Raw genomic sequence first — 55,393 nt, 5'->3', positions numbered from 1 at the left:
TCTGTATCGGCGTCACCGACGGTGCGGGGATGGTGATCTGGGGAACGCTGCTGCAGCGCCGGGTCCCGACGGAGATGCTGGGCCGGGTATCGAGCCTGGACTTCTTCGTGTCGCTGGCCTTCATGCCGCTGTCGTTCGCGATCGTCGGCCCACTGTCGAAGGTGGTCTCGATGGAGTCCATCTTCCTGGTCGCCGGGCTGCTGCCGGCCGTGCTGGCCGCGGTGGCCGTGACGGCGGCGCGGATGCCGAGGGATGAACTGGCGCATCCGTTGCGCTAGACACCGAAGATCGGTGGCAGTGCCAGCACCATGATCAGGCCCCAGAAGAAGTGGGTCAGCATGGGCGCCAGCACGCCACCGGTCATCCGGCGCTCGTAGGCGCAGACCGCACCGAGCAGGATCGCGGCGAACCCGAGCATCGGATTGCCGGACGCCATCACCGCGGCCATGTAGATCACCGTCGAGATCGTCGCCGGGTAGTGGTCACCCAGTGCGGTGTACAACGCGCCACGAAAGAACAGCTCCTCGGCAATTCCGGTGATCAGCGTGATCAGCACGACCGCGACCAGTGCGCCGTGGTTCGCGAATTCCAGTACCGCAGTGACATATTCGCGTACCCCGGGAATCAGCCGGGCGACCAGCCCGCCCAGCACGAACACGAGGCCGAGGCCCACGCCGACGACACTGCCCAGCAGCACCGGCCGATACGCGCTGCCCAGGCGCAGTGGTCCGGACACCACCGCGCCCACACTCCACGCCGCAGCAAGCGCCAGAGTCAGCCAGTAGAACGAACTTCCGCCGGGCTCGGACCCGAGGGAGACGGCCTGCAACGCGGCTCCGGCCAGCAGGGTCACGCCGACCACGACTCGCCTGCGCAGCCCCTCGTCCGGGGCCTGCCGATCGGTGGTTGTCGTCATCGGCCCGGCATCACGCTCCGCTCGGGACCAGCCTGGCCACCACGTCGAGACCTGAGCGAAGCACCGCCGCCAGCGGTCCCGGGATCGGGGGAATCATCCCGAGCACAGGCCGGACGAAGCCGGGGGTGAGCTGCCGGATCCGTGCGGCGTCACCGCCGGCCCACTCGGGATCGGTGTCGGCCAGGTGGTGGGGATCGGCCAGCGAACTGACCGGCCGCCGCTCGGCCGGCAGGTCATCGGGTCCGACGGCCCGGCGGATCGCCTCGTCGACGCCGAGCAGTCCGCCCGGGGGATCCGGCACGACGGTGCGGATGCCCTCACGCGCGGCACTCATCGGGTGGTCGAGCGAGGTGATCAAATCCGTTGCCAGACCGTCGGGAATCGGCAGGGCAGCTGCCGACACACGGGCCGTCGCCCCGGCTGACGGCCCACCGATCGGGACGGTCAGTCGGCGCCTGCTCGTCAGCCGGGCATAGGTCGCCACCAGCTCACGATAGGTCGTGACGTCCGGTCCGCAGATGTCGTAGTCGCCGGCGGGCACCCGACCCGATTCACCGGCAGCCACGAGGTAATGCAGTACGTCGCGGATCGAGATCGGGTCGATCCGGTTGGACATCCAGGCCGGCGCAGGCAGGACCGGGAACCGGTCGGCCACGTAGCGCAGAATCTCGAACGACGTCGACCCCGCGCCGATGATCAAGGCGGCGCCCAGCCACACCACCTCCGGCCCGCCGTCGACGCGCAGCGCCTGAGCTACTTCCGCCCGGCCTGCGAGATGGTCCGACAGGCTGTGGGAATCCGGCAGGAACCCGCCGAGATACACGATCCGTTCGACACCGGCCGCCTGGGCCGCAGCGGCGACGTTGGCGGCGGCCCGGGTGTCGGCTTTCCGGAAGCCGGACTCCCCTATGCCGTGGGCCAGGTAGTAGACCAGATCGACCGGGCCGATCTGCTCGAACGCGGCGTTGGTGGACAGCGGGTCGTCGGCATCGAGCTGCACCGTGGTGACGTCATGGAACCAGCCGTAGTCGGCGAGCTTGTCGAGGCTGCGCCCGGCCGCCACCACGCGGTGCCCGGCCGTCAACAGCACACTCACCAGACGCGAACCGACGTAGCCGCTCGCACCGATCACCAGAATCCGTTTACTCGCCGTATCAGTCACGCGCCGGTTAGTACCCGGCTTGGCGCGGCCGCAATCGTCGGGCAGGTCACTCCGCGTCGCGGTGCAACCCCGTGAGATGCGTGTAGGCCGCCGCGTTGAGCTGATTGTGACCAATCTCGTCATCGCTGAGCTCGCGACGCACCTTGGCAGGCACGCCGGCGACCAGTGACCGCGGCGGCACGACCATGCCCTGGGGCACCACCGCACCGGCGGCGACCAGTGACCCGGCGCCGATCACCGCCCCGTTGAGCACCACCGCGCCCATCCCGACCAGGCTGTCCTGCTCGACGGTGCAGCCGTGCAGCACCACGTTGTGACCCACCGTCACGCCGGTGGCGATCCGGCACGGGAAACCCGGGTCGACGTGGACGGTCACCCCGTCCTGGATGTTGCTGCCCTCACCGACCTCGATGGGCTCGACCTCGGCGCGCAGCGTGGCGCCGTACCAGACGCTGGCACCGGCGGCCAGCGAAACCTGGCCGATCACACTGGCATTGGGAGCAACCCAGGCGTCCGGGTCGATCTGCGGGGTGTGACCGGCGACGGAGACGATCAGCGGCTCAGGCATGCCGGTCATCGTAAAGGGCCGACCCGCCGCCTCAGGCGCCCTGGTAGACCTTGCGGTAGCTCGACGGCGACATGCCGACCCCGCGCCTCAGATGGTGGCGCAGGTTGCCCGCGGTGCCCAGGCCCGAACGGCGGGCCACCTCGTCGACCGACAGGTCCGCCGATTCCAGCAGTTCGCGGGCCAGGTCCAGCCTGCGGCTGCGGATCCAGGCGCCCGGGGCCTGCCCGGTCTCCTCGCGGAAGCGACGGTTGAAGGTGCGGGCGCTCATGTGGGCGTGGGCGGCCAGCCGGGTCACGGTGAGTTCCTCGTCGAGGTGCCCCAGCGCCCAGTCGCGGGTGCCCGCGGTCGAAGCGTGATCGGTGACGCTGAACCCGTGGTCGATGAACTGTGCCTGCCCGCCTTCGCGCCAGGGCGGCACCACGCAGTAGCGGGCCACCGCATTGGCGACCTGGGCGCCGTGGTCGGAGCGAATGATGTGCAGGCACAAGTCGATTCCGGCGGCCAGGCCCGCCGAGGTGAGCACGTCGCCGTCGTCGACGAACAGGATGTCCTCGTCGAGGCGGACGCCGGGGTGCAACCGGCGCATGTCCGCGGCGAATCGCCAGTGTGTGGTGGCCGCCCGGCCGTCCAGCAGGCCCGCGGCGGCCAGGACGAAGGCGCCGGTGCAGATCGACACCAGCCGGGTGCCGGGACGGATCCGCGACAGGGCCGCACTCACGTCGGCGCCCAGCACTCCGTCGGCCCGCGCGGGCGCGTACCTGGTGCCCGGGATCACCACGGTGTCGGCCGAGTCCAGCGCGTCGGCTCCTGCGGCGGGCACCATCGCGAAGCCGGTCGTCGACGGCACCGGATCGGTGGTGAGCCCACACGTCACGACGTCGTAGAGCGGGTTGCCTTCGCTGTCGGTGGCGTTGGAGAACAGCAGCGGCGCGATGGTGGCGTCGAAACCGACCACCGGGGCCAGTAGTAGGACGGCGACGCGGTGCACGACGCCAGTGTGGCACGTTTTTGATGATTGCTGTCGTTTATGCCACTGGTACCCGGGGCCGTCCTCGGCAACAGTGATCGGGTGACTCGAAACCTGCACTGGGCCTGGGTGGTCGCCGCGGTGAGCTTCGTGGCGATTCTGGGTGCGGCCGGGTTCCGGTCCATCCCGGGCGTGATGATGAATCCGCTGCACCATGAGTTCGGCTGGTCGCACGGCACGGTCGGGCTGGCGATGTCGGTGAACATGATGTTGTACGGGCTCACCGCGCCGTTCGCCGCCGCACTCATGGACCGCTTCGGCGTCCGGCCGGTGCTGACCGTCTCGCTGCTGCTGATCGCCACGGGTTCGGCGTGCAGCGTCGCGATGACGGACAGTTGGCAGTTGGTGCTGCTGTGGGGCGTGCTGGTCGGCATCGGTACCGGGTCGATCTCGATGGGATTCGTGGCGACCATCGCCACTCGGTGGTTCGAACAGCGGCGCGGCCTGGTCACCGGTGTGCTCACTGCCGCCAGCGCCACCGGGCAACTGCTGTTCCTGCCGGTCGTCGCGGCCGTCACCACGCAGCACGGCTGGCGCTGGGCCTCTTTGATCGTCGCGGCCGCCTCGCTGGCCGTCGTCCCGCTCGTCGCGCTGTTCATGCGCAACCGCCCCGCCGACCTGGGTTTGGCCCCCTACGGTGCAACGGAACTCGTCCCGCCCACCCCGGTCCCGGCGAGCGGCTTCAGCACCGCCTTCGACGGCCTGCGCATCGGCGCCCGGACCCGCGTGTTCTGGCTACTGGCCGGAAGCTTCGCGATCTGCGGGATGACCACCAACGGTCTGATCGGCACCCACTTCATCCCGGCCGCCAACGACCACGGCATGCCCACGACGGTCGCCGCCGGGCTGCTCGCCACCATCGGCATCCTCGACGTCGCGGGCACGGTGTTCTCCGGCTGGCTCACCGACCGCGTGGACCCCCGACTGCTGCTGCTCGTCTACTACGCGGGGCGCGGACTGTCACTGATGCTGTTGCCGTCACTGCTCTCCCCGCACGCCGAACCGAGCACGTGGGTGTTCGTCATCTTCTACGGATTGGACTGGGTGGCGACCGTGCCACCGACGATCGTTCTGTGCCGGGACTACTTCGGGGATCGTTCGCCAGTGGTGTTCGGCTGGGTGTTCGCCTCCCACCAGGTCGGCGCCGCCATCGCCGCCGCCGGCGCGGGTTGGCTCCGCGATCTGAACGGCGATTACGATCTGGCCTTCCAACTGGCCGCCGGGCTATGCCTCGTCGCTGCCGCGCTGTGCCTCAGCATCCGAAAAGCCCAGGTCACGAACTCCGAGGCGGTACGAGTAGACACTTCTGCTTTGCCGTAACCGCTTCGTTACCCTTACCATCCGATGCGGCGCCGCGGGGAACGCTGAGGCTGTCATGCTCGTGGTCGCTCGCCATAGTCGCGCGGAGAACCGCGTAACGCGTCACCGACAGCCGACGAATACCAGGCTAGGCATGAGCGGGAGGAAAACCCACCAAATGAAGACTCGCACCAAGACACTGGGCGTTGCTGCGGCCGTCGCCGCGATCACTGCGTCGCTGCCGTTGGCGGTCACCGCCTACGCCGACCCGGCGCCGACGACGACTGCCGCCCCGGTGGTGGAGATCCCCGACCCGCAGGGCTCGGGCTGCGACAACTTCAAGAAGGCCCTGCCGGATTGGAAGGCCTTCGCGGATCTGCCGGCAGGCAAGGTTCTGGCCAGCATCCCCGACATCAGCACCTTCAACGGCGCGCTGTCCGGCGGGCTGAACCCGGGCGTCAACATCGTGCCGGTGCTCGACAACGGCCCGTACGTGATCTTCGCGCCGACCAATGACGCGTTCGCCGCGATGGAGCCCGGCAAGCTCGATGCGCTCAAGGCCGATCCGGCTGCGCTGACCAGCTTCGACTACTACCACGCGTTCCTGGGCCTGCTCGGCCCCGATGACGTCAAGGGCCAGCGGCCCACCCAGCAGGGCGCCGAGGTGAAGGTGACCGGCAAGGGCGGCGACATCAAGGTCAACGACACCGCCAAGCTGGTGTGCGGTCCCATCCAGGCGCAGAACGCCCGGATCTACCTGATCGACACCGTGCTGGACCCCAACGCCCCGCCGGAGGCCCTCGTGCCGACGATCACGGGCACCAGCACCACCAAGGCGGCGCCGTCGGCGACCCCGGCCGCCGACGCCCCGATCGGCTGATTTCTTTCTCTGCGCGAGCAGACACAAAAACTGCCCCTTTCGACTGAAAGGGGCAGTTTTTGTGTCTGCTCGAAGAAAGAGCTAGACGCCGAGCTCGCGGCCGATGATCTCCTTCATGATCTCGGTGGTGCCACCGAAGATCGTCTGGATCCGTCCGTCCACATAGGCGCGGGCGACCCGGTACTCCATCATGTAGCCGTAACCACCGTGCAGCTGCACGCACTGGTCGACGACCTTCTTGGCCACCTCGGTGGCCCACCACTTGGCCTTGGCGGCCTCGACCGCGGTCAGCTCACCGTCGACCACGCCCTGCAGGCAGCGGTCGAGGTAGTTCTCGGTGACCTCCAGCTCGGTCTCCATCTCGGCGAGCAGGAACCGGTTGTGCTGGAAGCTGCCGATCGGCTGGCCGAAGGCCTTGCGGTCCTTGGCGTACTGCAGGGTCTCCTGGAAGACCGCCCGCGCACCGTAGATCGCCGAGATGGCGATCCCGAGACGCTCCGAGGGCAGGTTGGTCATCAGGTGGTAGAAACCGCGACCTTCCTTGCCGAGCAGGTTGGCGCTGGGCACCCGCACGTTCTCGAAGTGCAGTTCGGAGGTGTCCTGGCTGTGCAGGCCCATCTTGTCGAGCTTGCGCCCGCGGCTGAAGCCCTCCATGCCCCGCTCCACCACGAACAGCGTGAAGCCCTTGTGGCCGGCTTCGGGGTCGGTGCGGGCAACCACGACACAGAGGTCGCAGTTGATGCCCGAGGAGATGAAGGTCTTGGAGCCGTTGATGATCCAGTCGTCACCGTCGCGCACGGCCGAGGTGCGGATGCCGGCCAGGTCGCTGCCCGCACCCGGCTCGGTCATGGCGATCGCGATGATCAGCTCACCGTTGGTGATGCCGGGCATCCAGCGCTGCTTCTGCTCGTCGTTGGCCAGTTCCTTGAAGTACGGGCCGACGACGTCGTTGTGCAGGCTCAGCGCCGGGCCGTGCACGCCGGCCTTGGCGATCTCCTCGTCGATGATGGCGTTGAACCGGAAGTCATCCGAGCCGCCACCGCCGAACTCCTCGGGCATGTTGAAACCGATGAGGCCGTACTTGCCCGCGGCGGTGTAGGCCGACCGGTCGACGAGCCGCTCGGACTCCCACTTCTCGGAGTTGGGCACGAGCTCACGCTCGATGTACTCCTTGACCGTCTCGCGGAACGCCTCGTGTTCGGCGGTATAGATCGTTCGCTTCATGACTTACTTTGCCTTCCAAACAGGTTCGCGCTTCTGGGCGAAGGCCAGCGGCCCTTCCTTGGCGTCCTCGGTCTGCAGCAGTGTGCTGAACTCGCGGTTGGTGCGCTTCCAGCCGGCCTTGTCGCCGGTGACGACACCCTCGTCAACGCCGTAGGCGACACGCTTGGAGGCCTGCACGGCCAGCGGCGCGTTGCCCGTGATCCGTTCGGCCAGCTTGAGCGCCGCGTCGACGACGGTGCCGTCGGGCACCACCTGGTTGATCAGGCCCCAGCGCAACGCGTCGGCAGAGGACATCGGCTCGCCGGTGAACAGCAGCTCGTTGGCCACCTTGCGCGGCAGCTGCTCGGCGATGCGGAACACACCGCCCGCACCGGCGATCAAGCCCCGCTTCACCTCGGGCAGACCGAACTTCGCGTTCTCCTCGGCGACGATCAGGTCGCTGGCCAGGGCCAGCTCGGTGCCGCCGCCCAGGGCGGTGCCGTTGACCGCGGCGATCGTCGGCTTGTCGATGAAATGGCTGACGTAGCCTGCGAATCCGTATTCCGGATGGTCGGGGTGAAAGAGGTTCTCCCCCCGCGAGATCGCCTTCAGGTCGGCGCCGGCGCAGAACGATTTGTCGCCCGATCCGGTGAGCACGACGGCGCGGATCTCGGGATCGTTCTGAGCCTGCTCCAGCGCATCGCCGACGGCGATGCTGACCGAGGCGTTGATCGCATTGCGCGCCTCGGGCCGGTTGATCGTGATGAGCAGGACGTTGCCGCGCTTTTCAACAAGCGCGCCGGCTTCGGTGTCGGTCACAGGAGCTCCAGAATGGTCGCGTTGGCCTGGCCGCCACCCTCGCACATGGTCTGCAGGCCGTACTGAATGTTGTTGTCCCGCATGTGGTACAGCAGCGTGGTCAGGATGCGGGCGCCGGAGCCGCCGAGCGGGTGGCCCAGCGCGATGGCGCCGCCGTTGGGGTTGAGGCGCTCCTCGTCGGCGCCGATGTCCTTGAGCCAGGCCATCGGAACCGGGGCGAATGCCTCGTTGACCTCGAACACACCGATCTGGTCGACGCTCAGGCCGGACTTGGCCAGCGCCTTCTGGGTGGCCGGGATCGGCGCGGTCAGCATGATGACCGGGTCGGCACCGGCGAGCACCGCCGTGTGCACCTTGGCAAGCGGCTTGAGCCCCAGGTCTTTTGCCTTCTCCGCAGACATGATCAGCAGCGCGGCCGAGCCGTCGGAGATCTGGCTGGAGTTACCGGCGTGGATCACACCGTCCTCCTTGAAGGCCGGCTTGATGGCGGCCATGGACTCGACGGTGCCGCCGCGACGTATGCCGCCATCTTCGAGAACGACATTGCCGTCCTGGTCCTTGATCCCCACGATCTGGTCCTTGAACGCACCGGCATCCTGTGCGGCAGCAGCCTTCTCGTGCGAACGCAGCGAGAACTCGTCGAGCTGGGTGCGCGACAGGCCCCACTGCTCGGCGATCATCTCGGCGCCGACACCCTGGTTGGGGTTCTGCCCGTTGTAACGGTCCCGGAAGGCCTCCGGGTAGGGGTGCCCGCCGTTGGCGAGCGAGGAGCCCATCGGGGTACGCGACATCGACTCGACGCCACCGGCGACGACGACGTCGTAGTGTCCGGCCACCACGCCGGCGACGGCGAAGTGCAGGGACTGCTGGCTGGAGCCGCACTGGCGGTCGACGGTGACACCGGGGACGGTCTCGGGCCAACCGGCGGTCAGCACTGCGGTGCGGGCGATGTCGAGCGCCTGCTCGCCTGCCTGCATGACGCAGCCCCAGATGACGTCGTCGACGAGGGCGGGATCGATACCGGCGCGCTGCACCAGGCCGTTGAGCACCTGGGCCGACAGCTCCGACGGGTGCACACCCGAGAGGGCGCCGTTGCGCTTCCCGACAGGTGACCGGACTGCCTCGACGATGACGGCTTCAGCCATGACTTCTCCTTTGAAGGGTGGGTGGCGCGACCCCGGTGGTGCTCAAAGGGCGCTCGAGGTGAAAATAGACCAGTAGGTTTACTAGGTCAACCTACTGGTTGGTAGAGGCCGATGTTCCGGTTCTCCGGTGAACAGATGGTTTACTGAGTTGTACAGCTGGCCATCCGGCCGGCATAGAAGCTGTCCTACCTGGGAGTGTCTGGTGGCTCGAACCACACCGCTGGCGCCGATGATCGGCCCTGACGCGATTGCGCCGCAGGCACCGGTCCGCTCTCCGAAGACCGCTGAGCTCGTAGCGGGCACGTTGCGCCGCATGGTCGTCGACGGCCAGCTCAAAGAAGGCGACTTTCTACCCAACGAAGCCGAGCTCATGGAGCATTTCGGGGTCAGCAGGCCGACGCTACGCGAGGCCGTGCGGGTGCTGGAGTCCGAGCGTCTGGTCGAGGTGCGGCGCGGCTCCCGGACCGGCGCCCGAGTTCGCGTGCCGGGCCCCGAGATCGTCGCCCGCCCGGCCGGGCTGCTGCTCGAACTGTCCGGCGCCGACATCGCCGACCTCCTGGTGGGCCGTGCAGCGATCGAGCCGATGGCCGCACGCCTGCTCGCCGAGAAGGGTGACGAGGCGGCGTTCACCGAATTGGAACGCATGCTCGACGAGCACATCCCGAACGACCACCAGTCGGACCGGCTGGCCGAGACCACCGGTGATTTCCACCGCCGGGTGGTCGAGCTGTCCGGCAACGCCACCCTCGGCATCATCGCCGGCATGCTGCACGAGATCACGGTGCGTCACCATGCCTTCCTGTTCAAAGAGCGCCGGCCGGTGTCGAAAACCGACTTCGACAAGCTGATGCGGTCCTATCGCAAACTGATCCAGCTCATCCGCTCCGGCGACGGCGACGCCGCCGAAGCGCACTGGCGCAAGCACCTGGACACCGCACGGATCCTGATGCTGCAGGACATCGAGAGCGTCAAGGTCCGCGACGTCATGCGCTGAGCCTGCGCCCAGGTCATCGAGCCTGCGACCAGATCGCGTTTCGCGGCGAAATGGCGATCTGTGCGCAGTGTCGAGGATCGGTTCCCTAGTCCGGCCACACCGCCAGCCGCGCACCGGTGTCCCGCCAGCCGTCGGCGGTCTTCCATCGCATCGGCAGCAGCCGGTAGCGCCAGCTTCCGGCCGGACCGTCCGGGCCGACATGGTCCACGGTGATCGAGATGAGTTCGGCATCAATCTGTTTGGCGTGTGTCTCCAGGTAGATGCCCGCCTCGTCGTCGAGCTCCGACATCAACTCGCCGAACAGCAACCGCGGCCCGGGCGGCCGATGAAGCAGCACGCACTGCGGCCGCTGCGGGCAGTGCCCGGCCCGGACACTGGCGTGACACTGCGTGTCGACCCTGCCCAGGTCGCTCATCAACCGCCCGGACTCGTCGATCCATACCGCGACCGGGTCAGGCGGTGACGTCATCTCGCTGGACCTGGACCGGAATTTCGTCGTCCCAGGGCTGGCGGGTCACCATGTCGGCAACGTTGACGTAGCCCCGCTCGAATTCTCCGGTGGCCGCGTCGACGAGCCGGTACTGCTGGGTCTGGTGCTGGATCGGCTGAGCGTCGAGCATCACGATCCGCACCTCCCCCGGCTCGAAGTGGCACCGCTTCTGCAGGGCCGCCACAAGCTGCTCGTTGCTCATGTGCCCGTCGCCGAAGTTCCAGCCGATGGCGGTGGAGACGATGCGCTCGCCGTCGGTCAGCACGTAGTCGTCCTCGTTCTGCCCGGCCATCGCCCGGTGCGCCAGCGTGAACAGGGCGCGGCCGTGAGAATTGAAGCCGCGGAACGCATATCCCATGTACAGGTACATCTGGGCGACCTCCGGGCTGCCGTAGTACCGCTCCATCTGAGCGGCAGGCATGCTGGCGATCGCGACGATGCCCTTCTCGATCTTCTCCGCGGCCGAGGGCTTGACGCACCACAGTGAGGTATCCCAGTTGCCGGCGTAGTACCGCATGCCGGGCAGGAACGAGATCTTGCGGGGGAACAGGTTTCCCAGCACCACGGTGCCGGCGACCACCGCGAACAACACGATCGGCCACGGGCTGGTGAGGTCGCCCAGGCCGATGCCGGGGTGCCCGACGAACAGCGCCAGCACGGAGAACATCATGAAGACGTTCCACTCCAGCGGCACGCCCATCGGAATGGCGCTCAGGATCCCGAAGTGGAACACCAGCATCACGAAGGCCGCAATGGCCGTCGCCCAGCCGCCGTGCGAGAAGAACAGCACCAGCGGCACCAAACCCTCGATGGCGGTGGAGAAGTGCGCCACAAAGCGCGACGGCCGACCCGGCCGCAGGTCATCCGGGAAGTGCTCGAAGAACTTGCGCTTGATGAACCTCGGCCGGAACACCGGGTTGTTGCTCATCATCGTCGAGATGACGAACGGGAAGTGTTTGGTGAGTTTCGAGGTGGCCGCGCCGATCCAGATCGTCAGGCAGATCAGCTTTGCCGCGATCACGATGTCGGCGCCGCTGAACAGGAAACAGACCGCCAGCGAGCCGTACACCTCGCCGCGGGCGGCCAGGAAGATCACCTTGTCACGCAGGCCGGCCACGGCGAGCAGGCCGACGATCGCCGCGGTCTGCCACACCGGCAGTACGCCGATCTCGCTGCCGAGTGCGGGGATGGGGCCGGTGCCCTGCGAGGCGAGCGCCACCACCAGCATCACCAGCAGCGCGCCGTACAGAGCGACGTCGACGATGGTGCGGTCGTCACCCTTGGTCAGCAAGACCCGGTTGGGCCACGGTGGCAGCCGAATCGTCTTGGGCCGCAACCAGTACAGGATCGAGCCCATCGGCGGGAAGAACCGGTTGTTGAGCGGGCCGAAGCCGCAGCCGAGGCCGATGACCTCGAACAACATCGTGTAGAACACGACCTTCTGGTAGACGATCGGCTCGGCGTACCAGGAAGTCACAGCGGAGAACCCGCCCGCCCCTTCCAATCCGGTGGTATACCGCGCGATCAGCCAGGCACCGAGGATGTAGGCCAGGATCTTGACGACGTAGAACAGGTGCAGCACAACTGGGGTTCCGAACCCCACCTCCGCCCAGTGCCGCGCCATCGGCTGGATCTTTTCCGCGCGCGTGCCCTTGCTCCACTGCTCGAAGTCGATCTGGGGCGATTCCTGTTTGAGAAAACCCATGCCGGTCAGATTAGAACGTGTTCTAGTCTCGGGGTAGTCGTTCTGGTCAGTCAGCGGAAACCGCCGAAACTACGGTTTGTGACGAGAAGTGCCGGAATTACGTCACAAACCGTAGTGTCGGCGCACTTGAAGTCGAGCTAGGACTTCACCGGCGGGCGGAAGAAGATCACCAGCTGGCCGATGCCACCGAGCAGGCCGAGGCCGGCGGCGATCGCCAACCCGCACCAGCCGTGCAGCAGGTGGTAGAAGCTGCAGTTGGAGAACAGCAGGTGATCGAGGCTGTAGCGGCCGGCCCCGGTGCCGGCGATCGCCACCGCGGCCACCGCCAGGACCAGGTTGTACTCCCAGCCCTCCTTGACGATGAAGAAGCCGTTGTGCCGGTGCACGGTCCAGGCCGCCACCAGCATCAGCGCCACGAACCCGGCCGCGGGCACCGGGGTGAGCAGGCCGAGGGCCAGGCCGAGACCGGCGGCGACCTCGGTGCCGGCCGCGACCCGGGCGTGGAACATGCCCGGCTTCATGCCGATGCTGTCGAACCATCCCGCGGTGCCCGGGATCCGCCCGCCACCGAAGAACTTGTTGTAGCCGTGTGCGGCCATGGTCAGGCCGAGCACCACCCGCAGGAGCAGGATCGCAGTGTCGTAAGCAGAGGAAGCCATGTAACAGAATCTAGGACATCTGTTAAGCCGCCGCCCAGCCCCCATCCACACTGAGGATCACCCCGTGGATGTTTCCGGCGTCGTCGCCGGCCAGGAACGCCACCGATGCGGCGACTTCCTCGGGGGTGCTCATCCGGCGCGACGGGATGCGGGCCAGCACCGGTCCGATCTCATCGGCCACGTCAGCGGCCCGTTCGGTGGCGATCGGTCCGGGAGCCACCGCGTTCACCCGCACCCCACGTGGGCCGTACTCGACCGCCCACGACTTGGTCAGCGAGTGCACCGCCGCCTTGGTCGACGAGTACAACGCCGAGCGGTCTCCGCCGATCAGCCCGGTGATCGAGCCGACGTTGACCACTGCGCCGTGGCCACGCTCGGCCATGGCAGGTGCCAACGCCCCGGTCAGCAGGAAGGGGGCGATGACGTTGGTCTGATACGACTCCAGCAGCGCCTGCTCGGAGACCTCGCCGGTGGGTTCCGGCATTCCCCACACGCCCGCGTTGTTGACCAGGATGTCGATCCGACCCCCGGCTGCCGCCGTGGCCTGCTCGGCGAGCTGCCGCACCTCGTCGGCACCGGCCCCGAGGTCTGCGGCGACGAACTCGGCCTGCCCTCCGGCACTGCGGATCTCGGCGACGACGGCGTCACCGCGTTCCTTGTTGCGACCGCTGACGACGACGAGGGCGCCCTGCGCCGCCAAGGCCTTGGCGATGGCGACCCCCAGGCCGCCGGTCGATCCCGTGACAAGTGCTGTGCGACCCTGCAGCCGCGTAATGTTTGGACTCATGAGTCCAGGTATAGACAGGTGAAAATGGACCTGCAAGTCCAAAAGCTGACCGCCAAGGGCGAGGCCACCCGACGCCGCATCATCGAGGGTGCCGCGGCGGTGATCCGCAACCACGGCGTGGCCGCCACCACGCTGGACGACATCCGCGCCCACACCCAGACGTCCAAGAGCCAGCTGTTCCACTACTTCCCCGACGGCAAGGACCAGCTGCTGCTCGCCGTGGCCGAACGCGAGGCCCAGATGGTGCTGGAGGATCAGCAGCCCTACCTCGGCGAACTGACCTCATGGGCCGCCTGGCAGCGCTGGCGCGACGCGGTCGTGGAACGCTACCGCCGCCAGGGACAGAGCTGCCCGCTGAGTCTGCTGATGTCAGAGATCGGCCGCACCACGCCCGGCGCCCAGGCGGTCACCAAAGCCCTACTGCGGCAATGGCATGACGAGATCTCGGCGGGGATCCGGCACATGCAGTCGCAGGGAAAGGTCGCTGCCGATCTGGACGCGGACCGGGTGGGCGCCGCACTACTGGCCGGGATCCAGGGCGGGGTCAGCGTAATGCTGGCCTCTGGCGACCTGAGCTACCTCGAGTCCGCGCTGGACGTAGGCATCGGGATGCTGCGCCGCTGAGCCGGTCAGTCACAGCGCCGCTTCGAGCCGGTCGATGTAGGCGTCGACATCCCCGATCGCCGACTCCGCGGCGAACACGCTGATCGAGATGGTGTTCCCCACGCCCGTCACGCAGTGGGTGAGCCCCACCATCGGCGACAAGCCCGGGAACGCCGCCGCCAGCCGTACCGGCATACCGCCGAACGAGAAATCCGCGGCACCGCAGTTCACGCTGGACACCACGGTGTTTCCGGTGACCGTCGCCGAACGCGTGTCGGGGTTGAACTGGCCGAGCCCCCACCGCAGTAACGGAGCGGGCGTCGCGGCGAACGCACGTTCCGAGGCCCGCATCGCAGGGTGCGCGGCGCGCTCCCGGCGCGCCGCGAGTTCAGCGGCGATCGCGTCGCGGCGCTGCGGCACCGGCAGCGCCGGATGCAGGCCCACGCCGACCGTACCGAAATGGTTGTACGCCTGGCGCGGACCGGATTTCGCCATGGTCACCTCGGCGCCGAGAGTGGCCGGATCCGTTCCGAGCTCACGAAGCTGACCGGCCAGGGCTTCGGAGATTCCGGCCAGCGCACACACCGTCACGGTCGCGCCCGACAGCTGCGCTCGATCACGGACCACCGTCCGCATGCTGTGTACGCCTGAAGGGCGGTCGTTGGTCCGGATCGGCGGGCGCGGACTTGCGGCAGGCGGCACCAGCCCGGCCTCGGTGTCGGCCACCAACTGCCGGTGGGCCCGGGCCGCCTCAATGCTTCTCCAGGGCAACATCGCCGGGTGGCCGTACACCGGCACGATTGGTGCGACCGCGCCCGGGCGGCCGAACATCACTGCCGCCGGGCCGCAGGTACGCCCCCCGCCCCCGAGGGCATGGGTGATCTGCAGGACCGCCACGGTGCCTGGGCCGGCGACGCCGGGCACCCCCTCGACTCCGGGGAAGACGTGCAGCCGCCACGGCAGCACGCGCGCATCCAGTTGATCGTCGACCAGCCCGGTCACCGCCGCCAGGCACCCCAGCCAGGTCGAATCATCGAGATCGTGCACCGAGAACCGAGATTCGTCGACCGGCGACGGCACCCAGGCCGGATAGTGCAGGCGCGCGGTGTCGTCGATGCGTTGTGACAGGTCCGGGCTGGTGCGCGCATTGGCCGCCAACTCGCCGAGTGCCCCGGCCAGGTCGGAGGGCACGCCGTCGAATCCGTAGAGCAGAAAGGTGTCGTTGGGCATCCTGGACGACATCCAGAACATCTGCGCATCGACCGCAGTGAGTCGGTTAGCCGGCACGTCCCACGAAGTCCAGGATGCGGGCGGCTGTGACATCGGGTTGGTCGAGTTGCAGGAAGTGACCGCCGGATTCGACGACGTGGGCGTCACTGCCCGCCGGCAGTATCTCGCGCACCCACCGGATGTAATCCGGTGCGGCACAGCCATCGTCAGTGCCGTGCAGGTACAGCGACGGCAACACCGGTGGCTGCAGCCAATGCTCGTGCAACTCGGCGTACTGCGCGGGCGGCTTGCTCATGCGGATCGTGGCGCGGTAGTAGCCCAGGGCAGCGCGCCACCGGTCCGGCGCGCCGATCGCCGCGTCGACATGGCGCAGATCTTCGGCCGCGTCGTATCCCGGCGACCACGTCTTCCACAGCCGGGGCAGCACCCAGGACGCGGAACGTTCAGGAAGCCAGGGCAATTGGAAATACATCATGTACCAGCTGCGCAACGCCTGGCGGGGCAGCTGGGCCAGCAGCTTGCCGGCATCGGGCACCCGGCCCAAGGGCTGAAACGAAGCCGGCGGCGGCACCGACATGATGACGGCCTTCTTGAACGGATTGTCCTGCAACGCAGCAACACCCGATGCGGCTATGGCACCCCAGTCATGGCCGATGATGACATCGCGGCCGGTCGGGCCGACCGCCTGCAACACGCGCAGCGCGTCGTCCATCAGCGCCCCGATGTGATAGCTCCCGTCGGCCGGAATCGACGAGGGCACGTAGCCCCGCATGAACGGGGCAACCACTTTCCAGCCGGCCTGCGCCAGAACCGGCGCCACTTTCCGCCAGCCGTAGGCCGTGTCGGGAAAGCCGTGTAGACACAACGCGATCGGGCCGTCGTCAGGCCCCCACACCAGCGCCCGCAGCTGCACTGCCGGGGCGGCGACATCGATCCAGCGCGGCTCGGTCACAGCGGTACCGGCTCATACTCGGACATCAGCCAGCGGTCGCCGACTTTGACCATGGTGGCCCGGGCAACCGACGGAGTCTTCTGCGGCATGTGGTTTCCGACCTGGACGCTCTGATTGACGAACAACACCAATTCGGCGCTGTCGGGCTTCACCCTCACTGTTCCTGCCCGCAAGACCTCGGCGACGGCCGCGATCTGCTGAGCGTGCGCCGCCGGGATCACCTCGTTGATCATCGCGGTGTAGGTGCCGCGGAACTCCCCGGTCATCCGGTCCCGGGCCGCAGTGAGCTGCTGATCGACCGTTTCGGTCTCGTACGACAGCATCTGGGCGGTGATCTCTTTGGCCGCCTGAACCGCTTCGTCGCGTGCCGTGGCGCTTTCGTCCTGCGAGACGATCAGCCACCGGAATACCGCGGAGGTCAGTGCCAGGACCAGGGCGACGGCCGCCAGCACGACCGGCAGGCTGACCCGCGAGCGTGCGCGCGACGGTTCGGGTTCGGCGGGCTCCTCAGGGGTTTCGTCGACCTCGTCGGCCGCGGTCGCTTCGGGCTCGTCGGTCGCGGCCTCGTCGGTCTCGTCGGTGTCCGCCGCCTTGCCCTCGACCGTTTCCTCCGCCACCGGCTCGGCGTCAACAGACTCCACAGCTTCGACCGGTTCGCCGACGACCGTTTCTTCGACGTTTTCCGGCTCGGGGCGTGCCGCCTCTGTGCCCTCTGCAGCGGCCGCCGCCTTGCGACGTCCGGCCGGCGGCATCGTGTGCCGGCCGCTCATTGAATGAACTCCACGTTGGAAACCTTCGCCTTGCCTTCGATGTTCTGCACCGTCAACACCATTCGCCACACCTGCGGTGCCTGCTCAGGCACGCCCGCATTCGTCGACCGCACGGTCACCGACACGAGAACATCGGCCTTGTCGTGCGTGTAGGACTCCAGCCCCGACGAGGTCACCGTGCCCACCGACTTCGACTTGATCTGCTTGACCACTTCGAGGAAGGACTTCGAACGCTTCTCGAAGTCGTCGTAGAACTTGCCGGTCGACGAGTCGAGCACCCGCTGGATGTCGTCTTCGGCGTGCTCCCAATCGATGCTCGTGAGGTTCGTGGCGCCCTGCCGTGCGGTGTCCACGAACATCGTGCGCAGCTGCTGCTCCTGATGGACCTGATAGAAGTTGTAGCCCAGCCAACCGGTCAGCGCGGCGAGCGCGACGACGAGCACCGCTCCGACAAGCACCGCGGTAGGCCCGCGCAGGAACCCGCGCCGCTTCGGCACCGCCGCCTCAGCAGTCTCTTCAACCTCTTCGGCCTCACGTTCTGTGGCCTCTGGTTCAGCGACCTCTGCTTCGGGGGCGGACTGGCTCGACTCCGGTGTCTCGGTCGGCTCGACCGGCTCGGCGTCGGCGCTGTCGTCTGCCATTCATCTGCTCCTCGGTGGCACTACAGGGGGCGCGCATTGGCACGCGTGCGGTCCAACGTACGTGGCACCGGTCACACCGTCATCAGCGGTACCGGCAGTCCCGGATAGGCCTGTCGCCTACTCGCCGTCCGGCTCGCCGCACCTGACGTGCGCGCCGACCGCGCGCAACGCAAAGTCCACGGCCGCGGCACACGCGCACTCCCAATCTCCGTCGGGTCCCAGACGGGACAACTCATGGCTGACCACTGCGCGGATGGCCGCCGCATCCCGCTCCGGCCTGGTCAGCGGCAACGACCCGTCGTCCCGGCCACGACGCAAGAGGCCCGCCAGCGACCGTTCCCGGTCGAGGCGCCACTGCTCTTGCACGGACTGATAGCCCTTGGCCGAGCGGACCTCCTCCAAATCCAGAACCAGCGCGCGCCCCCGCAACCGCGCGTCGCGTATCACGTCGAACGACACCCTGATCCATTGCGCCAGCTGATCGGCCGCTGCACCGTCGGTGTCGTCGGCGATCTGGTCGAGCCGACGGCCCAGCGACTTGCCCGAACTCGCCTGCATGGCCAGGAACAACGCGTCCTTGGACTCGAAGTGGCGGTAGAACGCCCGGGTGGACAGCCCGGCCCTGGCCAGCACCGCGGCAATCGGCACGGCCCCGGCGTGGGGCTCGGACAGGCAGGTGAAGGCTGCCTTGATGATCGCGCGGCGCTCCTCGGCCATCGCATCACCCGCGTCCGCACCTGGGTTGCTCTGCACGGTTGACGATTCTAGGAACGTCGGGTCGCAGATGAGGCGGAAACCCACCTGGGTAACGTGACCTCCCGGGGCCTGCCGAGAGGAATGTCCGTGAGCACCGGGAAAACCGAGCACAGCGATTCGCGCACCGTCACGTTCCGGGGGGTCGATGACCTGAACCTGGTCGGCGACGAATGGAACCGGGACGCCGCCTCCGCCGCTGACCGCCCCACGGTCCTGCTGCTGCACGGCGGTGGACAGAACCGGTTCTCCTGGAAGAACACGGGACAGATCCTCGCCGACCGCGGTTTGCACGTGATCGCGCTCGACGCGCGTGGTCACGGCGACAGCGACCGCTCACCCAGCGCGAACTACTCGGTGGAAGTGCTCTGCGCAGACGTGCAGCAGGTGCTGTATCAGATCGGTCGCCCGGTGGTCCTGATCGGAGCCAGCATGGGTGGGCTGACCGGCATCCTGGCTGCGCATGAGGCAGGCCCAGAACTGGTCACCAAGCTCGTGCTGGTCGATGTGGTGCCGCGGTTCGAGAAGAGCGGCAGCGCCCGCATCCGCGACTTCATGTTCACCAACGTCAACGGCTTCGATTCCCTGGAGGAGGCCGCCGACGCCGTCTCCTCCTACCTGCCCCACCGGACCAAACCGCGCAGCCCCGAAGGGCTGAAGAAGAATCTGCGGCTCCGAGACGGCCGCTGGTACTGGCACTGGGATCCGGCCTTCCTCACCAAGCCCGAGGACGACCCGTTCATCCGGGTGGAGAAGCTCGAACAGGCCGCGATGAACCTGACCATCCCGATCCTGCTGATCCGCGGCAAGCTGTCCGACGTGGTCAGCCCCGAAGGCGTGCAGGACTTCTTGGAGAAGGTGCCCGCTGCCGAGTTCGTCGAGTTGTCCGATGCGGGGCACACCGCCGCCGGTGACGACAACGACGCGTTCTCCGAAGTGGTCGTGGAGTTCGTCGGGCGGTGAGCGCCGAGACCGAAACCACCGGCTTCAACTTTCTGCGCGAACCCGAGCTGCCCGCTCCTCAGGTCGGCGATTCGCACGCGCGCGACATCCTGGCCGCCCATTTCGGCCTGGATGCGGGTGTGAAATCGCTGGGCAGCCAGCAGGACAAGAACTTCCTGGTCGGTGACGGCGACTCGATCATCGGGGTGCTCAAGATCGCGAACCCTGCGTTCAACCAGATCGAGCTGACGGCTCAGGAACTGGCCGCAGACCTGATCGCGGCGGCCGAACCAGGGTTGCGGATCGCCCAGTCGTTGCCCAACCGGCGCGGCGAGAAGCTCACCGCGGTAACCGGTCTGGGCTCGGGCCGGCCCGACGGAACCGCCTACGTCCGGCTGCTGCGGCACCTTCCCGGGGGAACCCTGATCGAATCCGGCTACCTGCCTCCGGCCACGGTCGCCGAACTGGGCACGCTCGCCGGCCGGGTCAGCCGGGCATTGGCCGGCTTCGAGCATCCCGGGCTGGACCGTATCCTGCAGTGGGACCTGCGCTTCGGGGCCGAGGTGGTGCACAGGCTGGCCTCTCACGTCGACGACGATGCGGCGCGCTCCCGACTGCTTGCTGTGGCCGATCAAGCGTGGGCACGGATAGAACCACTGGCCGACGCACTGCCCCGGCAGGCCGTGCACATGGATCTCACCGACGCCAATGTGGTGGTGTCCCATGACATCGGCGGCGTCGTGCACCCCGACGGGATCATCGATCTCGGTGACCTGTCCGACAGCTGGGCCATCGGCGAACTCGCCATCACCCTGTCCTCGGTGCTGCAACACCCGGGTGGCGATCCGACCTCGGTGCTACCCGGGGTCCGCGCCTTTCACGCGATCCGGCCGCTGAGCGTCGCAGAGGCAGAAGCGTTGTGGCCGTTGCTGGTTCTGCGCACCGCCGTCCTGATCGTCAGCGGTGCGCACCAGACCGGTTTCGATCCGGACAACGACTATCTCACCGAGCAGTCCGACGGCGAATGGCAGATGTTCGAGCGCGCCACCTCAGTGCCGATGGACGTGATGACCGCGCTGATCAAAGCCGACCTGGGGCTGGCCTCACCGCCTCCGCCCGTGCGGGTCACCCGCCCGATGTGTGCCCCACCGCGATCGGTGGCGACGCTGGATCTGTCCGCGGCGGCGGATGATCTGGACGACGCGTTCATCGCCGGCGGTTGGGTGAGACCGGACGTCGAGGACGAATTGGCGAGAGCCGCAATCGATGACGGCGCAGGTTTGGTGGTGACGGCATTCGGCCAACCGCGCATCTCGCGGGCCCCGGCATTGAGCCAGGCGGAGCCCCCCGTGGTGCCGACCGGGGTCAGCATCTGGCCGGCCGACCGCCTGGAGTTGACCGCGCCGTTCGAGGGTGAGGTCATCGACCGTTCGTCGGATGCGGTGACCTTTCGGGGCGCCGAGTACGAACTGACACTGACCGGGATCGGTTCCGGTTCAGGCGACTCGGACCACGTGCTGGGCACCGCCGAGCCGGGCCGCTGGACACACGTGGCGCTGCGTCCGGTCGGTGCGCCCCACGCGCCCGAGCTGACCACACCCGGTCTGGCTCCGGGTTGGCTGGCGTGCGTGCGTGACCCGCGGCCACTGCTGGGGCTGGAGCCGCTCGATACCGAGCCGGCCGATGTCGACCTGATGGCCCGGCGGGACCGGGCGTTCGCGCCGGTGCAGGAGCACTACTACCGCCGGCCACCGCGTATCGAACGAGGGTGGCGGCACTTCCTGATGTCGACCAGTGGGCGTTGCTATCTGGACATGGTCAACAACGTCACGGTGCTGGGCCACGCGCACCCGCGCGTTGCGGCCGCCGCCGCCCGGCAGTTGCGCAAGCTGAACACCAACTCGCGGTTCAACTATGCCTCCGTCGTGGAGTTCAGCGAACGCCTTGCCGGGCTGCTACCCGAACCTCTGGACACGGTGTTTCTGGTCAACTCCGGGTCCGAAGCCAGTGATCTGGCGTTGCGGTTGGCGATCGCGGCAGCAAGCCGCCCCGACGTGGTGGCGATGCGCGAGGCCTATCACGGCTGGACGTACGGCACCGACGCGGTGTCGACCTCCACCGCCGACAACCCCAATGCGCTTACCACCCGGCCGGATTGGGTGCACACCGTCGAATCGCCCAACAGCTTCCGCGGGAAGTACAGGGGCGGCGAGGTGGGCCGCTACGCCACCGATGCGGTGGCCCAGATCGAGGAGTTGATCGCGGCCGGGCGCGCCCCCGCTGCGTTCATCTGCGAAACGGTCTACGGCAATGCCGGCGGCATGGCGCTGCCCGACGGATATCTGCGGCAGATCTATGCGACGGTCCGCGGGGCGGGCGGCTATGCCGTCGCCGACGAGGTGCAGGTGGGGTACGGCCGTCTGGGCGAATGGTTCTGGGGCTTCCAGCAGCAAGGTGTCGTCCCCGACATCGTGTCGATGGCGAAGTCGGTCGGCAACGGCTACCCGCTGGGCGCGGTGGTCACCAGCCGCGAGATCGCTGAAGCGTTCCGCAGCCAGGGCTACTTCTTCTCCTCCACCGGCGGCAGCCCGTTGTCGTGTGCGATCGGGATGACGGTGCTTGATGTGCTGAGTAGTGAAGGGCTGCAGGCCAATGCGGCCCGCGTGGGCGCACACCTGAAGTCGCGACTGGAGGAGCTGGCCACCCGCCACCCGATCATCGGCACCGTTCACGGCGTCGGCCTGTATCTGGGCGTCGAGATGGTGCGTGACGCCCAGACCCTGGAGCCGGCCACCGAGGAGACCGCACTGATCTGCGATCGGATGCTCGAGCTCGGCGTGATCATCCAGCCGACCGGCGACCACCAGAACATCCTGAAAACCAAGCCACCGTTGTGCATTGACGTCGAAGCAGCCGATTTCTACGCCGACGCCCTGGACCGGGTGCTGACCGAGGGTTGGTGAAGCCAGGCCCGCAGGACGGCTTGACTCCCGTCGAACGCGAGTCACCCGGCCAGGGAGAGGTTCCGAAGTTGTCGGCGTGAGGTGATCCCGAGCTTGACGAACACCTTTCGAAGGTGCCACTCGACGGTGTGGGTGCTGATGAACAGCAGCTCACCGATTGCGGAGTTGGTGAGCCCGTCCCCCGCGAGGCGGGCGATCTGCACCTCCTTGGCGGTCAGGTGATCACCGCCGACAACCTGCTTCTGGCACGAACCGTCGCCTTTCGCGGTCAGTTCTCGATCGGCCCGATCGGCGAATGCCTGGGCGCCGAACCGGCGGAACATGTCACGGGCCGCGGTGAGGTGGTCGTGGGCTGCCGACCGTCGCCGCCTGCGACGCAGCCACTCGCCGTAGCGGAGATGAGCCCGGGCATGGTGGATCCGGACCCGGGTACACCCGAGGCGGTCGATCGCCTCGAGGTAATGGGCCTCGGCACCGTGATCGTCGGCCACCAGTGCCCGCGCACTGGCCAAGGTTCCCAGCGCCCAGTCGGTGTCTCTCTTCGACATGCGGTCCGTGAGACGTTCGAGCGCATCCCCGGCTGCTTCGGTGTTGCCGATGCGAGTCGCCGCCTCGATCAGTTCGCCCAGATACCAGCCGTAGAGTCCGAGATCCTCGTACTCCGATGCCTCTTGGGCAGCCGTGAACGCGTCCTCGTAGCGGCCGAGACCGTTGCAGAGCACCGCAGTTGCGTACCGGGCCAGGCCCAGGACACGTCCGTCACCGCAGGCGAGGGCGGCGTCAGCACCGGCCCTGATCGCGTCGAGGTCAGCCGGATCACCCTTCCAGGCGTCGAGCGCAAGCGACTGATACCGCAGCGGTGTGTAGTAGCGGATCGATGTCGAGATCGAATGAGCCTCTGCCAGAAAAGTTTGCGCCTCGGTGAATTCGCCGGCCAGCATATGTACGACGGCGCGGTAGGCCAGCGTTTCCGGCAGTAACGCGAAAGCGCCCGACTCGCGGACCCGACGCACTGTTGCCGTCGAAATCCGATCCACCAGTGCGTCATCCCACAATTCGTATGCCGAAGACTGCTGAAAGATCGGGAGGGCAGGCACCATCCACCGCGACGCGTGGCCGTCGTCGTTCAACCCTTCCGTGCCGATCTCTTCCAAGGCGGCCGACAGCTCGGCGGCGGCGTACGGTCGACCGGTGATCTGGTCGGTCATACCCCGCAACACGGTGGCCACCGGACCCGAGCATGAGGGAAGTCGGTCGATGCCAGAACGGGCGGCCTCGGCGATCTGTGCCACAGCAGGGACGTCCCCGAGTCTTCCCGCGTACATGGCGGCAGCGAGCGCCTCCAGATAGGTCCCCCGCACCGCCCCACTATCGAGGTCCTGGAACAGGATTGCCGCATCGTGCATTCGGGACGCAATTTCGCGCAGCGGTGCCGCGCTGGTGTCACCGCCACGGCGCTTCGCGAACTCCATCTGGGCAGACAGCCGCGCTGCCCGTGCGCGCTGCAGTTCAGTTGCCGGGACCAACTCGGCCATGGCAAGCAACTTGTCGGCGTCCGTTAACGCACCGGCATCGAGCTTGGCCCGGGCGGCAGCCAGTGCGCGGTCGCCACGAATCTCGGGGACCGACGTCAAAAATGCGGCCCGCTCCAAGAACATCGCGGCGACAGCCACACCGGCTTTCGCGCGAACCCGGCCCGCGGAAGCTTCGAGTTGGGCGGCCACCGCGTCATCGGGCCACGTCGCCGCATTGGCCGTGTGCCACACCCGGCGATCAGGATCGGCCTGCGCATCGGTGACTTCAGCCAGCGCACGGTGGGCGTCACGACGCTCAGACGGATCCGCGGCACGGTAGGCAGCCGACCGCGCCAGGGGGTGACAAAACCGCACATGCGGGTCGATGTCGATCACACCAGCATCCACCGCAGGCTTCAACGCCTCTGCGGCGATGCCGAGATGACTTGCGGCGCGGACCAGCACGGCGCTATCCCCCAAGGGCTCGGCGGCTGCGGCGAGAAGCAGTTGTCGCGTCGGCTGCGAAAGCGATCCGATGAGGTCGATGTAGTTCTGCTCGATCCGTCCCGTCACCGGGTGGGTGTTGCCTCGGCGGAATGCCCCGGCAATTTCGGCAGCGGACCCGTCCCGTGGAAGCGCCACCAACGCCAGTGGATTTCCACGGGTTTCGGCGATGATGCGATCACTGACCCGCGAGTCGAGGCGGCCGATGAAAACCGAGCCAAGCAAGTCCCGCGCGTGCTCGTCCGACAAAGCACCGATCACCAGTTCAGGCAGCCCGACCAGCGCCTCGGCACCGACGTCACGGGATGCGAACACCAGTGCAACATGTTCGCCCACGAATCGCCGAGCCGCGAACGCCAACACGTCCAACGAAGGGTGATCCAACCACTGGGAGTCATCGATGAGACACAGCAATGGCCGATCGCGGCAGGCGGCAGCCAGCAGACTCAGGACCGCCTCTTCCACCGGACGCGGCTGCGGGGTGTCCCCGGAGCAGATACCAAGAGCTACGGCCAGTGCCTCGCGCTGCGTTTCCGGTAGCTCATCAAGGTGACCGAGCAGTGGCCTGCACAACTGCTGCAGGCCGGCGTAGGCGAGATCCATGTCCGACTCGACTCCGGCCACCTGCGTCGTACGGTAGCCCTCCGCCTGTTCGAGCGCTTGGTCGAGCACGTAGTCCAACAGTGAGCTCTTACCGACCCCGGCCTCTCCGCGTAGCACCAGCACTCGGCTGCCCGTCGCCATACTCGAGATCAGGTGGTCCAGCAGTTGACATTCGGCGCTGCGACCGAGCAGAGGAAAGGTTTGGGAATCGTGAATTATTCTGCGCCGCATACACAAACAGACAATTCAGCGGGAGCAAATGTGACAGGAACTAGGACGATGTCCTGTCGGACAGCATGCTCGCGATCTGTCTGCGGGATCGAATTCCCAGCTTGTTGAACACCTTTCGCAGATGCCATTCAGCGGTGTGAGCGCTGATGAACAAGCGGGCGCCAATTTCCGAGTTGGTCAGCCCGTCGGCCGCAAGGCAGGCGATCTGCATCTCCTGCGAGGTCAGTGGCGAACCTGGCTCGGGCGCCGGCCGTTCGAGCGATGAACCCCTCGGCACCTTTCCGGTGGCCGCCAGCTCGCGGCGAGCCCGTTCGGCGAATCCGACAGCACCGATACTGGTGAGCAATTCGTGCGCGCGGCCCAGTCGCTGCCGAGCCTCGGCCAGGCGGCACTCTTGCCGCAGCCATTCGCCGTACACCAAATATGCTCGTGCAGTCAGCATTCGGACCTCAGTGCGCTCGAGAAGCCGGATGGCCTCCTGATAGCGCTGCTCGGCAACGGCAGGTTCGCTCACCAGCGCCGAAACATATGCGGCGGTGCCCCTAGCCCAGTCCGTCCCGGTAGCCTCCGCCATAGCCTCGAAGTGCCGCACCGCTGCCGAAGCATCCTCCGGACGGCCGAGACGCGCTGCCGCCTCGACCATTTCGGCCAACGACCAGGTTGACAGGCCGAGCTCCTGCGGGTAGGCCGATCCCCGCCGAGCTGCCGCGAACGCCTCGTCATACCGGCCAAGGCCGTTGTAGAGCACGGCGGCCGCCCACTCCGTCGCCGTGAGGGTCTTCCCTTCGCCACGCAACCTCGGGTCATCGGTGATCAGGTCGATCGCCTGTCGGGTCTGGGCCTCGTCTCCTCGCCAAGGCTCGACGACCATGGCGCCGTAGTGCGCGAAGAAACTGCTTCCCGTCACCTCGCCCAGCGTCGCAGCCTGGGCGACCAGTGCGTCCGCCGCCGCGAGATCACCTGCATAGACGCGGTTCGACAACCTCAGCAACAGGGCCGGCGGGAGAACCGCGAGTGCACCGGCGTCGACCGCCGACTCGACCAATGCGGCCGACAACACCGTCCAGTCGTCGAATTCCCAAGTATTGCAGGCCAATCGGCAGGCCAGCGGCAGCCAGCCCAACCCTTCTTCGGGTGAGATCGCGCCAGACCGGTAGGCCGCCAGGCCGCGCTGAACCAGCGGTGCTCCCGCCGCGTAGTCCTCGACGGTCATCCGGGACAGTCCCTCGAGGAGCAGGTCCGAACGCGTTGGATCCGGCGGACGCGGCATCGCCAGGATCGCGGCCGCGACCTGCTCCACACCGGTGTCGCCGGGCAACCGCCCGGCGGTCAGGGCCGCATAGATCGCATCGCGGTAGGTTTCCGTGGCCAGCGCAGGATCAAGTGCCTCAAGCTGTTTCGCGGCTCCGAGTAGCAGCGGTAGGCCGGTGCTCGCACTTCGGAACGAGAACAGAATTCGTCCGCGCACCAATTCGGCAACGGCGCGCTCACGCTCGCCCAGGGGCTGCAGCCGCACGGCATCGAGTAGCTCGAGCGCATCACCGAAGTCGCCGGCCTCGCTCTTGGCCTGCGCTGCGGCGAGCGAACGGGTACCGCGCCGACCCGGATCCGGGGTGAGTTCGGCAGCGCGGTCGAGGAACGCAGCAGCCGCAGCCACACCACCGCGGGCGCGGGCGCGGGCGGCCGCGCCCTCCAGCGCGGCGGCCACTTCCTCATCTGGAACGCCTGTGGCACATGCCCGGTGCCAGGCTCGACGATCTGGATCGTGGCCGGGGTCGGTCGCCTCTGCCAACGCCTGGTGCACCTGCTGCCGCTGCGCGGTCGATGCCGACCGGTAGGCCGCCGAACGCACCAGCGGATGACGGAACCGGACCATGGTGCCGACGGTGAGCAGATCCGCTGCGTGCGCTTCGGCGTCGGCCACCACCATGTCGATGCCCAGCCCCTCGGCGGCGCGTCGCAGCAGTGCGACATCTCCCACCGGGTCAGCCGCTGCTAGCAGCACCAGATGTTGAGTGCCGGGTGTCAAGGACCGAAGGCGACGCAGGAAGCCCTTCTCGATCTGGTTCGCCAGCGGCTGATCGTCCAGCCACTCGTGGTCGCCGGCCAGCGGCGCAGTGGTCGGCTCACGTGGAAACTCAAGCAACGCAAGTGGATTACCGCGCGCCTCGGCCAGTATGCGGTTGAGGACGCGATCGTCGACCCGACCTGGGGAAGCCAGGGCAAGCAAGGTGCGGGCGTCGTGATCATCGAGGCCCTCGATGTGGAGCCTGGGCACTTCGTGCAGCGCGTCGCCACGGGCAGAGTCGCGGACCGCGAACAGTATGACCACGCGCTCGGCCAGCAGGCGACGGGCGACGAACGAAAGCGTCTGAGCCGATATCCGGTCCAGCCACTGAGCATCGTCGACCAGGCACATGAGGGGTTGTTGCTCGGCCACATCGGCCAGCAGGCTGAGGACCGCCAGCCCGACGAGGAAGCGATCGGGAGGGACGCCCGGGCTGAGTCCGAACGCCGTCTCCAACGCTGCCCGCTGTGGGACCGGAAGGTGACCGAAGTGGTCCTGGAACGGCGCGCACAACTGGTGGAGCCCGCCGAACGCCAGCTCGGCCTCCGCCTCGACGCCGGCGATGCGAGTCACCCGGCAACCCATGGCGTGATTGCGCACGTAATCCAACAACGCGGTCTTGCCGATACCCGCTTCGCCGCGCAGCACCAGGGATGCACTGCGACCACCCACCACACCGGTGATGAGGTCGTCCAGGGCCGCGCACTCCCGGCGCCTACCGAGCAGGCGTCCCCGCTCTACGTTCATTCGCTCCATGTCTCCGACGCGAAGCGTATCGGCGATTGCGCTCACGCGGCGCTCGAGCCCACACGGTCTGGGACCAGCAGCCGCTCCAAATGCTGCAGATCACCGGAGCGGACCGCCACCAGGAACGCCGTGGTGAGGCGCCGGTGGTCCATTGCGAGAACCGCCGAAGTGCGCTGACCGGCCTCCAGTCGCGTCTGGGCCCGGCGGACGAGTTGGCGCGCGTTCGCAACGCTGGTCCGCAGCAGGTCGGCGAGATCGACATACGCGTATTCGAAGCCTTTTCGCAGAAGGTAGGCCGCCAGCTCACCGTGGGTCAGTCTGGCCATGAGCAGCACGAGCATCTGCTCGACGACCGCGGTCTGCTCGGCATGCAAGGTGGGCTGGTCCTCGTCCGATTCCATGAGGTACGTCAACGGCGACGCGGTCGGGGACTCGCGTCGATGCCGGGCGGACTGGATGACGTTGATCGCGAGGTTCGTCGTCGTGGTGGTCAAGAACGCGGCCGGGTTCTGGACCTTCGCCCGGTCGGTGCGCTGCCAGCGCAGCCACGCCTCCTGGACCAGGTCCTCGGCCACCGAGAGTTCACCGGTGACCCGGTAGGCGATGCCGAACAACCGCGTGCGGTGGGTCAGAAAGACGTCGAGGGCCAGCTCCAGGTCATCCGTTGTCGGCATAACTGCACCCTGGCGCGCAAGCGCCGTCCACCGCGCCACGGAAGTCCGTAGTCGGGTCCGTGGGCTCCAGGGCCACGGACCGGTCACGGACCACGTGGTCGGCGTCAGCCCGCCATGGCGAGGGCGTCCGGCAGCTCACGGCGTGAGCTGACGCCGAGCTTGGTGTACACCTTCCGCAGGTGCCATTCCACCGTGTGTGGACTGAGGAACAGCTCCGCGCCGATCTTCGGATTCGTCATCCCGCCCGCGGCCAGCGCCGCGATCTGCGCCTCCTGCGGAGTCAGGCTGTTCACCGGCCCGGCGTCTCGGGTCCGCACGTGCTCGCCGGTGGCCAGTAGTTCACGGCGAGCCCGCTCGGCGAACGCAGTGGCCCGCATGGAGGCGAACATCTCGTGTGCGGTCCGCAGCTGCTCGCGCGCCTGCACGCGTCGACGAGTCCGACGCAGCCACTCGCCGTACAGCAGGTGAGTCCGAGCCACCTCGACGACCACGCGGTCGCGCCCGAGTTCCTCGACGGCGGTGCGGTACAGCGCATCCGCCTCGTCGCCTTCTGTGAGCAGCGCCCGGCTGCGGGCACTGACGCCGCGGGCCCATCCTGAATCGGCTGCGCAGGTCAGCTCGACCAGCCGGTCAAGCGATGTCCGGGCCGCTTCCAGCTCACCGCAGCGGGTCGCGGCCTCGATGTGCTCGACCAGCGACAAACCGGTGAAGTTGTAGCCGTCGTGCTCGATGCCGCCCCGGGCGGCCACCAGCGCCTGGTCGTAGCGCGCCAAGCCGTTGTACAGCACACCCTGGATATAGCCGGTGACGCCCAGCAGCGATACCTCCCCGCGTTGGGCGGCGCGAGCCTTGGCCTCCGCGATCGGACCGGCGGCCGCGTCCTCGTCGCCCCGCCACGCAGCCAATACCAGGGAGGCGTACGCGTGTGGCGTTTGCCCGGTCGCTGCGGCGATCGTGTCGGCTTCCTCGATCATGCGGGTGGCGGTGGCGAAGTCACCGTGATGGATGTAGACGCCGCCGAGGTAGATCAGGGCCGGCGGCAACACGCCGAGGGCGCCGATATCGCGGGCCAGCCGCACCGCACGGGTCGCGAACGTATCCCATGCCGGTAGGTCCCAGCCGTGGTGGATGAACGACTCAAGCGCCACCGGCACCAGCAGCAACCACCGCAGCGTCGCCTCCCGGCTGGGGAGTTCCTCGTGGGCGAACGGTTCGAAAGCGCGGCGCAGCGCCGGGACCCCCGATTCGTTGCCGTCGGTCAGCAGCGTGGCCACGCCGTCCAAGAGCAGATCCGCAGCTTCGGAATTCGAAGGCGGAGCGCCGGACGCACGAGCGGCGACCGCAGCGGCCCTGGCACCGGACTGGCCATGGACCCGGCCGGCGAAGACGGTCGCACTGATCGCCTCGAGATACGTCTCGCGGGCAAGTGGCGACTCTGCTACCGCGAACTGTGCGGCAGCATCGAGCAGCAGGGGCGCCGCCTCGTCACTGCGGCTGCGGGCGAACAGGATTCGGGCACGCAGTCGCGCCAGCCGGGCACGATCCAAGGGATCCATCGGGCAGAGGCTCGCCAGGGAGGTCAACTCGGTGGCACGGTCCGGAGAGGCCGCCGAGAAGTGCGCTTCGGCGGCAGCCAACGCTCGGCGCCCACGCTGCCACAGGTCGGGGGTCAGCTCGGTGGCACGCTCCAGTAGAACTGCCTCGGCGGCCATGCCTCCGCGCTGCCGAGCCCGGTCGGCAGCATCACCCAACGCGGCCGCGACCGTCTCGTCGGGGCCCTCGGCCGCTTCCGCGGCATGCCATGCCCGGCGGTCGGGATCCAGAGCTGGGTCGGTGACCGCTGCCAGTGCCCGGTGCACCGCGCGGCGATCTTCGGTTTCGGCCTCGCGGTACACCGCCGAGCGGACGAGCGGATGACGAAACCGAAGCGACTCGCCGAACTCGATCAGACCTGCCGCCTTGGCCGGTACGGCATCGGGGGTGATGTCCATCACCTCGGCAGCGCGCAGCAGCAGCCGGGCGTCGCCCACCGGCTCTGCTGCCGCGATCAGCAGCAGCGTTCGGGTGTGCGCCGGGAGCATGTCGATCCGGTTCGCGAAGTCCTGCTCGACGCGGCTCGACACCGAGCCGCGGCTCGTCGTCGTGCCCGCGTCCACTCCATACGCGAGCTCGGCCGCACTGCGGCCGCGGTAGAGCTCCAGTAGCGCGAGCGGGTTCCCGTACGTCTCGGCGACCAGCCGGTCCCGGACCCGCTCCTCTAGCCTCCCGTCCACGGCGGCCTCGAGAAGTTCACCGGCGGCGGCGGCGTCGATTCCGCCGAGCCGTATCCCGGGTAGCCCGTTGAGAACGCCGCGCCCCTCGGGATCGCGCACCGCGAACACCATCGCGACGGACTCGGCCAGGAGTCGGCGTGCCACGAATTCGAGCGTCAGCAGGGACACCTGGTCCAGCCACTGGGCATCGTCGATCACAACGAGCACCGGCTGCGCCTCCGATGCCTGGGTGAACAATGTCAACACCGCCAGGCCGACCAGGAAGCGGTCGGGAGGGTCACCGGCGGCCATCCCGAAAGCGACTCGCAGTGCGTCACACTGAGGTTCTGGCAGCGCGCCGATCGAGGCGAGGAACGGCGTGCACAGCTGGTGGAGGCTCGCATAAGCCAGCTCGATGTCTGCCTCGATGCCCCTGGTCATGCTGATAGTCATCCCTGATGCCTGGGACACCACGTACTCCAGCAGCACCGATTTCCCGATGCCCGCCTCGCCACGGATCACCGACACCGCGGACTCGCCCTGGCGCAGACGCGCCAGCAGGTCGGTCAGCAGGGTGCACTCACGCTGCCGACCAACCAGGTTGGGCAACGGACTGGCACTCATGCGGCGGCTCCTGGCAGGGCTGGCCGGCACTCGGTGTGAACGGCACGAAGAAAAGGTACCGGGAATGTCACAAACGGCGACTTCTCCCGGTCGTTCACTTACAACCACTGGTTTGTCCCAGACGATCCTGACCCCGAGGCGGGCGGCCCTGTCGAGCGTGAGTCCGGTGACCGGCCGTCGCCCTTACGACGTCGATTCAGCCCGCTCGGCCTCGGCCAACCGTTGGTGGAGCCGCTCGCGGATGTCCTGCGGGGTGTAGGCGTTGCGGCGGCGTTGGTCCCGCGCCACCATGACTCCACCCGCGACGACACCGGCGACGCCGGCCAGCCCGACCCACTTCCAGATGCTGCGCATCCTCAGAGTGTGCCTAAGCTGCGGACGTGAAAGCGAACACCGTGTCGTTGACCAAGGCGCTGGAGGAAACCCGGACCGGCGACGTCTGGCTGTTTCGCGGCGGCTCCGGGCCGGACCGGGCGATCCAGACCCTGACCAACAGCCCGGTCAACCACGTCGGCATGACGGTGGCGATCGACGACCTGCCGCCGCTGATCTGGCACGCCGAGCTCGGCGACAAGCTGCTCGACATGTGGACCGGCACCAACCACCGCGGGGTGCAACTCAACGACGCCCGTCAGGTCGTCGAACGCTGGGCGCACAGCTACGGGCAGCGCTGCTGGTTACGTCAGCTCACCCCGTTCGCGTCCCGCGAGCAGGAGGACCAGCTCCTCAAGGTGATCGCCCGAATGAACGGTACGGCCTTCCCCACCACCGCGCGCCTGACCGCACGCTGGATGCGCGGACGGGTGCCGATCGTCAGCGACTTCACCCGGGGACTTCCGTTCGTCCACAAGAAGGTTCGCGAGTCCGCCGAACGCAAGAAGGCCCGTAGTCGGCAGGTGGGCCTGGAGACGGCGTACTGCGCCGAGACGGTGGCCATCACGTATGAAGAGATGGGTCTGCTGACCACCGAGAAGCACTACAACTGGTTCGATCCCGGCTCGTTCTGGAGTGGTGACGAGTTGCCGCTGGCCGCCGGCTACGGATTGGGCGATGAGATCTCCGTCATCGTCGACTGACCCTGGCTATACCTGCTGGCAGGTATAGCGCGATTGCCGCCAGCACTGAGGCGTTCGGAGACCGCGACGGCAAAGCTGGACGTGACAACCCCCACCAGCCCCGGAGGTCTTCGGATGCTGACAGTCGAACTACCGGCCGACCACGACACGCCGCCCATGCGGTCCTGGACGCCGATGACGTGAACGCCGCACTGGGCCGCATGCGTGTCGCCGAGGCGATGGCCGGACTACCCGAGGCGCACCGCGCTGTTCTCAGCCGGGCGTACTACCTGGGCTGGACGACCGGCAAGATCGCCGATGACCTCGGGATTGCCGAAGGCACGGTCAAATCCCGGCTGCACGACGCGCTACGGCGACTGAAACTGGCCCTCGCCGAGATGGGTTGCGACACCGCGCCCGGGACGTAGTTTGCCGGGTCCCGGGTGAAACTCACCGAACGCCGCCCCACGGCCCGCTGTAGCGGCACAATTGCCAGGTGAGGACGGCATCTTTACGGCCGGCGCAGCGCCTCACGAGAAGGGACCGACCATGGACCCGGTTTCGCGGTCAGCGGTAGTCGTGGTGGTGTCCTGCGGCCTGGCTCTGGCCTGGTTGGGCATCGGGACGGGCGCAGTTCACGCAGACCCGGCCTTCGGCCCGAGCTATGAGGGCGGGAACTGCCCGGCCGGTCTCACCTGCACCCACTGGTGTCCGGGTGATCCTCCGATACCGGGAAGCCAGGTCATCACCTGGGACGCCGGCATCTGCCACGACTGGTACTGGAATTCAGAGGGTGTCGTGGACATCGCCTCCAACACCATCTACCCGTGGAGCGGCGTTCCACACCAGGCTCCGCCGCCACCGGTGCTGGGGCCGCGGCGGCCGCCACCTCCCCCGCAGCCCCTCCCGCCGGATTGCCCGCCCTGGTCTCCGATCCTGGCCCCGTCGCGCTGCGGTGGGCTCTAGCACCCGCTGCCCGCGACGTCGGCGCGCCGCGCCCGCGCAGAATTCACGCTTGCGTCATTATATTAATGTCCATTCCACGATGGATCGGGCAGCAATCAGGCTAGATGCCCACCATCAAGATCACGAACCGGGGATTTATGTGAATGACTATTCACGCATGGGGGGGCAGCGATGACCGAAACAACAGCCAGAAACGGCAACGACACTCACGTGGCGGCCGATGAGGGACTGACCGAGGTCGACATCACTCGGATCATCAAGATTCTGCGGGCGACGTTCCGTAGCGGCAGGACGCGATCGGCACAGTGGCGCGCCGACCAGCTGAGTCGGCTGGCGCAGATGATGACCGACAACGAGAAGGACATCATCGACGCGCTGTCGGCAGACCTCGGGCGCGCGCCCTTTGAATCCTGGCTGACCGACATCGCCGGCACAGTTGCCGAAGCCCGTTACGCCGCAAAGCATGTCAAGCGCTGGATGCGGCGCGACCGACGGCTGCTCGAACTTCCCCAGTTGCCCGGACGTGGCTGGGTCGAGTACGAGCCCTACGGGACGGTGCTGATCATCGGGACGTGGAACCTCCCGTTCCTGCTCACGCTGGGGCCCGTCATCAGCGCCATCGCGGCCGGAAACACCGTGCTGGTCAAGCCTTCCGAGTTCGCACCGCGCACGTCGCGGCTGTTGGTGGAGCTGGTTCCCCGCTATCTCGACCACGAGGCGGTGGTCGTGGTCGAAGGAGGACGCTCCACCAGCGAGCTGCTGCTGGAGCAGTCGTTCGACCGGATCCTGTTCACCGGCGGGGCCCAGACCGGCCGCAAGGTCCTGGCAGCGGCAGCGCGGCATCTGACACCGGTCACCCTCGAGCTGGGCGGGAAAAGCCCGGTCATCCTCGCCGACGACTGCGATGTCGACGTCGCAGCGGCCAGGGTCGCGTGGACAAAGCTCATCAATTCAGGGCAGGTCTGCGTCGCTCCCGACTACGTCCTCGCCCACCGTGACGTCGCCGAGCGCTTCGTCGACCGGGTGTGCGACGCGTGGGTCCGTTACCGGGCGGACCAGCCAAAAGGCATGCGGATCCTCAACATCGACCACGTTGCGCGACTCGGGGAATACCTGATCGAGACCCGCGGGGACATCACCTTCGGAGGCGGCATCGACCGTGCCTCGCTGTCCGTCGAACCGACCATCGTGGTCGACCCGCACCCTTCCGAACCGCTGATGACCGAGGAGATCTTCGGACCGATCCTGCCGGTGCTCACCGTCGAATCTCTCGACGAAGCAATAGATTTCGTGAACGACAGACCAAAACCGCTTGCCGCCTACCTGTTCAGCCGATCTCGCGCCGTGCGCAACCGTGTCGTGGCCGAGGTTTCGGCCGGCGGAATGCTGGTCAACCACGTGGCCTTTCAAGCCTCCACCACACGGCTGCCGTTCGGCGGCGTGGGCAATTCGGGTATGGGTGCCTACCACGGGCGTTGGGGCTTCCAGGAATTCAGCCACGCCAAGACAGTGCTCACCAAACCGACCCGGCCCGACCTGTCCAAGGTCTTGTATCCGCCCTACAGCGACCGGGCCTGGAAGCTGGCGCGCAAGCTGTTCTGAACGACCCGCATCTCAGGTATCGAGGGCGTGCCTCACCAGCTCGACGTCCTGTGTCCGAACCTGTACGGCGCCTCACCACCTGTCGTCAGACAATCCCTCGTGCGGCCCACGCGGTGGCGGTCACCGTGAACGGGCCGTTGCCCAGGTGCTCGCGAGCCACTGATTCGAGATGTGCACGCCGGTCGTCATCGAGGCCGTGGACGTAGTCACCGGCGGGACCGACACCGAATGTGTACGGCTCCCACCACTCCTCGAACGTGGGATGCACGACATCGACCGCGAGAGGGCGCTCTTCCACACCGCGCAGGTCGGCTGCCCCGAATATCTCGCTCAGATGCCCGTTGCGCGCCCCGGAGAGCAGCGCCTCATCCTCGGCGTCAGGGTCGATGAGGTGAACGGCCTCCCAGAACGGCGCCAGCGCGCCGGTCGGGCCGTCCCACACGCATGCCGCGATGACACCGTCGCGTCGCGTCACGCGCGCCATCTGCCGGATGCCGACCACCGGATCCGCCATGAAGTGCACGACCAATTGCGCCAGCGCAGCATCGAAAGCTGCTGTTTCATAGGGCAATTCCTCGGCGGTACCCCTGCGCGTGTCGATATCGGGAAATCGCGCGTGGATCGCGTCGACGAACGGCGGTGACGGGTCGATCGCTGTCACCTGGGCTCCGAGCGACAGCAGCTGCGCCGTCAGCGCCCCCGGCCCGCATCCCACATCGAGCACCTTGTCCCCCGCGCCGGCCCCGGAAAACGCCGCGAAGACCTCCGCAAGAGGCTCGGCGTACCGGCCCATGAAGCGTGTATAAGCGTCCGGCGGGACAACAAAACCCACGAGAAAATGCTACGTCGCCGGCCCCGTCACGTAACCGGTTCGCGGCTCAATACCCATTGAACGGTGCAGATGTCCGCCGACCATGACCTCTGCACGTGACACTGCGGCGAATGTGCACCTTACGTAGGAAATTCGCGTCAGCCACCTTCATAAAGTGAACACTCGCCACAGCGTTCACACCAGATCCTCGAAACTGTCCTCCCCGGGACGCCACACCATCCAGGCATCGTCAGCGAATCCGGAGAGCATCGCGATCTCGACGTAGACCTCGTCCAACGCCGGGTGGATCACGACTGTGCCCGTGTCGAGTTCGATCCGAAGTCCGATGCCGGTCCGCTCAGCAGTCGAGGCCACGGTGCCAGGAGTCAACTTGCGGAGGCTGTCTGCGTAGCCGAGGTCGGTTTCCCGCCATACGCGACCGGCACTTTCGACCACCGGCCAGACGTAGCACGCGAGAACAGCCGGCTCTCCGCCACCGGTGGCCCCGTCGAACTTCAGGTGTACGTAGTCGTTGAGGACGATCTCAACCGAATACAGTCGCGCTCCGACGAGCCGGGAAAGTAGTTCGTTCGGGATATACATCAGCCCTCACTGTCGGTGGTGGCAGGATCTGCCTGCAATGTCCCGGATGTCGGGGAGGAACAATGGTCAACCGCTGGTCCGGAGTGACGATCGACTGCGCCGATCCCGCTCGGATGTCGGCTTTCTGGTCCACATTGCTCGGTATTCCAGCATCGAGCGAGCATGGGGACGATCCGAACTGGGCAACGGTCGGCTCGCGTTCGGGAGCGCTCCCCCGACTTACCTTCCAGCGGGTGCCCGAACCGAAGGTCACCAAAGTGCGCATTCACCTGGACGTGCAGGTAGACGACATCGACGTGGGCCGCGCTCAGGTCGAGGCCCTCGGCGGGCGGTGGGCGGGTATCCGCACCGACTATGACGAGGGAGTGGTCCTGGTGATGCACGATCCCGAAGGACACGAATTCTGCCTGGTCCAATACTTCGAGGACCACGCAGCTACTTCCGGTTGACCCTGACCGCCTCTTGGATCAGCGCCTTGAACGCGTCCACATCCAGTTCGTCGTCTTCGCGCAGATCGATGGAACGCCCGACCGGGGCCTCAAGGCTCGCATTGAACAAATGGTCCGGGTCTTTCACCGACGAGCCTTTGGCGAAATTCACCTTGACCTTGCCCTTGTACATCTCCAGCGTGCAGATCAGGCCGTCCAGCGAGAAGGCAGGCACACCATCAGGATTCGATGGCTTGCGCCACTTGATCTCCTCGACGACATCAGGTTCGGCCTGTTTGATCAACGACCGGATCTCGTCGACCCGATCGACGCGCCAATCCCCACCCATAGCCGTCAATGTACTCCGACAGCCGGTCGCGACAACCCGACGAGCGTGGGACCTGTGCACGGAAAAGTGGCCTGATGCGTGCATAGCCGCCACGCTCGCGGACCACTACACGTTGAAGCGGAACTTCACCACATTCCAGCGCGAAACAACGTCACATCGAAGGCGCAATGTATTCGTGGCGTAACTCGACGACCCTGGCGATGTGGTCGAAGTCGTGGTCTGCAGCCAGCACGGTCGCATCGTTCACGATGGCATACCCGGCAATGAGGATGTCGAGTGAACCAGCAGCCCGTACGAGGCCCGAATTCCACAGGGCACTTTGAATTTCGAGCACCAGCGATTCGTCGGGCGCACGCTCGAGCGGGAAGCCGAGGGAGATCTGCTCGCGATAATTCGCGTGCTCTTCGGGCGTGCGAGCGCTGTGGCAGAACTCGAGTACCTGCGGCGGACATGTGACGAACAGGTCGGCCGGTGCTCGCTCGATGCGCCGCAGTCGCGCGGTGATTCCCTCGTCTCCGGTGGCCAACCTTGCCCAGACCGAGTTGTCGACGAGGTAATCCGTCACGAGGTCTCGGTCACGTCCGGCGAGAGCACGGGCGCACCCAACTCGGTAGAGAGGTCAGCCAATCCCGCGATGCCGTCGATCATTGCGCCTTTCTGCTTCGACGCGATGAGCCGGCGCAGTGCAAGATCCAGAACGGCCCGGTTGGATCGTTCGCCCGTGAGCGCCCTGGCACGCTCTATCAGCTCCGGATCCAGGTCAACACTGGTAACAGCCATGATGCACTCCCCTCGCTCGCTATATGAGTGATTATATAACGACCGCTGGTCGCTGTCCTCGCTGCTTACGCCGCTGATTCCAGAGGCTGAACCGGAACGCCCCTACACGTTGAAGCGGAACTCCACCACGTCGCCGTCGGCCATCACGTAGTCCTTGCCTTCCATCCGGACCTTGCCCGCGGCCTTGGCGGCGGCCATCGAACCGGCCTCGACGAGATCGTCGAACGAGACCACCTCGGCCTTGATGAAGCCCTTCTCGAAGTCGGTGTGGATCACGCCCGCGGCCTTGGGCGCGGTGTCGCCCTGGTGGATGGTCCAGGCGCGCGATTCCTTCGGCCCGGCCGTCAGATAGGTCTGCAAGCGCAAGGTGTGGAAGCCGGCACGCGCCAGCGCATCGAGGCCACGCTCGGTCTGCCCGATCGACTCCAACAGCTCCTGGGCCGACTCGTCGTCGAGCTCGATCAGCTCCGATTCGATCTTGGCGTCCAGGAACACCGCGTCGGCCGGGGCCACCAGCGCCCGCAGCTCGGCCTGCTTCGCCTCGTCGGTGAGCACCGACTCGTCGGCGTTGAACACGTACAGGAACGGCTTGGTGGTCATCAGGTTCAGCTCACGCAGCACCGACCAGTCCTTGCCGGTCGAGAAGAGCGTCTTGCCGTCGTCGAACACCGCCTGCGCCGCGACCGCCGCATCCAGAACCGGCTTGCGCTCCTTGTTGTTGCGGGCTTCCTTCTCCAGCCGCGGCACCGCCTTCTCCAGCGTCTGCATGTCCGCCAGGATCAGCTCGGTCTCGATCACCTCGATGTCCGAACGCGGGTCCACCCGGCCGTCGACGTGCACCACGTCGTCGTCGGCGAACACACGCACCACCTGACAGATGGCGTCGCACTCGCGGATGTTGGCGAGGAACTTGTTGCCCAGGCCGGCGCCTTCGGAGGCGCCTTTGACGATGCCGGCGATGTCGACGAACGTCACCGGTGCCGGCACGGTCTTCTCCGAACCGAAGATCTCGGCGAGCTTGTCGAGCCGGGGATCGGGCAACGGCACCACGCCCTCATTGGGCTCGATGGTCGCAAACGGGTAGTTGGCCGCCAACACGTCGTTGCGCGTCAGGGCATTGAACAGAGTCGACTTTCCGACGTTCGGCAAACCGACGATTCCCAGGTTCAGGCTCACAGGGAAGACAGTCTAAGCCGGTGTGACAGGCACGCCAGCGCGAGCTGGCAGCACGCGACCAGACAGAGCCGGTACGGTCTACATGTGTCAGGACAGCGCGCACAGTCGGCAGTGCCGGCTGACCATCGCTCTGTACACCCGCGATTCGCCGGTGTGCCGTGGTGGGGAGCCGTCCTGGTGGCGATCACCGCTACCGCCATCGGCTTTGCTTTCGATGCCGGTTCGGGCAATCGCGAGCTCAGCTCGGTGTTCGCAATCTGCTATTCCCTCGGTTGCCTTTTGGCTGTTCTGACGGTCCAGCAGGCCGGGCTGTTCACCGCCGTGATCCAGCCGCCTCTCATCCTTTTCGTCGCCGTTCCCGGGTCCTATTTCCTGTTCCACGGGGGCCAGCTCGACGGCGTGAAAGACCTGGCGATCAACTGCGGATATCCGCTGATCGAACGCTTCCCGCTGATGCTGTTCCTCTCGGCGGCAGTGCTGTTGATCGGGCTGGGCCGGTGGTACGTCGGCCTGACATCGCGGCGCGGGGCCGACGCAGCCGAAACGGCCGACCCCGCAACCGCCAAGAAGGGCAAGGCCACGCCCGCCGCGGGAATTGTGTCATCTGTCACAGAGAAAATTTCCGGGCTGGTTCTCCGCAAACCTGCCACGGCGTCGGCTCGCCGGGATCGGACCGAGGCGGATCCGGCGGCGGATGCGCCGCCTCGGCGCCGCCCGTCCCAACGTCCTCCCCGCCGGCGTCCGGCGGGCGCAGAGCCCGGCACGGAGGCAGCAGCGGCCGCAGGAGCCTCAGGACGCCCGCGCGGCGAGCGCAGGCCGACCAAGCGGGCCGCAGCCCCACGCCCCCGCCCCAGCCGTGCTCCCGACGGCGATCTCGGCAGCGAACTCGACGGCGCGATGCCCGAGCGGCCGCGCCGGCCCAGGCCCCCGCGCTCGGCGGAGCCGGGTAGCAGCGAGCCGCGCCGGCGGGTGCGGAGCCAGCCGCGCGAACCGCGCAAGCAGCCGCCGCCGGAGCGCCGTGACACCGGCTCGTTCGACGCGCCACGTGAGCGGCCGCAGCGACCACGCCGCCGATTCGACGACTACCAGCCGTTCGAGGATTCCTTCGAGCAGCCCAAGCAGGCACCCAACGGTTCCGGGCGCTCGACGCACCATCCGGTGTCGCGGGTGCGTTACCGCGGTTCCGAGGACGAGGATCACCGCGTCGAGCACCGGACGCGGCCACGGTCATCCACCAGGGGACGTCACTCCTGGGAATACGACGACTGATCGAGCACTGACGCCGATCAGGAGCGCGGCGGGCGGATCTCACGCGGCAGCGCGAACACCAACGTCTCGTTGGCGGTGGTCACCGGCTGCACGGTCCCGTAGCCGTACTCGGCGAGCCGTTCGAGCACACCGCGCACCAGCACCTCGGGCACCGACGCCCCGGAGGTGACGCCCACCGTGGTGACGCCCTCCAGCCAGGCCGGGTCGATGTCCTCGGCGTAGTCCACCAGATGCGACGCCTGCGAGCCGGCGCCGAGCGCCACCTCGACCAGCCGTACCGAGTTGGACGAGTTCTTCGAGCCGACCACGATCACCAGCTCGCACTCGGGCGCCATCGCCTTGACCGCCACCTGGCGGTTCTGGGTGGCGTAGCAGATGTCGTCGCTCGGCGGATCCTGCAACGTCGGGAACTTCTCGCGGAGCCGGCGCACCGTCTCCATGGTCTCGTCGACGCTCAGCGTGGTCTGGGACAGCCAGATGACCTTGTTCGGGTCACGCACTGTGACGTTGTCGACGGCATCCGGATTGTCGACCACCTGGACATGGTCGGGTGCCTCACCGGCGGTGCCGACCACCTCCTCATGCCCGGTATGGCCGACGAGCAGGATGTCGTAGTCGTCGCGGGCGAACCGTTTGGCCTCGTTGTGGACCTTGGTGACCAGCGGGCAGGTGGCGTCGATCGTCCTGAGATTGCGCGCGGCGGCCTCGACGTGGACGGTCGGCGCGACGCCGTGCGCCGAGAACACCACGATGGCACCCTCGGGAACCTCGTCGGTCTCGTCGACGAATACGGCACCGGCCTTGGCCAGCGTCTCCACCACGTGCCGGTTGTGCACGATCTCGTGACGCACGTAGACCGGCGCGCCGTGCTTCTCCAGGGCGCGCTCCACGGTTTCGACGGCGCGGTCCACACCGGCGCAGTATCCGCGGGGCTCGGCCAGCAGAACCCGTTTGCCGGAGGCTTGCGAACCACCGCCTGATCTCACCGAGCTGGTGGCACCCGGGATACCCATGTTGATTGTCGGCGGCATGTCTCCAGGGTACGGGGCGACAATGCAACGGAGCCAGCCGTGGCTGTGGCTAGTCTGTGCACATGGGAACTGCACCGTATGGGGTCCGGCTGCTGGTTGGTGCGGCGGCGACCGCCCTGGAAGAGACCCGCAAGTTGCCTCAGACGATCCTGACCTATCCCATGACGGTGGCGAGCCAGGCGGCCAACCTCGTCATGCACGTTCAGCAGAATCTGGCTGAGCTGGTGGTCAAGGGCGACGAGACACTCGAGCAGCTGTTTCCGCCCAAGGACGAGCAACCCGAGTGGGCCACCTTCGACGAGGATCTCGAGGCCGACTCCGAGCCCGAGGACGATTCCGACGCTTCCGCGGGCGGCGACGGCGAGCGGCGCACCGAGGGACGCTTCGCGCTGTACAGCACCGGGGAGCCCGAGGCGGCCGGTTCGACGAACGGCAAGGCCGCAGGTGCCACCGCCGCAGGCGCGGCACCTGACATCGCCGGCGAGCTCGGGTACGACGCGCTGACGCTGGCGCAGTTGCGCGCGCGGTTGGCCTCGCTGCGTGTGCCCGACCTCGAGGCGCTGCTGGCCTACGAGGAGTCCGGCCGGGCCCGCGCACCGTTCGTGACGCTGCTCGCCAACAGGATCACCCGCGCGACCGCGAAGTGACCGAACCGGGTCAGTCACCGGAGAACCCCTGGCCGGTCCGCGCCGTGGCGACCCGCGTCGCCAAATGGATCGACCGGCTCGGCACCGTATGGGTCGAGGGACAGCTGACCGAGCTCAAGGTCCGCCCGGATTCCAAGACCGTCTTCATGGTGCTGCGCGACCCCGCGGCAGACATGTCGCTCACGCTGACCTGCCCGCGCGATCTCGTGCGCAATGCCCCGGTCAAACTGACCGAGGGCACCCAGGTGATCATCTGCGGCAAGCCCAATTTCTACACCGGCCGCGGCACATTCTCGTTGCGGGTCAGCGAGATTCGCGCGGTCGGCATCGGTGAGCTGCTGGCGCGCATCGAGCGGCTGCGTCGGCTCCTGGAGGCCGAGGGGCTCTTCGACCCGAGGCTCAAACGTCCGATCCCCTTCCTGCCCAACACCATCGGCCTGATCACCGGCCGCGCCTCGGCAGCCGAGCGCGACGTCACCACGGTCGCAAGCACCCGATGGCCCGCGGTGCGCTTCGCGATCCGCAACACGATCGTGCAAGGGCCCAACGCGGTTCCGCAGATCGTGGAGGCCCTGGCGGCCCTCGATGCCGACGACGCGGTTGACGTGATCGTCCTCGCGCGCGGCGGCGGCAGTGTGGAGGACCTGCTGCCGTTCTCCGACGAAACGCTGTGCCGGGCGATCGTGGCCTGCCGCACGCCGGTGGTCAGCGCGATCGGGCACGAACCCGACAGTCCCCTGTCCGATCTGGTCGCCGACGTGCGCGCGGCCACCCCGACCGACGCGGCCAAGCGGATCGTGCCCGACGCGGCAGCCGAACAGGCGCTGATCACCGATCTGCACCGACGCAGCGCCCGTGCGCTGCGCAACTGGGTACACCGCGAACAGCACCACCTGGAGCAGTTGCGCAGCCGCCCGGTGCTCGCGCAGCCCTTGGCGGGGCTCACCGCACGGTCCGACGAGATCTCGCGGGCCCGGGCCACCGCGCAACGCGACATCACCCGGCTGATCGCCGCAGAGGCCGACACCGTCGGCCACCTGTCGGCACGGCTGACCGCGCTGGGCCCGGCGGCGACGCTGGCCCGCGGGTACGCGGTGGTCCAGGCAGTCCCGGCATCGGGGGCGCCGACGGTTCTGCGTTCGGTGGCCGACGCACCGGACGGCACGCGACTGCGGGTGCGGGTGTCCGACGGAGTGGTCACCGCTGTCAGCGACGGTAGCGAGTAGAGGGGTGGGAGCATGAAGCCTATTAGTGAATTGGGCTATGAAGAGGCCCGCGACGAACTGATCGCTGTCGTACAGCAGCTGGAGCAGGGTGGACTCGATTTAGATGCTTCGCTCAACCTGTGGGAACGGGGCGAGAAGCTGGCACAACGCTGCGAAGAACACTTAGCCGGGGCACGCCAGCGCGTCGAGCAGGCACTGGCCGCACGAGAGGCCGACGAAGGTTGATCCAGCAACCAACTTTGCCGATCGCGCTCGAAACTGGAACCTGTTTCAGTTAAGCTGCCGGGCATGGGTGACGCATCTCTGACCACTGAACTCGGCCGCGTCCTGGTGACCGGTGGCTCCGGCTTCGTCGGCGCCAACCTGGTGACCGAGCTGCTCGACCGCGGATACGCGGTGCGCTCGTTCGACCGCGCGCCGTCACCGCTGGGCGATCATGCCGGCCTGGAGGTCGTCGAGGGCGACATCTGCAACCCGGAAACCGTGGCCGCAGCCGTCAAGGACATCGACACGATCATCCACACCGCGGCGATCATCGATCTGATGGGCGGCGCCTCGGTCACCGAGGAGTACCGGCAGCGCAGCTTCGCCGTCAACGTCGAGGGCACCAAGAACCTGGTGCACGCGGGCCAGGCCGCGGGCGTCAAGCGCTTCGTCTACACCGCCTCCAACAGCGTCGTGATGGGTGGACAGGACATCGTCAACGGTGACGAGACGATGCCGTACACCAACCGGTTCAACGACCTGTACACCGAGACCAAGGTCGTGGCGGAGAAGTTCGTGCTCTCCCAGAACGGCGAGCAGGGCATGCTGACGTGTTCGATCCGGCCCAGCGGCATCTGGGGCCGCGGCGATCAGACCATGTTCCGCAAGGTGTTCGAGAACGTGCTCGCCGGACACGTCAAGGTGCTCGTCGGCAACAAGAACATCAAGCTCGACAACTCATACGTGCACAACCTGATTCACGGCTTCATCCTGGCCGGCCAGCATCTGGTCCCCGGTGGCACCGCGCCCGGGCAGGCCTACTTCATCAACGACGGCGAGCCGATGAACATGTTCGAGTTCGCCCGCCCGGTGATCGCGGCGTGCGGTCGCAAGCTGCCGACGTTCTATGTGTCCGGCAAGCTGGTCCACAAGGTGATGATGGCCTGGCAGTGGCTGCACTTCAAGTTCGCGCTGCCCGAGCCGTTGATCGAACCGCTTGCGGTGGAACGGCTTTACCTCAACAACTACTTCTCGATCGCCAAGGCCGGACGCGATCTGGGTTACCAGCCGCTGTTCACCACCCACCAGGCCATGATCGAGTGCATGCCCTACTACGTCGACCTCTTTCACCAGATGGAGTCGGGGGCCAAGCAGCCCGTCACCGCGTAGCCGACGCTCAGCGGTACAGGTGCACCGGATGGTGCGTGGACTGCTCGATCCGTGCCGATGCGGCATGCAGTAGCTCGCTGCCCAGCGCGATGAGGGCGCGGGCGGCCGCGATCTCTTCACCGATCATCGGTGCCCCGGGGTCCCTGGGGTTGCGATAGGCGTCTCCGGTGGTGGCCATCGTGTCGTCGCGCACCTGCGCACGAGCCGAGGCATGGGTGTGGATCTCGTCTTCGGAGAATTCGATCTCGACGAGCCATTTGTTGGTCAGATCCTTGTCGTACATGTCAATCACCCTCCACCTCCAAGGGTGCGCCGGATACGTCCCGGACGCCAGGCCGCAGGGTGAGGAAAAGGTGGCGCAGCATCACCGTGAAGGCGACCGCCCACACCGCCAGCGCGATCCAACTCTCGGTGTAGCCGATGTACTCCACGATCGGCAACTGGTCGGCCTGGCCGAGATAGTGACCGCCCACGCCGTACATGCCGAGCGGGAAAACCACACTCCACCATGTGGCGTCGTAACGCAGTGGGACGCGATGCACACAGTGCCGCCAGATCCCGGCGGCAACCAGGGGCGGAATCAGCCAGGTGCCGAAGGCCCAGAAGAACACCGACGCTCCTGCGATCAGGCCGCGAGTGGCCGCCACCATGGGGGCATCCGCCATCTCCACGATCCTGGCTCCGGCCACCACGGTGATGGCAGTGGCGCCCATGGCCACCCAGTACGGCGGCGTGAGATCGTTGGGCAGCAGCGGGTACACCAGCATCCGTACTGCCACGAAGATGCCCGCTGCCCCGTACAGAAATATCCCGACCGACCACGAGAACACCGCCAGCAGGGCCAATTCCGAACGACCCACGGCGATTTCGGGCTGCAACGCCGCGGCCAGCACCGCGACAGACTGGCTGGCGACCACCCAGATGAACCAGGTGCCGTTGGCACTCTGCAGCACCGGGCGCGCGGCCTGGCCGAGCACCGCCGTCCACGGCACCACGTAGCCCAGCACCATCCACGCCACCCAGCCGATAGCCAGGAGCCCGAACGCCAGCCCGTAATGCCCGTCCGCGGCCAGCCGGGTACCGACCACGCAGGTCGCGGCGACGAAGGTGAACATCGCGAAACCGCGGCTCGGATCGGTCAGGTCGGCTGTGAACTCCCGGCGGTAGACGGTGATCCGTGTGACGGCGAGGACCACCAAAACCACGTACGCGATCGCCGCGATCCACAACAGTGCCACCGAAACCGCATGCGCGCGGTGATAAGTCATTGCGATGGACATGATTCCGGTGGCCATGACCAGTGCGAAGTAACCCGGGTGCAGTGTGCGCACTGCCTCGCCGAGGGTCGGCTCACTCATGGCTCGGTCTTACCACCGCCTCGCCGGACGAATGCGTAAATATCCGGCGACAGGCGGACGAAGCCGCGGCGAGCAGGTCACAGAGCGCCTAAGGTCGGAACCGGGTCGGGGTGGATCTGTCGAGGTTGAGGAGCCAACATGCCGAACGGCAAGCCGAACATTCTCGTGATCTGGGGCGACGACATCGGCATCAGCAACCTCAGTTGCTACAGCGACGGGCTGATGGGCTACCGCACGCCGAACATCGATCGTCTGGCCGACGAAGGCATGCGATTCACCGACTCCTACGGTGAGCAAAGCTGCACCGCCGGTCGCGCCGCGTTCATCAGCGGGCAAAGCGTGTACCGCACCGGGATGAGCAAAGTAGGTGTGCCGGGTGTCGACATCGGCTGGGCGGCAGAGGATCCCACGATCGCCGAGCTGCTCAAGCCCTTGGGGTATGCGACCGGCCAGTTCGGCAAGAACCACTTCGGCGACCTCAACAAGTACCTACCGACCGTGCACGGTTTCGACGAGTTCTACGGAAATCTCTACCACCTCAACGCCGAGGAAGAACCCGAGAACTTCGACTACCCGCACGAGGACCGGTACCCCCGCCTCTACCAACTGGCCAAGCCACGCGGCGTCCTGAAATGCAAGGCCACTGCCGAGGTTTCCGATGAACCCGACGACCCGAAGTTCGGGCCGGTCGGCAAGCAGACGATCGAGGACACCGGCCCGCTGAACACCAAGCGCATGGAGACCATCGACGAGGACATCGCCGACGCGACCGTCGACTACATCAAGCGTCAACATGCCAAGGGCAATCCGTTTTTCGTCTGGTGCAACTTCACCCATATGCACCTCTACACCCACACCAAGCCGGAGAGCCGCGGACAGGCCGGGCTGTGGCAATCGCCCTACCACGACACGATGATCGACCACGACCGCAATGTCGGGACGGTGCTGAACGTGCTCGACGAGCTCGGGATCGCCGACGACACCATCGTCATCTACTCGACCGACAACGGCCCGCACCGCAACACCTGGCCGGACGGCGGCACCACCCCGTTCCGCAGCGAGAAGAACACCAACTGGGAGGGCGCCTTCCGGATTCCCGAACTGATCCGCTGGCCCGGAAAGATCAAGGCCGGCACCGTCTCCAACGAGATCATCCAGCACCACGACTGGCTGCCCACCCTGTTGGCCGCGGCAGGTGATCCCGACATCGCCGAGAAGCTCAAGAAGGGCCATAAGGCCGGTGCCGACGGGGAGACCGACTACAAGGTTCATATCGACGGCTTCAACCTGTTGCCGTACCTGACCGGTGAGGTGGAGACCAGCCCGCGGCGTGGGTTCTTCTATTTCTCCGACGACGGGGACCTGGTGGCGTTGCGGTTCGAGAACTGGAAGATCGTCTTCGCCGAGCAGCGGTGCCAGGGCACCCTGCGGGTGTGGGCCGAACCGTTCACCCCGCTGCGGGTGCCGAAATTGTTCAACCTGCGCACCGACCCGTACGAGTTCGCCGACATCACGTCGAACACGTACTACGAGTGGCTGCTGCGACACGATTTCTTCGTGTTCTACGCAACCGCGATGGCGACGAAGTTCCTCGAGACATTCAAGGAATTCCCGCCTCGACATGCTCCGGCCAGCTTCAGCGTCGATCAAGCCGTCGAGAAATTGCACGAGTTCCTGGCCAAGGACTGACCTGGCTCGAATTGAGTATTCCCTGAGAGACGCGCGAGACCGTCCTCCGCTCCGTCGTGGACGCATAACGTCGGGCTAGGTCGGGAGGACTGGCAGCAGGCGCGACAACCGAATCCGATACGAAAGCGAGGCCTGACACATGCCGAACAACCAACCCAACATCCTGGTCATCTGGGGCGACGACATCGGGATCAGCAATCTGTCCTGCTACAGCATGGGCCTTATGGGATATCGGACGCCCAACATCGACCGCATTGCCAGAGAAGGCATGCTGTTCACCGATTCCTACGGCGAGCAGAGCTGTACGGCCGGCCGGTCGTCGTTCATCACCGGCCAAAGTGTGTACCGCACAGGCCTGTCCAAGGTCGGCATGCCGGGCGTGGACGTCGGAATGTCCCCCGAAGACCCCACGATCGCATCGCTGCTGAAACCGCTCGGCTACGCCACCGGGCAGTTCGGCAAGAACCATCTCGGTGACCTCAACCAATATCTGCCGACCAATCACGGCTTCGACGAGTTCTTCGGCAACCTGTACCACCTCAACGCCGAAGAGGAGCCAGAGCACCCCGACTACCCGACCGAAGAAGAGGCCCCCAATCTGCGCAGGAAGATGCTGCCGCGCGGTGTGGTCCATTCCTGGGCGACCGAGGAGGAGTCCGATGAGGTCGACGAGCGCTTCGGCCCGGTAGGCAAACAACGCATCGAGGACACCGGACCGCTGACCAAAGAACGTATGGAGACCATCGACGACGAGACGACGTCGGCCTGCATCGACTTCATCCGGCGCCAAAAGGAGGCGGATACACCGTTCTTCGTCTGGATGAACACCACCCACATGCATTTCCGCACACACACCAAGCCCGAAAGCGTCGGCCAGGCCGGGCGCTGGCAGTCCGGCTACCACGACACGATGGTCGACCACGACCGCAATGTCGGTCAGCTGTTGGATGCGCTCGACGAGTTGGGCCTGGCCGAGGACACCATCGTCATCTACTCGACCGACAACGGTCCACACGCCAATACCTGGCCCGATGGTGCGACCACCCCGTTCCGCAGTGAAAAGAACACCAACTGGGAGGGTGCCTTCCGGATTCCCGAGCTGATCCGCTGGCCCGGAAAGATCGAGGCCGGCAGCGTCTCCAACGAGATCGTCCAGCATCACGACTGGCTGCCGACTTTCCTGGCGGCCGCCGGAGACGCCGACATCGTGGAGAAGCTCAAGAAGGGCTACAAGGCCGGCGACACGAAGTACAAGGTCCACATCGACGGCTTCAACCTGCTGCCCTACCTGACCGGCGAGGTCGACAAGAGCCCGCGCCGCGGGTTGATCTACTTCTCCGACGACTGCGACGTACTCGGCGTGCGCATCGACAACTGGAAGGTGGTGTTCATGGAGCAGCGCTGCCAGGGCACGCTGCAGATCTGGTTCGAGCCGTTCACGCCGCTGCGCGCGCCGAAACTGTTCAATTTGCGCACGGACCCCTACGAGCGCGCGGACATCACCTCCAACACCTACTGGGACTGGTGGTTCGAACACGACTACCTCGCCCTCATGGCCAACGCATTGGTCACCCAGTTCCTGGAGACCTTCAAGGAGTTTCCACCGCGCCGCGAACCGGCCTCGTTCACCATCAGCAACGCAGTCGATCAACTCCACAACTTCCTCGAACGCATGGGCGGCTGAGTTGGGAGTTCTTGATTCCTGGAGCGACGGCCCCACGAAGACGGCGATCGTCGACTTCGTGGGGCGCGTCACCACCGAGGTACCACCCGAAGAGCGGGTCGCGGTGTTCGACAACGACGGCACACTGTGGTGCGAGAAGCCGGCCTATATCCAGTTGGATTTCCTGGTGCGCCGACTGGCCGAGCAGGCGGCGGCCGACCCGGCCCTGGCCGCCAAGCAGCCCTACACCGCTGCCGCCGCCGGCGATCTGGGCTGGTTCGGCGATGCCGTCACCAAGCACTACAACGGTGATGATTCAGCACTCAAAGTCCTTGCCGGCGGCATACTTTCGGCCTACGCGGGACTGACGGTCGATGAGCACGCCGACCGGATCAAGGCATTCTTCGCCGAGGCGCAGCACCCGACGTTGGGCCGCCCGTACACCACGTGCGGTTATCTGCCGATGATCGAGTTGCTGCGGCATCTGGAAACCAACGGGTTCACCAACTACATCGTCTCCGGTGGCGGCCGTGATTTCATGCGTCCGGTGACGACGTCGATGTACGGCATTCCGCCCGAGCGGGTGATCGGCAGTTCGGTGGGGCTGGACTTCGTCGACGGTCAACTCAAGACGACGGCCACACCGGAGTTCCTCAACGACGGTCCGGTCAAGGCCGTGCGCATCTGGGGGCGTATCGGGCGTCGGCCGATCTTCGCGGCGGGAAACTCCAACGGCGACATCCAGATGCTGCAGTACACCGCAGGCGGGCCAGGACCGTCGTTGGGCCTGCTGGTACGTCACGACGATGCCGACCGCGAGTTCGATTACACCGCAGGCGCAGAGAAGGTGCTGGACCTGGCGGGGTCCAACGGCTGGGCGGTGGCGAGCATGCGTGACGATTGGACGACGGTCTTTGACTAAGTTTGCACTGAGGTCATCGACTCTGCGTCCAGGGCGCAAAAGTGCGAGTAAACCTCGCCCTCACCGCAGAGTCGATGCATGACATCAGCCGATCTGGTCTGGATCCCGGCACAGACGACAACCCTCGGCTCTGACGCCCACTACCCCGAGGAGGCGCCGGCGCGTGAGTTCACCACCGAGGGTTTCTGGATCCAGCGCCATCAGGTGACCAACGCCGAGTACGCCGAATTCGTGGACGCCTCCGGCTACGTCACGGTCGCCGAGCGTCCGGTGGACCCCGACGACTTCCCGGGTGCCCCACCGGAAAACCTGGTGCCTGGTTCGATGGTGTTCCAGCGCACCGCGGGGCCGGTGGACCTGCGGCACATCAGCCAGTGGTGGGCATGGACGCCCGGTGCGTGCTGGAATCACCCCCGCGGCCCGCGCTCGTCGCTGACGGGACGCGAGCAGCATCCGGTGGTGCACATCGCTTTTGACGACGCCGCTGCCTACGCGGACTGGGCGGGTCTGGCGTTGCCGACCGAGGCCGAGTGGGAAACCGCCGCCCGGGGCGGGATCCCCGGCGCCCCGTACACCTGGGGCGGCGAGCCCGAGCAACCCGGACAGCATCTCGCGAATTACTGGCACGGGGAGTTCCCCTATCTGCCCGACACCGGTTACGGCACAACGAAACCTGTCGGCAGCTTCGAGCCCAACGGCTATGGACTGTTCGACATGGCCGGCAACGTCTGGGAGTGGACAACGGACTGGTACGGCGAGGACCGGGCCACCACGCCGTGCTGTGCCGCCGACACCTACGACCCGAACCAGCCGCAGTTCCAGATCGGGCGCAGGGTGATCAAGGGCGGCTCGTTCCTGTGCGCGGACAGTTACTGCATGCGATACCGTCCCGCTGCGCGGCGGCCGCAGATGGTGGATACCGGTATGAGTCACATCGGTTTTCGGTGTGTGCGCCGCACTGATCAGGCCTGAGCCTCGCTGAACGCCGGAGCGACGAATCGTCTCAGCGTCTCCTGCTCGGCAGCCTCATCGACACCCGGCCAGACCAACAGCGACAGCACCAGGCGCACGATCCAAGCCGCGGCCGCCGGGTCGTCCTCGTCCAGACCGGTGAGCTCGGCGGCGAACGCGGCGGGCACCGGCGATTGGGTGAGATCCGCCATCGCAGCGCCACTGCGCAGTGAGCCGAGCAGCAGGTCGAACATCGGGTCGGCTCGAATGCGTTGCAGTGCAACGGTGATGGCGGTCAGCACCCTTTGCGCCCCGGCCAGTCCGTCGACCGCTCGTCGCACCTGTCCCACGATCGACGCAGCCAATCGGGCCACCACGGCGTCCCGGATCTGGGTCTTGCCGCCGGCGTGCCGATAGACGGTGGCGCGCGAGCAGTGCACGTGCGCCGCCAGCGCATCGATGTCCAGCGCGTCCAGCCCGTCACGGGCGGCCATCTCGGCTGCCGCGGCGTAGATGCGCTCGGCCGCTTCGACACGTCGGTCGCCACCGATCAGCCAGTCCGCACGCCCGGGAGACATAGCCGCGAACTTATCGCATCATGAGACAGAATCGCGAATAATTCTCACCCGATACGCAGGTCACCGCCCCGCGCTGAGACACCTTCGCACCGCGGGCCCCACAGGCCGATATCAACTTGTCCTGGCATCGTTGACTCCCCCCGAATCGCCAGCCAACCTGGCCGAATGCTTCTGGCACACGAACTGTTCGAGCCGGCCTGCCTGCAGGATCCGTATCCGCTCTACGACCGGCTGCGGGCTCACGCACCGGTGGCCCAGGTCGGCGAGTCCCCGTTCTTCGTGGTGACGTCGTTCGACGCCGTTCTCGAGGCCACCGCGCGCACTGAGGACTTCTCGTCGAATCTCACCGCGACCATGTGGTCTCAACCCGACGGCACCGTCTCCGCGTTCGACATGGGCGAGCCGGGTGGCCCCGTGCACGTGTTGGCCACCGCCGACGACCCGGCGCATGCCGCCCACCGCAAGATGGTGCTGCCCCGGATGGCCGCCAAGCGGATCGCCGAGCTGGAACCGTTCATCGCGGCCATCACCGCCGACCTGCTGGCCGGAGCGAGCGGCGAGTTCGAGTGGATGTCGGCACTGGCCGACCGGCTGCCCATGCTGGTGGTCGCCCAACTGCTGGGGCTGCCGGCCACCGATGTGGATCGACTGGTGGCGTGGGCCTACTCCACCACCCAGCTGCTGGACGGGTTGGTCGATGCCGAACAGCTGACCGCGTCTGGGATCGCGGCCGTTGAACTCGGCGGGTATCTGACCGAACGGTTCGGCGAAGCGTCGGCAAACCGGGGAGAAAACCTGCTGGGAGACCTGGCGGCCCATTGCACGGGCGAGCGAGTGTCCCCTGAAGTCGCGGTGTTCATGCTGATCCAGCTGGTCGGGGCAGGTGCGGAATCGACCGCGTCATTGATCGGCAGTGCTGTCTGGATCCTGAGTCACCGGCCCGAGCTGGCCGAATGGCTGCGGCGCAATCCCGGCGAGATCCCGCAGTTCCTGGAGGAGGTGTTGAGGTTCGAGTCGCCGTTCCGGGGTCACTACCGGCATGTCCTCGCCGATACCGACCTGGCGGGCGTCACGTTGCCGGCAGACAGCCACCTACTGCTGTTGTGGGGCGCCGCCAACCGCGATGCGGCCGTGTTCGAGGCTCCGAACGAGTTTCGGCTGGAACGGCCGAATATCAAGAATCACATGGCATTCGGCAAGGGCGGGCACTTCTGCCTCGGGGCCGCACTGGCCCGCCTGGAAGCCCGCATCGTGATCTCGGCACTGCTGCGCACAGGCAATGAGGTCCGCCCAGCAGGCGATGCCGAATGGCAGCCCAGCCTGTTGGTACGCCGGTTACGCCGACTTCCGCTGAGCCTGCGGTGAACCAGCCCAGGACTCGGCGGCTTACGCCGCGAGCGCGATGCTGTCGTCGTCGACGAACACCAGTCCGCCGTCGTCGAGGTTGACTGCCCAGCGCCGCGCCGGTTCGACGATTCGCTCACCAGCGACCTCGACCGCGGTCCCGGCCAAGTCGGCGAAATCTTCGACGACGGTGCCGTGCAATTCGTCGTCAGTTCCCGGATAAACGACCACCGAGGAACCCACAGCAACTTCTTCGGCAATTTCACCGGAGTCACTGTCGTTAACCCCCGTCACGACATCTTCGGACATCCCACACCTCCCCAATTACTGACGCGTGCAACCGAGTACATCACAAACGCCTGCGATTGGCTCACTTTCTCCGATACCTACAGCCACACCTTGCATACGTCTCGGGCAAATTTCCAAATCCGCCGACGACGACCGTTCCGGCAAATGCATCACATCGAGGTGCGCAGCGTGACCCCAGTCACGTTTATCTGCCGACAGTGCCATTGACCAATGCTTTTGAGGCAACCCCAGCAACATTCGCCTTCCCTGGCTCTCCCCCAGTACGGCGGTCATGCGCCGGTTGCTGAGGAACCGCAGGCGAACAGCACGCCGGGAACCCCCGAATCATCTGCGGATCGCGGTGACACACACCACACCCACGTTCGCTAGTGTTGCAACACGTTCTAGCGAGGAGGCCTATGTCCGACGCTGTTTTGGTTACCGGAGCGTTTGGTTTGGTGGGTTCCGCCGTCGTGAAGGCGCTGGCAGCGGGCGGACGCACGGTGGTCGCGACCGATCTCGACGTGCCCGGAAACCGGAAGGCCGCCGCCGCGCTCCCGGCCTCCGTCGAGGTCCGCTGGGCAGATCTGACCGATACCGCCGCGGTGGACGCACTCGTGGCCGGGGTCGCACCGGCTGCGATCATCCACCTCGCCGCAATCATCCCGCCGTTCTGCTACATGCGCCGAGGGCTGGCGCGGAAGGTGAACGTCGAGGCCACCGCATCGCTGCTGCGGGCCGCCGAGGGTCAGCCGACCCCGCCGCGGTTCGTCCAGGCCTCCAGCATCGCGGTCTACGGCGCCCGCAATCCGCACCACATCGACGATGTGCTGACCCCCGACACCCCGGTCAACCCGTCCGACATCTACGGCGCGCACAAGGTGGAGGCCGAGGCCCTGGTCCGGGCCTCGAAGTTGGACTGGCTGATCCTGCGTCTCGGTGGGGTCATGAGCTCCGAGTTCAGCCTCGGCATCGACGTCGACCTCATCTCGTTCGAGAGCGTGCTGCCCGCCGACGGGCGGTTGCAGACGGTCGACGTGCGTGATGTGGCGGCAGCGTTCGTCGCGGCCACCACTGTCCCGACCGAAATCGCGAACCACGAGGTGCTGCTGATCGGCGGCGACGCCGAGACGCACCGGCACATCCAGTCCGCGGTCGGTTCGCAGGCGGCTGCCGCGATGGGAATCAAGGGTGGCCTGCCGATCGGCCGGCCCGGCAATCCCGACTTCGACGCCGCCTGGTTCGCCACCGACTGGATGGACACCAGCCGCTCGCAGGAGGCGCTCGGGTTCCAGCGTCACTCGTGGCCGCAGTTGCTCGCCGACACCAGGGCGAACGCCGGCCTGAAGCGTTTTCCGATCGGCCTGGCGGCTCCCCTGATCCGCGCGTTCCTGCGGTCGAAGTCCGCGTACAAGGACTATCCGGGCACATTGGCCGACCCGTGGAACGCCATCGACAAGAAGTGGGGCGATCATCGCCCCGACGAGCGCACGGACGGGAGCCAAGCATGACCACGGAACGCGTCGCGATCATCATCGGCGGAGCTTCGGGGATCGGC

At 66.8% G+C, this 55,393-nt stretch carries 56 protein-coding genes (2 of these 56 cut by a window edge); 24 read left to right on the top strand and 32 right to left on the bottom strand.

The features are described from left to right. Window positions 1-278, top strand: the end of a protein-coding gene (gene tet(V), locus ACNQR1_RS11595; RefSeq protein WP_418050340.1) for a tetracycline efflux MFS transporter Tet(V). Its footprint begins 1,006 nt before the window's first position; 278 of the gene's 1,284 nt are visible here — the last part of the coding sequence; its start codon lies off the left edge, out of view; it ends in the stop codon at window positions 276-278. On the opposite strand, the gene ACNQR1_RS11590 is transcribed toward tet(V), so the two are convergent. Genes ACNQR1_RS11590 through ACNQR1_RS11575 form a run of 4 tightly spaced genes read right to left on the bottom strand, consistent with a single transcriptional unit; the run spans window position 275 to window position 3,634 of the window. After that, window positions 275-916: a CPBP family intramembrane glutamic endopeptidase gene (locus tag ACNQR1_RS11590; protein ID WP_418046188.1), complete on the bottom strand. Its 642-nt coding sequence runs from the start codon at window positions 914-916 to the stop codon at window positions 275-277. The genes tet(V) and ACNQR1_RS11590 overlap by 4 nt on opposite strands. Window positions 917-926: 10 nt before the next feature. Next, on the bottom strand, window positions 927-2,078 hold the full coding sequence (locus ACNQR1_RS11585; protein ID WP_418046187.1) for an NAD(P)H-binding protein: 1,152 nt from the start codon (window positions 2,076-2,078) through the stop codon (window positions 927-929). Window positions 2,079-2,124: 46 nt separating this feature from the next. Then, on the bottom strand, window positions 2,125-2,646 hold the full coding sequence (locus ACNQR1_RS11580) for a gamma carbonic anhydrase family protein (RefSeq protein WP_418046186.1): 522 nt from the start codon (window positions 2,644-2,646) through the stop codon (window positions 2,125-2,127). A gap of 31 nt (window positions 2,647-2,677) precedes the next feature. Further along, the gene (locus ACNQR1_RS11575) at window positions 2,678-3,634 is read right to left on the bottom strand and encodes a GlxA family transcriptional regulator (protein ID WP_418046185.1); all 957 of its coding nucleotides are present in this window, start codon (window positions 3,632-3,634) and stop codon (window positions 2,678-2,680) included. A gap of 39 nt (window positions 3,635-3,673) precedes the next feature. Here ACNQR1_RS11575 and ACNQR1_RS11570 point away from each other — a divergent pair, with 39 nt between their 5' ends. Continuing rightward, complete coding sequence (locus ACNQR1_RS11570; protein ID WP_418046184.1) at window positions 3,674-4,993, top strand: MFS transporter; 1,320 nt, start codon at window positions 3,674-3,676, stop codon at window positions 4,991-4,993. A gap of 157 nt (window positions 4,994-5,150) precedes the next feature. Continuing rightward, window positions 5,151-5,852, top strand: a complete 702-nt coding sequence (locus ACNQR1_RS11565) for a fasciclin domain-containing protein (protein WP_418046183.1) — start codon at window positions 5,151-5,153, stop codon at window positions 5,850-5,852. A gap of 81 nt (window positions 5,853-5,933) precedes the next feature. Here the strand turns inward: ACNQR1_RS11565 and ACNQR1_RS11560 are convergent, their stop codons facing one another. The 3 genes from ACNQR1_RS11560 to ACNQR1_RS11550 are packed head-to-tail and all read right to left on the bottom strand — an operon-like array spanning window position 5,934 to window position 9,019. Then, complete coding sequence (locus tag ACNQR1_RS11560) at window positions 5,934-7,076, bottom strand: acyl-CoA dehydrogenase family protein (protein ID WP_418046182.1); 1,143 nt, start codon at window positions 7,074-7,076, stop codon at window positions 5,934-5,936. 3 nt (window positions 7,077-7,079) lie between these two features. Then, window positions 7,080-7,874 carry a crotonase/enoyl-CoA hydratase family protein gene (locus ACNQR1_RS11555; protein WP_418046181.1) on the bottom strand — a complete coding sequence of 265 codons (795 nt, stop codon included), beginning with the start codon at window positions 7,872-7,874 and terminating at the stop codon, window positions 7,080-7,082. Beyond that, window positions 7,871-9,019, bottom strand: a complete 1,149-nt coding sequence (locus tag ACNQR1_RS11550) for a thiolase family protein (RefSeq protein ID WP_418046180.1) — start codon at window positions 9,017-9,019, stop codon at window positions 7,871-7,873. The genes ACNQR1_RS11555 and ACNQR1_RS11550 overlap by 4 nt, the downstream gene beginning before the upstream one ends. Before the next feature lie 202 nt (window positions 9,020-9,221). On the opposite strand from ACNQR1_RS11550, the gene ACNQR1_RS11545 reads away from it, so the two are divergent. Continuing rightward, entirely contained in the window at window positions 9,222-10,013 is a 792-nt protein-coding gene (locus ACNQR1_RS11545; protein ID WP_418046179.1) for a FadR/GntR family transcriptional regulator, read from the top strand. A gap of 85 nt (window positions 10,014-10,098) precedes the next feature. On the opposite strand, the gene ACNQR1_RS11540 is transcribed toward ACNQR1_RS11545, so the two are convergent. The 4 genes from ACNQR1_RS11540 to ACNQR1_RS11525 form a co-directional block, all read right to left on the bottom strand. Then, on the bottom strand, window positions 10,099-10,482 hold the full coding sequence (locus tag ACNQR1_RS11540; protein WP_418046178.1) for a hypothetical protein: 384 nt from the start codon (window positions 10,480-10,482) through the stop codon (window positions 10,099-10,101). Beyond that, on the bottom strand, window positions 10,466-12,208 hold the full coding sequence (locus ACNQR1_RS11535; RefSeq protein WP_418046177.1) for a DUF3556 domain-containing protein: 1,743 nt from the start codon (window positions 12,206-12,208) through the stop codon (window positions 10,466-10,468). The genes ACNQR1_RS11540 and ACNQR1_RS11535 overlap by 17 nt, the downstream gene beginning before the upstream one ends. Window positions 12,209-12,345: 137 nt before the next feature. Further along, window positions 12,346-12,867: a DoxX family protein gene (locus tag ACNQR1_RS11530; RefSeq protein ID WP_418046176.1), complete on the bottom strand. Its 522-nt coding sequence runs from the start codon at window positions 12,865-12,867 to the stop codon at window positions 12,346-12,348. Between the two features lie 22 nt (window positions 12,868-12,889). Beyond that, window positions 12,890-13,654 carry an SDR family NAD(P)-dependent oxidoreductase gene (locus ACNQR1_RS11525; RefSeq protein WP_418046175.1) on the bottom strand — a complete coding sequence of 255 codons (765 nt, stop codon included), beginning with the start codon at window positions 13,652-13,654 and terminating at the stop codon, window positions 12,890-12,892. A gap of 24 nt (window positions 13,655-13,678) precedes the next feature. Here ACNQR1_RS11525 and ACNQR1_RS11520 point away from each other — a divergent pair, with 24 nt between their 5' ends. Continuing rightward, window positions 13,679-14,278 (top strand): TetR/AcrR family transcriptional regulator, encoded by a 600-nt coding sequence (locus tag ACNQR1_RS11520; protein ID WP_418046174.1) that lies wholly within the window; start codon window positions 13,679-13,681, stop codon window positions 14,276-14,278. Window positions 14,279-14,287: 9 nt separating this feature from the next. On the opposite strand, the gene ACNQR1_RS11515 is transcribed toward ACNQR1_RS11520, so the two are convergent. From ACNQR1_RS11515 to ACNQR1_RS11495, 5 genes are all read right to left on the bottom strand, one after another. After that, entirely contained in the window at window positions 14,288-15,544 is a 1,257-nt protein-coding gene (locus ACNQR1_RS11515; RefSeq protein ID WP_418046173.1) for a WS/DGAT domain-containing protein, read from the bottom strand. Then, entirely contained in the window at window positions 15,534-16,439 is a 906-nt protein-coding gene (locus ACNQR1_RS11510; RefSeq protein WP_418046172.1) for an alpha/beta fold hydrolase, read from the bottom strand. The genes ACNQR1_RS11515 and ACNQR1_RS11510 overlap by 11 nt, the downstream gene beginning before the upstream one ends. After that, a complete protein-coding gene (locus ACNQR1_RS11505) occupies window positions 16,436-17,209 on the bottom strand; it encodes a hypothetical protein (RefSeq protein ID WP_418046171.1) in 774 nt (257 codons plus the stop codon). The genes ACNQR1_RS11510 and ACNQR1_RS11505 overlap by 4 nt, the downstream gene beginning before the upstream one ends. Beyond that, window positions 17,206-17,850: an Mce protein gene (locus tag ACNQR1_RS11500; RefSeq protein ID WP_418046170.1), complete on the bottom strand. Its 645-nt coding sequence runs from the start codon at window positions 17,848-17,850 to the stop codon at window positions 17,206-17,208. The genes ACNQR1_RS11505 and ACNQR1_RS11500 overlap by 4 nt, the downstream gene beginning before the upstream one ends. 117 nt (window positions 17,851-17,967) lie before the next feature. After that, on the bottom strand, window positions 17,968-18,603 hold the full coding sequence (locus ACNQR1_RS11495; RefSeq protein WP_418046169.1) for a TetR/AcrR family transcriptional regulator: 636 nt from the start codon (window positions 18,601-18,603) through the stop codon (window positions 17,968-17,970). Between the two features lie 90 nt (window positions 18,604-18,693). Between ACNQR1_RS11495 and ACNQR1_RS11490 the strand changes: the two genes are divergently transcribed. Beyond that, window positions 18,694-19,566 (top strand): alpha/beta fold hydrolase, encoded by an 873-nt coding sequence (locus ACNQR1_RS11490; RefSeq protein ID WP_418046168.1) that lies wholly within the window; start codon window positions 18,694-18,696, stop codon window positions 19,564-19,566. Continuing rightward, the gene (locus ACNQR1_RS11485) at window positions 19,563-22,508 is read left to right on the top strand and encodes an aminotransferase (protein ID WP_418046167.1); all 2,946 of its coding nucleotides are present in this window, start codon (window positions 19,563-19,565) and stop codon (window positions 22,506-22,508) included. The genes ACNQR1_RS11490 and ACNQR1_RS11485 overlap by 4 nt, the downstream gene beginning before the upstream one ends. A 41-nt stretch (window positions 22,509-22,549) precedes the next feature. On the opposite strand, the gene ACNQR1_RS11480 is transcribed toward ACNQR1_RS11485, so the two are convergent. The 5 genes from ACNQR1_RS11480 to ACNQR1_RS11460 all read right to left on the bottom strand — a co-directional run bounded on the left by ACNQR1_RS11480 (window position 22,550) and on the right by ACNQR1_RS11460 (window position 32,079). After that, window positions 22,550-25,360, bottom strand: a complete 2,811-nt coding sequence (locus ACNQR1_RS11480; protein WP_418046166.1) for an AAA family ATPase — start codon at window positions 25,358-25,360, stop codon at window positions 22,550-22,552. Window positions 25,361-25,400: 40 nt separating this feature from the next. Beyond that, window positions 25,401-28,184: an AAA family ATPase gene (locus tag ACNQR1_RS11475; protein ID WP_418046165.1), complete on the bottom strand. Its 2,784-nt coding sequence runs from the start codon at window positions 28,182-28,184 to the stop codon at window positions 25,401-25,403. Window positions 28,185-28,216: 32 nt separating this feature from the next. Further along, a complete protein-coding gene (locus ACNQR1_RS11470; RefSeq protein ID WP_418046164.1) occupies window positions 28,217-28,849 on the bottom strand; it encodes a sigma factor in 633 nt (210 codons plus the stop codon). A gap of 104 nt (window positions 28,850-28,953) precedes the next feature. Next, window positions 28,954-31,725: a helix-turn-helix transcriptional regulator gene (locus ACNQR1_RS11465; RefSeq protein ID WP_418046163.1), complete on the bottom strand. Its 2,772-nt coding sequence runs from the start codon at window positions 31,723-31,725 to the stop codon at window positions 28,954-28,956. A 183-nt stretch (window positions 31,726-31,908) separates the two neighbouring features. Beyond that, complete coding sequence (locus ACNQR1_RS11460) at window positions 31,909-32,079, bottom strand: hypothetical protein (protein ID WP_418046162.1); 171 nt, start codon at window positions 32,077-32,079, stop codon at window positions 31,909-31,911. A 41-nt stretch (window positions 32,080-32,120) separates the two neighbouring features. Here ACNQR1_RS11460 and ACNQR1_RS11455 point away from each other — a divergent pair, with 41 nt between their 5' ends. From ACNQR1_RS11455 to ACNQR1_RS11440, 4 genes are all read left to right on the top strand, one after another. After that, the gene (locus ACNQR1_RS11455) at window positions 32,121-32,801 is read left to right on the top strand and encodes a guanylate cyclase (protein WP_418050339.1); all 681 of its coding nucleotides are present in this window, start codon (window positions 32,121-32,123) and stop codon (window positions 32,799-32,801) included. A 179-nt stretch (window positions 32,802-32,980) separates the two neighbouring features. Further along, on the top strand, window positions 32,981-33,208 hold the full coding sequence (locus ACNQR1_RS11450; protein ID WP_418046161.1) for a sigma factor-like helix-turn-helix DNA-binding protein: 228 nt from the start codon (window positions 32,981-32,983) through the stop codon (window positions 33,206-33,208). Between the two features lie 121 nt (window positions 33,209-33,329). Then, on the top strand, window positions 33,330-33,746 hold the full coding sequence (locus tag ACNQR1_RS11445; protein ID WP_418046160.1) for a hypothetical protein: 417 nt from the start codon (window positions 33,330-33,332) through the stop codon (window positions 33,744-33,746). 171 nt (window positions 33,747-33,917) lie between these two features. After that, entirely contained in the window at window positions 33,918-35,348 is a 1,431-nt protein-coding gene (locus ACNQR1_RS11440; RefSeq protein ID WP_418046159.1) for an aldehyde dehydrogenase family protein, read from the top strand. An 85-nt stretch (window positions 35,349-35,433) separates the two neighbouring features. Here ACNQR1_RS11440 and ACNQR1_RS11435 read toward each other — a convergent pair whose 3' ends face one another. After that, window positions 35,434-36,180 (bottom strand): class I SAM-dependent methyltransferase, encoded by a 747-nt coding sequence (locus tag ACNQR1_RS11435; protein ID WP_418046158.1) that lies wholly within the window; start codon window positions 36,178-36,180, stop codon window positions 35,434-35,436. Window positions 36,181-36,354: 174 nt separating this feature from the next. Further along, window positions 36,355-36,762 carry a hypothetical protein gene (locus ACNQR1_RS11430; RefSeq protein WP_418046157.1) on the bottom strand — a complete coding sequence of 136 codons (408 nt, stop codon included), beginning with the start codon at window positions 36,760-36,762 and terminating at the stop codon, window positions 36,355-36,357. A 62-nt stretch (window positions 36,763-36,824) separates the two neighbouring features. Between ACNQR1_RS11430 and ACNQR1_RS11425 the strand changes: the two genes are divergently transcribed. Further along, the gene (locus ACNQR1_RS11425) at window positions 36,825-37,211 is read left to right on the top strand and encodes a VOC family protein (protein ID WP_418046156.1); all 387 of its coding nucleotides are present in this window, start codon (window positions 36,825-36,827) and stop codon (window positions 37,209-37,211) included. On the opposite strand, the gene ACNQR1_RS11420 is transcribed toward ACNQR1_RS11425, so the two are convergent. The 4 genes from ACNQR1_RS11420 to ychF all read right to left on the bottom strand — a co-directional run bounded on the left by ACNQR1_RS11420 (window position 37,198) and on the right by ychF (window position 39,495). Then, window positions 37,198-37,539, bottom strand: a complete 342-nt coding sequence (locus ACNQR1_RS11420) for a DUF1801 domain-containing protein (RefSeq protein WP_418046155.1) — start codon at window positions 37,537-37,539, stop codon at window positions 37,198-37,200. The two genes, ACNQR1_RS11425 and ACNQR1_RS11420, sit on opposite strands and share 14 nt — an antisense overlap. Before the next feature lie 151 nt (window positions 37,540-37,690). Beyond that, window positions 37,691-38,104: a PIN domain-containing protein gene (locus tag ACNQR1_RS11415; RefSeq protein ID WP_418046154.1), complete on the bottom strand. Its 414-nt coding sequence runs from the start codon at window positions 38,102-38,104 to the stop codon at window positions 37,691-37,693. Next, the gene (locus ACNQR1_RS11410; protein WP_418046153.1) at window positions 38,101-38,319 is read right to left on the bottom strand and encodes a type II toxin-antitoxin system VapB family antitoxin; all 219 of its coding nucleotides are present in this window, start codon (window positions 38,317-38,319) and stop codon (window positions 38,101-38,103) included. Before ACNQR1_RS11410 ends, ACNQR1_RS11415 begins: the two co-directional genes overlap by 4 nt. A gap of 102 nt (window positions 38,320-38,421) precedes the next feature. Then, complete coding sequence (ychF, locus tag ACNQR1_RS11405) at window positions 38,422-39,495, bottom strand: redox-regulated ATPase YchF (protein ID WP_418046152.1); 1,074 nt, start codon at window positions 39,493-39,495, stop codon at window positions 38,422-38,424. A gap of 84 nt (window positions 39,496-39,579) precedes the next feature. On the opposite strand from ychF, the gene ACNQR1_RS11400 reads away from it, so the two are divergent. Further along, entirely contained in the window at window positions 39,580-40,764 is a 1,185-nt protein-coding gene (locus ACNQR1_RS11400) for a DUF6542 domain-containing protein (protein WP_418046151.1), read from the top strand. Window positions 40,765-40,781: 17 nt separating this feature from the next. Here ACNQR1_RS11400 and ACNQR1_RS11395 read toward each other — a convergent pair whose 3' ends face one another. After that, window positions 40,782-41,795 (bottom strand): 4-hydroxy-3-methylbut-2-enyl diphosphate reductase, encoded by a 1,014-nt coding sequence (locus ACNQR1_RS11395; RefSeq protein WP_418046150.1) that lies wholly within the window; start codon window positions 41,793-41,795, stop codon window positions 40,782-40,784. A gap of 62 nt (window positions 41,796-41,857) precedes the next feature. Here ACNQR1_RS11395 and ACNQR1_RS11390 point away from each other — a divergent pair, with 62 nt between their 5' ends. From ACNQR1_RS11390 to ACNQR1_RS11375, 4 genes are all read left to right on the top strand, one after another. Next, entirely contained in the window at window positions 41,858-42,442 is a 585-nt protein-coding gene (locus ACNQR1_RS11390) for a lipid droplet-associated protein (RefSeq protein ID WP_418046149.1), read from the top strand. Then, window positions 42,439-43,668, top strand: coding sequence for an exodeoxyribonuclease VII large subunit (gene xseA, locus ACNQR1_RS11385; RefSeq protein ID WP_418046148.1), 1,230 nt, complete (start codon window positions 42,439-42,441; stop codon window positions 43,666-43,668). Before ACNQR1_RS11390 ends, xseA begins: the two co-directional genes overlap by 4 nt. 12 nt (window positions 43,669-43,680) lie before the next feature. Then, entirely contained in the window at window positions 43,681-43,893 is a 213-nt protein-coding gene (locus ACNQR1_RS11380; protein WP_418046147.1) for an exodeoxyribonuclease VII small subunit, read from the top strand. 63 nt (window positions 43,894-43,956) lie between these two features. Further along, on the top strand, window positions 43,957-45,042 hold the full coding sequence (locus tag ACNQR1_RS11375) for an NAD-dependent epimerase/dehydratase family protein (protein ID WP_418046146.1): 1,086 nt from the start codon (window positions 43,957-43,959) through the stop codon (window positions 45,040-45,042). Between the two features lie 7 nt (window positions 45,043-45,049). Here the strand turns inward: ACNQR1_RS11375 and ACNQR1_RS11370 are convergent, their stop codons facing one another. Further along, on the bottom strand, window positions 45,050-45,325 hold the full coding sequence (locus ACNQR1_RS11370) for a dsRBD fold-containing protein (protein WP_418046145.1): 276 nt from the start codon (window positions 45,323-45,325) through the stop codon (window positions 45,050-45,052). 1 nt (window position 45,326) lies between these two features. Then, window positions 45,327-46,400 carry a tellurite resistance/C4-dicarboxylate transporter family protein gene (locus tag ACNQR1_RS11365; protein WP_418046144.1) on the bottom strand — a complete coding sequence of 358 codons (1,074 nt, stop codon included), beginning with the start codon at window positions 46,398-46,400 and terminating at the stop codon, window positions 45,327-45,329. Window positions 46,401-46,538: 138 nt separating this feature from the next. On the opposite strand from ACNQR1_RS11365, the gene ACNQR1_RS11360 reads away from it, so the two are divergent. From ACNQR1_RS11360 to ACNQR1_RS11345, 4 genes are all read left to right on the top strand, one after another. Beyond that, entirely contained in the window at window positions 46,539-48,089 is a 1,551-nt protein-coding gene (locus ACNQR1_RS11360) for an arylsulfatase (RefSeq protein WP_418046143.1), read from the top strand. 139 nt (window positions 48,090-48,228) lie between these two features. Further along, window positions 48,229-49,773, top strand: coding sequence for an arylsulfatase (locus ACNQR1_RS11355; RefSeq protein ID WP_418046142.1), 1,545 nt, complete (start codon window positions 48,229-48,231; stop codon window positions 49,771-49,773). 1 nt (window position 49,774) lies between these two features. Further along, window positions 49,775-50,674, top strand: a complete 900-nt coding sequence (locus ACNQR1_RS11350) for an HAD family hydrolase (RefSeq protein WP_418046141.1) — start codon at window positions 49,775-49,777, stop codon at window positions 50,672-50,674. A 78-nt stretch (window positions 50,675-50,752) separates the two neighbouring features. Next, entirely contained in the window at window positions 50,753-51,646 is an 894-nt protein-coding gene (locus ACNQR1_RS11345) for a formylglycine-generating enzyme family protein (protein WP_418046140.1), read from the top strand. Here ACNQR1_RS11345 and ACNQR1_RS11340 read toward each other — a convergent pair. Continuing rightward, window positions 51,637-52,203 carry a TetR/AcrR family transcriptional regulator gene (locus tag ACNQR1_RS11340; protein ID WP_418046139.1) on the bottom strand — a complete coding sequence of 189 codons (567 nt, stop codon included), beginning with the start codon at window positions 52,201-52,203 and terminating at the stop codon, window positions 51,637-51,639. The genes ACNQR1_RS11345 and ACNQR1_RS11340 overlap by 10 nt on opposite strands. Before the next feature lie 165 nt (window positions 52,204-52,368). On the opposite strand from ACNQR1_RS11340, the gene ACNQR1_RS11335 reads away from it, so the two are divergent. Further along, window positions 52,369-53,568, top strand: coding sequence for a cytochrome P450 (locus ACNQR1_RS11335; RefSeq protein ID WP_418046137.1), 1,200 nt, complete (start codon window positions 52,369-52,371; stop codon window positions 53,566-53,568). A gap of 21 nt (window positions 53,569-53,589) precedes the next feature. On the opposite strand, the gene ACNQR1_RS11330 is transcribed toward ACNQR1_RS11335, so the two are convergent. Beyond that, a complete protein-coding gene (locus ACNQR1_RS11330; protein WP_418046135.1) occupies window positions 53,590-53,856 on the bottom strand; it encodes a hypothetical protein in 267 nt (88 codons plus the stop codon). Window positions 53,857-54,254: 398 nt separating this feature from the next. On the opposite strand from ACNQR1_RS11330, the gene ACNQR1_RS11325 reads away from it, so the two are divergent. Further along, window positions 54,255-55,346, top strand: a complete 1,092-nt coding sequence (locus tag ACNQR1_RS11325) for an NAD-dependent epimerase/dehydratase family protein (RefSeq protein ID WP_418046133.1) — start codon at window positions 54,255-54,257, stop codon at window positions 55,344-55,346. Then, window positions 55,343-55,393: the 5' end (the start) of an SDR family NAD(P)-dependent oxidoreductase gene (locus ACNQR1_RS11320; protein ID WP_418046131.1), read on the top strand. The gene runs 714 nt beyond the window's last position; only the first 51 of its 765 coding nucleotides appear in the window; its start codon is at window positions 55,343-55,345; the stop codon falls past the right edge of the window. The genes ACNQR1_RS11325 and ACNQR1_RS11320 overlap by 4 nt, the downstream gene beginning before the upstream one ends.

It is taken from the genome of Mycobacterium sp. 48b (assembly GCF_048282725.1).
Lineage (GTDB): Bacteria > Actinomycetota > Actinomycetes > Mycobacteriales > Mycobacteriaceae > Mycobacterium.
The sequence above is the reverse complement of the archived record's forward strand: the minus strand, read 5'-3'. Positions and strand labels throughout refer to the sequence as shown.

What these genes read in the sequence shown, in the direction of transcription:
- ACNQR1_RS11590 (WP_418046188.1), bottom strand. Translation starts at nt 916, where the DNA reads ATGACGACAACCACCGATCGGCAGGCCCCGGACGAGGGGCTGCGCAGG.
- ACNQR1_RS11580 (WP_418046186.1), bottom strand. Translation starts at nt 2,646, where the DNA reads ATGCCTGAGCCGCTGATCGTCTCCGTCGCCGGTCACACCCCGCAGATC.
- ACNQR1_RS11570 (WP_418046184.1), top strand. Translation starts at nt 3,674, where the DNA reads ATGCCACTGGTACCCGGGGCCGTCCTCGGCAACAGTGATCGGGTGACT.
- ACNQR1_RS11565 (WP_418046183.1), top strand. Translation starts at nt 5,151, where the DNA reads ATGAAGACTCGCACCAAGACACTGGGCGTTGCTGCGGCCGTCGCCGCG.
- ACNQR1_RS11560 (WP_418046182.1), bottom strand. Translation starts at nt 7,076, where the DNA reads ATGAAGCGAACGATCTATACCGCCGAACACGAGGCGTTCCGCGAGACG.
- ACNQR1_RS11550 (WP_418046180.1), bottom strand. Translation starts at nt 9,019, where the DNA reads ATGGCTGAAGCCGTCATCGTCGAGGCAGTCCGGTCACCTGTCGGGAAG.
- ACNQR1_RS11540 (WP_418046178.1), bottom strand. Translation starts at nt 10,482, where the DNA reads ATGACGTCACCGCCTGACCCGGTCGCGGTATGGATCGACGAGTCCGGG.
- ACNQR1_RS11535 (WP_418046177.1), bottom strand. Translation starts at nt 12,208, where the DNA reads ATGGGTTTTCTCAAACAGGAATCGCCCCAGATCGACTTCGAGCAGTGG.
- ACNQR1_RS11530 (WP_418046176.1), bottom strand. Translation starts at nt 12,867, where the DNA reads ATGGCTTCCTCTGCTTACGACACTGCGATCCTGCTCCTGCGGGTGGTG.
- ACNQR1_RS11525 (WP_418046175.1), bottom strand. Translation starts at nt 13,654, where the DNA reads ATGAGTCCAAACATTACGCGGCTGCAGGGTCGCACAGCACTTGTCACG.
- ACNQR1_RS11520 (WP_418046174.1), top strand. Translation starts at nt 13,679, where the DNA reads ATGGACCTGCAAGTCCAAAAGCTGACCGCCAAGGGCGAGGCCACCCGA.
- ACNQR1_RS11505 (WP_418046171.1), bottom strand. Translation starts at nt 17,209, where the DNA reads ATGAGCGGCCGGCACACGATGCCGCCGGCCGGACGTCGCAAGGCGGCG.
- ACNQR1_RS11500 (WP_418046170.1), bottom strand. Translation starts at nt 17,850, where the DNA reads ATGGCAGACGACAGCGCCGACGCCGAGCCGGTCGAGCCGACCGAGACA.
- ACNQR1_RS11480 (WP_418046166.1), bottom strand. Translation starts at nt 25,360, where the DNA reads ATGCGGCGCAGAATAATTCACGATTCCCAAACCTTTCCTCTGCTCGGT.
- ACNQR1_RS11475 (WP_418046165.1), bottom strand. Translation starts at nt 28,184, where the DNA reads ATGGAGCGAATGAACGTAGAGCGGGGACGCCTGCTCGGTAGGCGCCGG.
- ACNQR1_RS11470 (WP_418046164.1), bottom strand. Translation starts at nt 28,849, where the DNA reads ATGCCGACAACGGATGACCTGGAGCTGGCCCTCGACGTCTTTCTGACC.
- ACNQR1_RS11465 (WP_418046163.1), bottom strand. Translation starts at nt 31,725, where the DNA reads ATGAGTGCCAGTCCGTTGCCCAACCTGGTTGGTCGGCAGCGTGAGTGC.
- ACNQR1_RS11460 (WP_418046162.1), bottom strand. Translation starts at nt 32,079, where the DNA reads ATGCGCAGCATCTGGAAGTGGGTCGGGCTGGCCGGCGTCGCCGGTGTC.
- ACNQR1_RS11445 (WP_418046160.1), top strand. Translation starts at nt 33,330, where the DNA reads ATGGACCCGGTTTCGCGGTCAGCGGTAGTCGTGGTGGTGTCCTGCGGC.
- ACNQR1_RS11440 (WP_418046159.1), top strand. Translation starts at nt 33,918, where the DNA reads ATGACCGAAACAACAGCCAGAAACGGCAACGACACTCACGTGGCGGCC.
- ACNQR1_RS11430 (WP_418046157.1), bottom strand. Translation starts at nt 36,762, where the DNA reads ATGTATATCCCGAACGAACTACTTTCCCGGCTCGTCGGAGCGCGACTG.
- ACNQR1_RS11425 (WP_418046156.1), top strand. Translation starts at nt 36,825, where the DNA reads ATGGTCAACCGCTGGTCCGGAGTGACGATCGACTGCGCCGATCCCGCT.
- ACNQR1_RS11420 (WP_418046155.1), bottom strand. Translation starts at nt 37,539, where the DNA reads ATGGGTGGGGATTGGCGCGTCGATCGGGTCGACGAGATCCGGTCGTTG.
- ACNQR1_RS11410 (WP_418046153.1), bottom strand. Translation starts at nt 38,319, where the DNA reads ATGGCTGTTACCAGTGTTGACCTGGATCCGGAGCTGATAGAGCGTGCC.
- ACNQR1_RS11395 (WP_418046150.1), bottom strand. Translation starts at nt 41,795, where the DNA reads ATGCCGCCGACAATCAACATGGGTATCCCGGGTGCCACCAGCTCGGTG.
- ACNQR1_RS11390 (WP_418046149.1), top strand. Translation starts at nt 41,858, where the DNA reads ATGGGAACTGCACCGTATGGGGTCCGGCTGCTGGTTGGTGCGGCGGCG.
- ACNQR1_RS11380 (WP_418046147.1), top strand. Translation starts at nt 43,681, where the DNA reads ATGAAGCCTATTAGTGAATTGGGCTATGAAGAGGCCCGCGACGAACTG.
- ACNQR1_RS11375 (WP_418046146.1), top strand. Translation starts at nt 43,957, where the DNA reads ATGGGTGACGCATCTCTGACCACTGAACTCGGCCGCGTCCTGGTGACC.
- ACNQR1_RS11370 (WP_418046145.1), bottom strand. Translation starts at nt 45,325, where the DNA reads ATGTACGACAAGGATCTGACCAACAAATGGCTCGTCGAGATCGAATTC.
- ACNQR1_RS11365 (WP_418046144.1), bottom strand. Translation starts at nt 46,400, where the DNA reads ATGAGTGAGCCGACCCTCGGCGAGGCAGTGCGCACACTGCACCCGGGT.
- ACNQR1_RS11360 (WP_418046143.1), top strand. Translation starts at nt 46,539, where the DNA reads ATGCCGAACGGCAAGCCGAACATTCTCGTGATCTGGGGCGACGACATC.
- ACNQR1_RS11355 (WP_418046142.1), top strand. Translation starts at nt 48,229, where the DNA reads ATGCCGAACAACCAACCCAACATCCTGGTCATCTGGGGCGACGACATC.
- ACNQR1_RS11345 (WP_418046140.1), top strand. Translation starts at nt 50,753, where the DNA reads ATGACATCAGCCGATCTGGTCTGGATCCCGGCACAGACGACAACCCTC.
- ACNQR1_RS11340 (WP_418046139.1), bottom strand. Translation starts at nt 52,203, where the DNA reads ATGTCTCCCGGGCGTGCGGACTGGCTGATCGGTGGCGACCGACGTGTC.
- ACNQR1_RS11335 (WP_418046137.1), top strand. Translation starts at nt 52,369, where the DNA reads ATGCTTCTGGCACACGAACTGTTCGAGCCGGCCTGCCTGCAGGATCCG.
- ACNQR1_RS11330 (WP_418046135.1), bottom strand. Translation starts at nt 53,856, where the DNA reads ATGTCCGAAGATGTCGTGACGGGGGTTAACGACAGTGACTCCGGTGAA.
- ACNQR1_RS11325 (WP_418046133.1), top strand. Translation starts at nt 54,255, where the DNA reads ATGTCCGACGCTGTTTTGGTTACCGGAGCGTTTGGTTTGGTGGGTTCC.